At 73.9% G+C, this 57518-nt stretch carries 48 protein-coding genes (2 of these 48 running past the window's edge); 25 read left to right on the forward strand and 23 right to left on the reverse strand.

Annotated elements, in window-relative coordinates:
• Positions 1 to 873 carry the 3' portion of an SDR family oxidoreductase gene (locus PATMI_RS29240; RefSeq protein ID WP_245604148.1) on the forward strand. 66 nt of this gene lie to the left of the window's left edge, so the window shows 873 of its 939 coding nt (coding positions 67-939); the start codon falls outside the window, past its left edge; it ends in the stop codon at positions 871 to 873.
• Between the two features lie 103 nt (positions 874 to 976).
• The gene (locus PATMI_RS0111035) at positions 977 to 1324 is read left to right on the forward strand and encodes a hypothetical protein (protein WP_026910933.1); all 348 of its coding nucleotides are present in this window, start codon (positions 977 to 979) and stop codon (positions 1322 to 1324) included.
• 36 nt (positions 1325 to 1360) lie between these two features.
• Here the strand turns inward: PATMI_RS0111035 and PATMI_RS0111040 are convergent, their stop codons facing one another.
• From PATMI_RS0111040 to PATMI_RS29245, 3 genes are read right to left on the reverse strand one after another with little or no spacing between them, the layout of a single operon-like run.
• The gene (locus PATMI_RS0111040) at positions 1361 to 1606 is read right to left on the reverse strand and encodes a hypothetical protein (RefSeq protein ID WP_026910934.1); all 246 of its coding nucleotides are present in this window, start codon (positions 1604 to 1606) and stop codon (positions 1361 to 1363) included.
• Between the two features lie 16 nt (positions 1607 to 1622).
• On the reverse strand, positions 1623 to 3035 hold the full coding sequence (locus tag PATMI_RS0111045; protein ID WP_026910935.1) for an NAD(P)/FAD-dependent oxidoreductase: 1413 nt from the start codon (positions 3033 to 3035) through the stop codon (positions 1623 to 1625).
• A gap of 28 nt (positions 3036 to 3063) precedes the next feature.
• Positions 3064 to 4512, reverse strand: coding sequence for an aspartate aminotransferase family protein (locus PATMI_RS29245; RefSeq protein WP_051471376.1), 1449 nt, complete (start codon positions 4510 to 4512; stop codon positions 3064 to 3066).
• Between the two features lie 313 nt (positions 4513 to 4825).
• Here PATMI_RS29245 and PATMI_RS29250 point away from each other — a divergent pair, with 313 nt between their 5' ends.
• Together PATMI_RS29250 and PATMI_RS0111060 are read left to right on the forward strand one after the other, a co-directional pair.
• Positions 4826 to 6733: a hypothetical protein gene (locus tag PATMI_RS29250; RefSeq protein WP_051471378.1), complete on the forward strand. Its 1908-nt coding sequence runs from the start codon at positions 4826 to 4828 to the stop codon at positions 6731 to 6733.
• 68 nt (positions 6734 to 6801) lie between these two features.
• Positions 6802 to 7293, forward strand: a complete 492-nt coding sequence (locus PATMI_RS0111060; RefSeq protein WP_026910936.1) for a methylated-DNA--[protein]-cysteine S-methyltransferase — start codon at positions 6802 to 6804, stop codon at positions 7291 to 7293.
• Between the two features lie 85 nt (positions 7294 to 7378).
• Here PATMI_RS0111060 and PATMI_RS0111065 read toward each other — a convergent pair whose 3' ends face one another.
• The 8 genes from PATMI_RS0111065 to PATMI_RS0111100 all read right to left on the reverse strand — a co-directional run bounded on the left by PATMI_RS0111065 (position 7379) and on the right by PATMI_RS0111100 (position 18606).
• Entirely contained in the window at positions 7379 to 8866 is a 1488-nt protein-coding gene (locus tag PATMI_RS0111065) for an aminobutyraldehyde dehydrogenase (RefSeq protein WP_026910937.1), read from the reverse strand.
• 12 nt (positions 8867 to 8878) lie between these two features.
• The gene (locus tag PATMI_RS0111070) at positions 8879 to 10318 is read right to left on the reverse strand and encodes a gamma-aminobutyraldehyde dehydrogenase (protein ID WP_026910938.1); all 1440 of its coding nucleotides are present in this window, start codon (positions 10316 to 10318) and stop codon (positions 8879 to 8881) included.
• Between the two features lie 259 nt (positions 10319 to 10577).
• Complete coding sequence (gene ald, locus PATMI_RS0111075; protein ID WP_026910939.1) at positions 10578 to 11711, reverse strand: alanine dehydrogenase; 1134 nt, start codon at positions 11709 to 11711, stop codon at positions 10578 to 10580.
• A complete protein-coding gene (locus PATMI_RS29255; protein ID WP_036725706.1) occupies positions 11711 to 13159 on the reverse strand; it encodes an aspartate aminotransferase family protein in 1449 nt (482 codons plus the stop codon). The genes ald and PATMI_RS29255 overlap by 1 nt, the downstream gene beginning before the upstream one ends.
• 208 nt (positions 13160 to 13367) lie before the next feature.
• Positions 13368 to 14798: a PAS domain-containing protein gene (locus tag PATMI_RS0111085; RefSeq protein ID WP_026910940.1), complete on the reverse strand. Its 1431-nt coding sequence runs from the start codon at positions 14796 to 14798 to the stop codon at positions 13368 to 13370.
• Between the two features lie 85 nt (positions 14799 to 14883).
• Positions 14884 to 15213, reverse strand: coding sequence for a hypothetical protein (locus PATMI_RS0111090; RefSeq protein ID WP_026910941.1), 330 nt, complete (start codon positions 15211 to 15213; stop codon positions 14884 to 14886).
• Positions 15214 to 15345: 132 nt separating this feature from the next.
• Complete coding sequence (locus PATMI_RS0111095) at positions 15346 to 16947, reverse strand: PucR family transcriptional regulator (protein WP_026910942.1); 1602 nt, start codon at positions 16945 to 16947, stop codon at positions 15346 to 15348.
• Between the two features lie 240 nt (positions 16948 to 17187).
• Entirely contained in the window at positions 17188 to 18606 is a 1419-nt protein-coding gene (locus PATMI_RS0111100) for a S1 family peptidase (protein WP_026910943.1), read from the reverse strand.
• Positions 18607 to 18761: 155 nt separating this feature from the next.
• Between PATMI_RS0111100 and PATMI_RS0111105 the strand changes: the two genes are divergently transcribed.
• The 8 genes from PATMI_RS0111105 to PATMI_RS29265 all read left to right on the forward strand — a co-directional run bounded on the left by PATMI_RS0111105 (position 18762) and on the right by PATMI_RS29265 (position 28327).
• A complete protein-coding gene (locus tag PATMI_RS0111105) occupies positions 18762 to 20195 on the forward strand; it encodes an NAD(P)/FAD-dependent oxidoreductase (protein WP_026910944.1) in 1434 nt (477 codons plus the stop codon).
• 90 nt (positions 20196 to 20285) lie between these two features.
• On the forward strand, positions 20286 to 21992 hold the full coding sequence (locus tag PATMI_RS0111110; protein WP_026910945.1) for an amidohydrolase: 1707 nt from the start codon (positions 20286 to 20288) through the stop codon (positions 21990 to 21992).
• 234 nt (positions 21993 to 22226) lie between these two features.
• A complete protein-coding gene (locus tag PATMI_RS0111115) occupies positions 22227 to 23393 on the forward strand; it encodes an ABC transporter ATP-binding protein (RefSeq protein WP_084269867.1) in 1167 nt (388 codons plus the stop codon).
• Positions 23386 to 24615, forward strand: coding sequence for a polyamine ABC transporter substrate-binding protein (locus PATMI_RS0111120; protein ID WP_026910947.1), 1230 nt, complete (start codon positions 23386 to 23388; stop codon positions 24613 to 24615). Before PATMI_RS0111115 ends, PATMI_RS0111120 begins: the two co-directional genes overlap by 8 nt.
• Before the next feature lie 2 nt (positions 24616 to 24617).
• Entirely contained in the window at positions 24618 to 25481 is an 864-nt protein-coding gene (locus tag PATMI_RS0111125; RefSeq protein WP_245604150.1) for an ABC transporter permease, read from the forward strand.
• Between the two features lie 83 nt (positions 25482 to 25564).
• Complete coding sequence (locus PATMI_RS0111130) at positions 25565 to 26449, forward strand: ABC transporter permease (protein ID WP_026910948.1); 885 nt, start codon at positions 25565 to 25567, stop codon at positions 26447 to 26449.
• A gap of 160 nt (positions 26450 to 26609) precedes the next feature.
• Entirely contained in the window at positions 26610 to 27473 is an 864-nt protein-coding gene (locus PATMI_RS29260; protein WP_051471380.1) for a Type 1 glutamine amidotransferase-like domain-containing protein, read from the forward strand.
• Positions 27470 to 28327: a Type 1 glutamine amidotransferase-like domain-containing protein gene (locus PATMI_RS29265; protein ID WP_051471382.1), complete on the forward strand. Its 858-nt coding sequence runs from the start codon at positions 27470 to 27472 to the stop codon at positions 28325 to 28327. The genes PATMI_RS29260 and PATMI_RS29265 overlap by 4 nt, the downstream gene beginning before the upstream one ends.
• A 14-nt stretch (positions 28328 to 28341) precedes the next feature.
• Here PATMI_RS29265 and PATMI_RS36660 read toward each other — a convergent pair whose 3' ends face one another.
• Positions 28342 to 29175, reverse strand: a complete 834-nt coding sequence (locus tag PATMI_RS36660; RefSeq protein ID WP_026910949.1) for a hypothetical protein — start codon at positions 29173 to 29175, stop codon at positions 28342 to 28344.
• Between the two features lie 140 nt (positions 29176 to 29315).
• On the opposite strand from PATMI_RS36660, the gene PATMI_RS37395 reads away from it, so the two are divergent.
• A complete protein-coding gene (locus PATMI_RS37395) occupies positions 29316 to 29783 on the forward strand; it encodes a hypothetical protein (RefSeq protein ID WP_051471383.1) in 468 nt (155 codons plus the stop codon).
• Positions 29780 to 30223, forward strand: coding sequence for a c-type cytochrome (locus PATMI_RS37400; RefSeq protein WP_026910950.1), 444 nt, complete (start codon positions 29780 to 29782; stop codon positions 30221 to 30223). Before PATMI_RS37395 ends, PATMI_RS37400 begins: the two co-directional genes overlap by 4 nt.
• Positions 30224 to 30231: 8 nt before the next feature.
• On the opposite strand, the gene PATMI_RS0111160 is transcribed toward PATMI_RS37400, so the two are convergent.
• Positions 30232 to 30657 (reverse strand): secondary thiamine-phosphate synthase enzyme YjbQ, encoded by a 426-nt coding sequence (locus tag PATMI_RS0111160; protein WP_026910951.1) that lies wholly within the window; start codon positions 30655 to 30657, stop codon positions 30232 to 30234.
• A 146-nt stretch (positions 30658 to 30803) separates the two neighbouring features.
• Here PATMI_RS0111160 and PATMI_RS0111165 point away from each other — a divergent pair, with 146 nt between their 5' ends.
• Positions 30804 to 32717: an alpha/beta hydrolase gene (locus PATMI_RS0111165; RefSeq protein WP_026910952.1), complete on the forward strand. Its 1914-nt coding sequence runs from the start codon at positions 30804 to 30806 to the stop codon at positions 32715 to 32717.
• A gap of 76 nt (positions 32718 to 32793) precedes the next feature.
• On the opposite strand, the gene PATMI_RS0111170 is transcribed toward PATMI_RS0111165, so the two are convergent.
• The 5 genes from PATMI_RS0111170 to PATMI_RS0111190 all read right to left on the reverse strand — a co-directional run bounded on the left by PATMI_RS0111170 (position 32794) and on the right by PATMI_RS0111190 (position 40571).
• The gene (locus PATMI_RS0111170; protein ID WP_026910953.1) at positions 32794 to 37257 is read right to left on the reverse strand and encodes a multifunctional oxoglutarate decarboxylase/oxoglutarate dehydrogenase thiamine pyrophosphate-binding subunit/dihydrolipoyllysine-residue succinyltransferase subunit; all 4464 of its coding nucleotides are present in this window, start codon (positions 37255 to 37257) and stop codon (positions 32794 to 32796) included.
• A 241-nt stretch (positions 37258 to 37498) separates the two neighbouring features.
• On the reverse strand, positions 37499 to 37858 hold the full coding sequence (locus tag PATMI_RS0111175) for a hypothetical protein (protein ID WP_026910954.1): 360 nt from the start codon (positions 37856 to 37858) through the stop codon (positions 37499 to 37501).
• Positions 37855 to 38511: an NUDIX hydrolase gene (locus tag PATMI_RS0111180; protein WP_036725708.1), complete on the reverse strand. Its 657-nt coding sequence runs from the start codon at positions 38509 to 38511 to the stop codon at positions 37855 to 37857. The genes PATMI_RS0111175 and PATMI_RS0111180 overlap by 4 nt, the downstream gene beginning before the upstream one ends.
• 81 nt (positions 38512 to 38592) lie before the next feature.
• Positions 38593 to 40194 carry a Ppx/GppA phosphatase family protein gene (locus PATMI_RS0111185; RefSeq protein ID WP_051471386.1) on the reverse strand — a complete coding sequence of 534 codons (1602 nt, stop codon included), beginning with the start codon at positions 40192 to 40194 and terminating at the stop codon, positions 38593 to 38595.
• Positions 40194 to 40571 (reverse strand): VOC family protein, encoded by a 378-nt coding sequence (locus tag PATMI_RS0111190; RefSeq protein WP_026910957.1) that lies wholly within the window; start codon positions 40569 to 40571, stop codon positions 40194 to 40196. Before PATMI_RS0111190 ends, PATMI_RS0111185 begins: the two co-directional genes overlap by 1 nt.
• A 349-nt stretch (positions 40572 to 40920) precedes the next feature.
• Between PATMI_RS0111190 and PATMI_RS34410 the strand changes: the two genes are divergently transcribed.
• The 4 genes from PATMI_RS34410 to PATMI_RS0111210 all read left to right on the forward strand — a co-directional run bounded on the left by PATMI_RS34410 (position 40921) and on the right by PATMI_RS0111210 (position 46416).
• A complete protein-coding gene (locus tag PATMI_RS34410; RefSeq protein WP_169738356.1) occupies positions 40921 to 42834 on the forward strand; it encodes a M1 family metallopeptidase in 1914 nt (637 codons plus the stop codon).
• Between the two features lie 40 nt (positions 42835 to 42874).
• Positions 42875 to 43663, forward strand: a complete 789-nt coding sequence (locus PATMI_RS34415) for an MBL fold metallo-hydrolase (RefSeq protein ID WP_051471390.1) — start codon at positions 42875 to 42877, stop codon at positions 43661 to 43663.
• 156 nt (positions 43664 to 43819) lie between these two features.
• Positions 43820 to 44809: a hypothetical protein gene (locus PATMI_RS29290; RefSeq protein ID WP_051471392.1), complete on the forward strand. Its 990-nt coding sequence runs from the start codon at positions 43820 to 43822 to the stop codon at positions 44807 to 44809.
• A 152-nt stretch (positions 44810 to 44961) separates the two neighbouring features.
• Positions 44962 to 46416 (forward strand): ABC1 kinase family protein, encoded by a 1455-nt coding sequence (locus PATMI_RS0111210; protein WP_084269868.1) that lies wholly within the window; start codon positions 44962 to 44964, stop codon positions 46414 to 46416.
• Positions 46417 to 46455: 39 nt separating this feature from the next.
• On the opposite strand, the gene PATMI_RS29295 is transcribed toward PATMI_RS0111210, so the two are convergent.
• From PATMI_RS29295 to PATMI_RS0111225, 3 genes are all read right to left on the reverse strand, one after another.
• Complete coding sequence (locus PATMI_RS29295; RefSeq protein ID WP_051471394.1) at positions 46456 to 47664, reverse strand: MFS transporter; 1209 nt, start codon at positions 47662 to 47664, stop codon at positions 46456 to 46458.
• A gap of 130 nt (positions 47665 to 47794) precedes the next feature.
• Positions 47795 to 48421 (reverse strand): TetR/AcrR family transcriptional regulator, encoded by a 627-nt coding sequence (locus tag PATMI_RS34420; RefSeq protein WP_026910959.1) that lies wholly within the window; start codon positions 48419 to 48421, stop codon positions 47795 to 47797.
• Positions 48418 to 49248 (reverse strand): MOSC domain-containing protein, encoded by an 831-nt coding sequence (locus PATMI_RS0111225; protein WP_026910960.1) that lies wholly within the window; start codon positions 49246 to 49248, stop codon positions 48418 to 48420. Before PATMI_RS0111225 ends, PATMI_RS34420 begins: the two co-directional genes overlap by 4 nt.
• 265 nt (positions 49249 to 49513) lie before the next feature.
• Between PATMI_RS0111225 and PATMI_RS0111230 the strand changes: the two genes are divergently transcribed.
• From PATMI_RS0111230 to mnhG, 6 genes are read left to right on the forward strand one after another with little or no spacing between them, the layout of a single operon-like run.
• Positions 49514 to 52522, forward strand: coding sequence for a Na+/H+ antiporter subunit A (locus PATMI_RS0111230; protein WP_026910961.1), 3009 nt, complete (start codon positions 49514 to 49516; stop codon positions 52520 to 52522).
• On the forward strand, positions 52519 to 52995 hold the full coding sequence (locus PATMI_RS0111235) for a Na(+)/H(+) antiporter subunit C (RefSeq protein ID WP_026910962.1): 477 nt from the start codon (positions 52519 to 52521) through the stop codon (positions 52993 to 52995). Before PATMI_RS0111230 ends, PATMI_RS0111235 begins: the two co-directional genes overlap by 4 nt.
• A complete protein-coding gene (locus PATMI_RS29305) occupies positions 52992 to 54782 on the forward strand; it encodes a Na+/H+ antiporter subunit D (protein WP_245604151.1) in 1791 nt (596 codons plus the stop codon). Before PATMI_RS0111235 ends, PATMI_RS29305 begins: the two co-directional genes overlap by 4 nt.
• Positions 54779 to 55354: a Na+/H+ antiporter subunit E gene (locus tag PATMI_RS29310; RefSeq protein WP_245604152.1), complete on the forward strand. Its 576-nt coding sequence runs from the start codon at positions 54779 to 54781 to the stop codon at positions 55352 to 55354. Before PATMI_RS29305 ends, PATMI_RS29310 begins: the two co-directional genes overlap by 4 nt.
• The gene (locus PATMI_RS29315) at positions 55351 to 55686 is read left to right on the forward strand and encodes an MrpF/PhaF family protein (protein WP_084269869.1); all 336 of its coding nucleotides are present in this window, start codon (positions 55351 to 55353) and stop codon (positions 55684 to 55686) included. Before PATMI_RS29310 ends, PATMI_RS29315 begins: the two co-directional genes overlap by 4 nt.
• Complete coding sequence (gene mnhG / locus PATMI_RS0111255; protein ID WP_026910963.1) at positions 55683 to 56066, forward strand: monovalent cation/H(+) antiporter subunit G; 384 nt, start codon at positions 55683 to 55685, stop codon at positions 56064 to 56066. The genes PATMI_RS29315 and mnhG overlap by 4 nt, the downstream gene beginning before the upstream one ends.
• 20 nt (positions 56067 to 56086) lie before the next feature.
• Here mnhG and PATMI_RS0111260 read toward each other — a convergent pair whose 3' ends face one another.
• Together PATMI_RS0111260 and PATMI_RS0111265 are read right to left on the reverse strand one after the other, a co-directional pair.
• Positions 56087 to 56476 (reverse strand): hypothetical protein, encoded by a 390-nt coding sequence (locus tag PATMI_RS0111260; RefSeq protein ID WP_026910964.1) that lies wholly within the window; start codon positions 56474 to 56476, stop codon positions 56087 to 56089.
• 51 nt (positions 56477 to 56527) lie between these two features.
• Positions 56528 to 57518: the 3' portion of an aminopeptidase gene (locus PATMI_RS0111265; RefSeq protein ID WP_084269870.1), read on the reverse strand. Its footprint extends 146 nt past the window's final position; the window shows 991 of its 1137 coding nt (coding positions 147-1137); its start codon lies beyond the right edge, outside the window — the gene reads right to left on this strand; it ends in the stop codon at positions 56528 to 56530.

Below are 57518 nucleotides of genomic sequence, written 5' to 3' on the forward strand. Positions count from 1 at the left end.
GCCGTCCCCGCGCCGTCCGCCGTCGGCAGCGGGCTCTTCTCGGCCGGCGTCCTCGCCGGTCAGGTCGTCCTGGTCAGCGGCGGCGGCAGCGGCCTCGGGCGCGCGGCTGCGCAGGAGCTGGCGTCGCTCGGTGCCCACGTGATCGTGTGCGGGCGCCGTCCGGAGCCGATCGAGGAGACCGCGCAGCTGATCGGCAGTCGCTGCGAGGCCGCGGTCTGCGACATCCGCGAGGAGGACCAGGTCGACGCGCTCGTCGACGACCTCGTCGCCCGGCACGGCCGGATCGACCTGCTGCTGAACAACGCCGGCGGGCAGTTCCTGTCGCCCGCGGAGTCGATCTCGCCCAAGGGCTTCCGCACCGTCATGCGGCTGAACGTCGAGGGCACGTGGCTGATGACCCACGCCGTCGCGACGAAGGCGATGATCCCGGCCGGGGACGACGGGCAGCCGCGGGGCGGGAAGGTCCTGAACGTCACGCTGACCCCGCACGCCGGGTTCCCGGGCATGGCGCACTCCGCCGCCGCGCGGGCCGCGGTCGAGAACCTGACGAAGACGCTGGCGACCGAGTGGGCGCGCTTCGGCATCCGCCTGAACGCGATCGCCGCCGGCAAGTTCGGCACCGACACGTTCCTCACGAAGTACCCCGAGCGGATGGTCGCGACTGCCGCCGCGGACGCCCCGCTCGGGCGCATGGGACAGCCGGAGGAGTTCGCCCAGCTCGTGGCGTTCCTCGCCTCCCCCGCGGGCGACCACTTCACCGGCTCGGTCCTCACCCTCGACGGTGGGCGCGACAACTGGAAGGGGTCGTGGCCCGACGCGCACGAGGCCGACGAGGCCGGGATGCCGCTGCAGGAGGCCCGCCGGGCGCGCTGACGGAGCGGGGGAGACGACCGACCGCGGCTCCGGCCCCGAGCGATCGTGAGAGCACCGTGAGGACCGCGGACACCCGAAGCCGCGTACGGGGTAGGGACGAGGCATGCGCTCCCGCCCCGTCCTCGCCGTCGCCACCGCCTGCGCCGCTCTCGCCGGCGCCGGGCTCTCGGCCGCCCCGGCGTCCGCCGCACGGTCCTGTGCGCCGGTCGAGCATCTCCTCGCGGGGACGAGCGACGAGGGCGACCTGACGAGCATCAAGGCCACGAAGGTCTCGTGCCGGACCGCGCGGTCGGTGGCGCGGGGCGCGTGGCTGAAGGCGTCCGCGTCGACGCCGACCGGTCCGGTGCGGACCCTCACCTACGAGGGCTGGAAGGTCCGCGGCGACCTGCGCGGCGCGAAGGACCGCTACACCGCGACGAAGGGCGGCCGCCGGATCACCTGGCGCGCTTGAGCATCGCGCGCCGGGGTCGAGCCGCCCCGACCGGCGTCAGAGCTGGTCGGTCGACGGGATCCGCTCGACGTCCAGCGCGTGCCCCTGCCGTTCGGCGACGGCGAGGAGCTCCGTCTCGCCCGCCTCGATCCCGCACATGTAGGCGACGCCGAGGGCCTCGCCGACCTGCTGCTGCTGGGCGGCGTCGAGCCCGGCCTTCGCGACGAGCTCCTGGAAGATCGGCGGGATGTCGCGCCCGATCGCCGTTTTGTAGGTCTCGAAGCGCTCCTGGTACGTCGACATGGGAGGAGCCTACGGTTCAGTGCCCGGCGATCCGGTCCGCCAGCGCGGTCACCCGCGACGGGCGGCCGGTGCGGCGCTCGATCTCCTGTCCGAGGCCGAGCAGGCCGTAGACGCCCCGGATCCCGGCGAAGCGCAGCGGCTCGGGCTCCCAACGGGGCGGGCGGCCGCCGAGCGGCAGGACCCAGGGGAGGGCGGCGAGGTCCGAGGAGTGCCGGCCGACGAGGAGGTCGCGCAGGGTGCGGCCGGCGAGGTTCGACGCGGCGACGCCCTCCCCGACGTAGCCTCCCGCCGACGCCAGGCCCGTCGTGTCGTCCGCCGCCACGAACGGGGTCCAGTCGCGCGGGACGCCGAGGACCCCGTGCCACGCGTCGTCGATGCCGACGTCGTCGAGGACCGGGCCGAACAGGCGCAGCAGGCCGTCCCAGAGCGTCGCGACGGTGGACGCCGGGACGTCGCCCTCGCGGTCGGTCCTCGAGCCGAAGCGGTACGGCACGCCGCGGCCGCCGATCGCGATGCGGTCGTCGGGGGTGCGCTGCAGGTAGTGGTAGAGCGGCCCGGCGTCGAGGATCGTCTCCGCGTCGTCCCAGCCGATCGCGGCCCAGCGCTCGGCGTCGAGCGGCTCGGTCACGATCATCGAGCTCGTGATCGGGGCCAGGGTCCGCGCCTCGCCGGGCAGCTCGGGCGTGTAGCCCTCGACGCAGCGGACGACCCAGCGCGCGGAGACGTCGCCGTGCTGCGTGCGGGCGACCGCCGGGACGGTCCCGCGGATCGGCTCGATCGCCGTGACCTCGGTGCCCTCGACGATCGTCGCGCCGGCCCGCTCGACGGCCTCGGCCAGTCCGCGCGCGAGGGCGGCCGGCTGGACGCGGGCGCAGTCCGGGTCGAAGAGCGCGCCGGTCGCACCGGGGATCCGGACGCGGCCGGCGAGCTCGTCGGGGGAGAGGAGGGCGCGGTCGTCGTCCCACGGCCCCGCCGTCCGCGCCGCCTCGGCCTGCGCCCGCAGCCGGTCGAGCTCCACCCCGGAACGCGCGACGGTGAGCGTGCCGCCGACGTGGAAGCCGCAGTCGATCCCTTCTGTCTCGACGACGCGGCCGATCTCGGCGACGGTCGCGCGGATCGCGGCGTCCATCCGGCGGGCGCCGTCGTGGCCGCCGCGGGCGACCCACGTCGCGGCATCGCCGGCGAGTGCGCCCTGGACCCAGCCGCCGTTGCGGCCGGAGGCCCCGAACCCGCAGACCTCGCGCTCGACGACGAGGACCTCGATCTCGGGGTGGGTGCGCCGCAGCTCGTACGCGGTCCAGAGCCCCGTGTAGCCCCCGCCGACGATGCAGACGTCGACGCGGCGGTCACCGTCCAGGCGCGGCCGCGGCGCGGGCATCGTGCCGTCGGGGGACAGCGCGTGGAACCAGTGCGAGACGGGGGAGGTCATCGGAGCCTCGACGCTACCTCCGGGAGGCTCAGCCCTGCGCGCTCTGGTTCCCCGCGCGCAGGTCGTCGCCGCCGGACGCCGGCATGCCCTTCACCCGCGCGGTCGCCTCGGTCAGGACCTCGCCGAGGATGCCGGTCATCTCGTCGAAGATCGCCTGGTCGGCGACGAGCGGGGGCGAGACCTGGATGACCGGCTCGCCGCGGTCGTCCGCGCGGCAGATCAGGCCGGCGTCGAAGAGGCGGTCGGAGAGGAAGTGCTGCAGCAGATCCTTGCCCTCGGCGGCGGAGAAGCCCTGCTTGGAGTCCTTGTCCTTCACGAGCTCCAGCGCGTAGAAGAAGCCGGTGCCGCGGAGGTCGCCGACGATCGGCAGGTCGAGCAGCGGCTCCAGGGTCTTGCGGAACGCGTCCTGCTCGCGGTTCACGTGCCCGACGACGTCGAGGCGCTTCATGATCTCGATGTTCTTCAGCGCGATCGCGGCCTGGACCGGGTGCCCGCCGAACGTGATGCCGTGCTTGAACATCTGCTCGGCGCCGTAGAACGGCTCGGCGACCCTGTCGGAGACGAGCAGCGCACCGATCGACGCGTAGGCGGAGGAGAGGCCCTTCGCGGACGTGATGAGGTCCGGCCTGATGTCGTACTTCAGCGAGCCGAACCAGTCGCCCAGGCGGCCGAAGCCGGTGATGACCTCGTCGGCGCAGAACAGGATCCCGTACTCGTCGCAGAGCGCGCGGACGCCCTGGAAGTAGCCCGTCGGCGGGGTGAACGCGCCGCCGGAGTTCTGCACGGGCTCGAGGATGATCATCGCGATCGTGTCGGGACCCTCGCTGAGGATCCGGTGCTCCATGTCGTCGAGGAGCATCGCGGTGAACTGCTCCTCGGTCTCGCCCTCGGGACGGTGGAAGCGGTCGGTGTTGCGGACGTGGGAGACCTGCGGGACCAGCGGCTCGAACGGGTTGCGGATCGACTCGACGCCGGTGATCGAGAGCGCGCCCATGGTGGTGCCGTGGTAGGCGACGTCGCGGCCGATCGCCTTCCAGCGGCGCTCGCCGTTCAGCGCGTGGTACTGGCGGGCGATCTTCCATGCGGACTCGACGGACTCGGCGCCGCCGGACGTGAAGAAGACGCGCTCGAAGCCGTCGGGGGCCAGCGACGCGACCTCCTCGGCGAGCTCGATCGCCCGCGGGTGCGCGTAGTTCCAGTTCGTGTAGAACGGCAGCTCGCGCATCTGGGCGGCCGCGGCCTCGCCGATCTCCTCGCCGTGCGAATAGCCGATCTGGACCGCGAACAGGCCGGCCAGGCCGTCGAGGTAGCGCTTGCCGTCGACGTCGGTGAGGTGGCAGCCGTCGCCGCCGACGATGACCGGCAGCGGACGCTCCCGGAAGTCCCCCATCTGCGTGAAGTGCAGCCAGAGGTGGTCCTGCGCGGACCGGCGGAGCTCCGCGGCCGAGGCGTGGCTGGATGTCGACGGCGTGCTCATGCAACTGATGTTCGCATCAGTTGAGTCGGATTTCCAGTCGCGCGGACGTCGAGGGTCCGGTCGGCGGGGGTGACGGAGCGTCGCATCGCGGTTCGCGGCGCCTGCCGACCCGGGTCGCGCGTCCGGGCGGGGTGCTCCCCGACGGACGACCAGCGACAGGTCTCACCTCTCACTCGAGGCTACTCGCCAGTATGTGATGCAGGTCACATGATCGGGATTCCCTACCGGTGGTACAACTCTCCCTACGGTCCCGTACCTACGACTCCGTAGGTAGCCGCGGCCACCCCCGTTCCCGACCGGATCGACGAGCACCATGAGTCCACTCCTCGCACAGGCCGCCCCAGCCGGCGGCGCCGGCGCGCCCCTCGACCAGATCGCGATCGTGGCAGCCGCGACGTCGGGCGTCACGCTGCTGATGCTCTGGCTGATCGCCAGCTACCGCCGCGGCGGTGCGAAGCCGCTGCGCGCGCTGTCGCACCTCGCCGAGCGGTACGTCGGCATCCCCGGCTGGGCGGCCGTCCCCGGTCTCGCGACCATCGCGTTCGCGCTGATCATCATCCTCGGCGCCACCTGGGACATCGGCCTGCACATCGACGTCGGCCGCGACGAGGGCCCGCTCGGCACGACCGCGCACTACCCGCTGCTCGTCGGCCTGTTCGGCGTCTTCCAGATGGGCCTGCTCGCCGTCGGCATGGCGCCGAAGAACCCGAAGCGCTCGAGCCCGGTCGCGATCCGCATCAAGGGTCTGTGGCCGCTCCCGGCCGGCGGCGTCCTGCTGCTCGCCGGCGGTGCGTTCGGCTTCGCCGCGTTCCCGCTCGACGACCTCTGGCACCGCACGTTCGGGCAGGACGTGACGCTCTGGGGCCCGACCCACCTGATGATCGTCGCGGGCACGGCCGTCGGCGGCACGGCCGGCGTGCTCCTGCTCGTCGAGGGCGCCCGCAGCGTCGGCCGCGAGCCGGCCAACGGGAAGAACGCGCTCTGGCGTCCGCTCCCCGCGCTCCTCGCCGCGATCTTCCTCTACCTCTGGGCCGCCGCCCTGCACGAGTTCAACTGGGGCGTCCCGCAGTACCGGATGGTCTGGCACCCGCTGCTCCTCGCGCTCGGCGCCGGGCAGGCGCTCGTGCTCGCCCGGGTCTGGGGTGGTCGCGGCGCCGCGCTGCTCGCCCTCGTGATCTGGGCCCCGGTGCAGGTCTTCATGTCGCTGATGATCGGTGGCCCGCTCGAGGTCACCGCGCCGGGGATGCCGCTGTTCGTGGCCGAGGTCGCGATCGTCGAGCTGCTCGCGATCCGCGGGATGTGGCGGAGCCCGGTGCGCTTCGGCGCCGTCGCCGGCGTCCTCATCGGCACCGTCGGCTTCGCGGCCGAGTACGCCTGGACCCACGCGATCATGCCGATCCCGTGGACGCCCGCGCTGCTGCCGGAGGGCGTCCCCGTGGCGATCCTCGCCGGCGTCGGCGGCGGCGTCCTCGGCGCGCTGATGGCCCAGGCGCTGCAGGGCTCGCTCTCCTCGTCGAAGACCGGCCCGGTGCTGAAGCGCCCGCTGGTGATCGCGTCGGCCGCGGGCGTCCTCGTGATCGCCCTGGGCGTCAACGCCTTCACGGCGACGACCCCGAAGGGCGCGACCGCGACGATGGCGCTCACGAACCTGCGCCAGGGCGACGCTCCGGGCACCGGCGGCCGGCAGACGGTCGGGGACCTCCGCGTGCGGTTCGCCGGCGTCAGCACGAAGGATCCGATGTACATCTCGGCGCTCGGCTGGCAGGGCAAGGGCCGCTACCTGAACGACCTGCGGCGGCAGCCCGACGGCTCGTTCGTCTCCACGAGCCCGGTGCCGCTCACCGGCAAGTGGAAGTCGTTCGTCCGCTTGCAGGAGGGCCGCACGATGCTCGCGGCGCCGATCCGCATGGCGCCCGACGCGGCGATCAAGTTCAAGGGCTTCGCCGCCGAGGCGAACGTGACCCGGCCGATGGTCGCCGACCGCTCGCTGATGCAGATCGAGCGCAAGCCGGGCGTCCCGAGCTGGCTCTGGACCGGCGCGACCCTCACGGTCCTGCTGGCGATCCTCGGCATGGCGATCCTCCTGGCCGCCGTCATCGTCCGCGTCGGCGCGATGACCCCGGGCAAGCGCCGCGACCCGAGCGACCGCGCGGCCCCGGCCGGCGACGAGGCGACGGCGGCGTCGCCCCGGGCCCGGGTGGCCGCGGGCGCGGCGGACTGAGTCGCCGGTGGGGCGGGCGGGACGCCCGCCCCACCGGACCGGTCCGGCCCGCGCGCGATACTCGGTGCGTGTCCCCGCAGCGCTGGACGACGACCGATTCGCCGGTCGGGACGATCACGATCACCGGCTCGCCCGACGGCGTGTCCGGGCTCTACATGGAGGACCACCGGCACCGGCCGGCGCTCGACGAGGACGCGGTCCGCGACGACGCGGCGTTCACGCAGGTGCTCGCCGAGCTGCGGGAGTACTTCGCGGGGGAGCGGACGACGTTCGACGTGCCCATCGCCTTCGACCGCGGCACCCCGTTCCAGCGCCGCGTGTGGGCCGCGCTCGTCGAGATCCCCTACGGCGAGACCACGACCTACGGGGCGCTCGCCGTGCGCCTCGGCAACCCCGGCGGATCACGGGCCGTCGGCCTGGCGAACGGGAAGAACCCGGTCTCGATCGTCGTCCCCTGCCACCGGGTCGTCGGGTCGACCGGTGCGCTCACGGGCTACGGCGGAGGCACGGACCGCAAGCGCTTCCTGCTGGACCTGGAGCGCGGCGACACGCTCTTCTGAAAACCTGCCGGCGGGGTCGCCGCCCCACCACGTCGTGCCGCGACCCCGGCCTGCCCCGGCACGCTCCGGGGCCACGCCCGCGCCGTCAGTCCAGCGACACCATCACGTGCTTGATCCGCGTGTACTCCTCGAGCGAGTAGACGGAGAGGTCCTTGCCGTAGCCCGACTCGCCGAAGCCGCCGTGGGGCATCTCGGAGAGGTAGGGCATGTGGTCGTTGACCCAGACGCAGCCGAAGTTCAGCTCGCGGGAGAAGCGCATCGCGGCGCCGACGTCGCGGGTCCAGACCGAGGACGCCAGGCCGTAGACGGTGTCGTTGGCCCACTCCAGCGCCTGGTCGGCGTCCGCGGCGCGCTGGATCGAGATCACGGGGCCGAAGACCTCCTGCTGGACGATCTCGCTGTCCTGAGCGGGTCCGGCGATCAGCGTGGGGGCGACGAAGTACCCGCGCTCGCCGATCGCGGTGCCGCCGGTCAGGACCTCCGCGCCGGCGTCGGAGGCCCGGTCGACGAAGCCGAGGACCTTCTCGCGCTGGCCGGCCGAGATCACGGGACCGAGCTCGACGTCGCCGGGGTCGATCGCCTCGCCCGCGGCCCCCGCCCCGCCGACCCGCACGCCGCCGGGCTCGCCGACGACGAGGCCCTCCAGCGCGGCGACGAGCGCTTCGACCAGCCGGTCGTGGACCCCCGGCGTCGCGATCACGCGGCAGCCGGCGGTGCAGTCCTGGCCGGCGTTGTAGAGCCCGCCGATCTTCAGCCCCTCGACCACCTTGTCGACGTCGGCGTCGTCCAGGACCACGACCGGCGCCTTGCCGCCGAGCTCGAGGTGCGAGATCGCGAGGCGCTCGGCCGCGGCGCCGGCGATCCGCTTGCCGGTGGCGACGGACCCGGTCAGCGAGACGAGCCGCACCCGGCGGTCGTCGACGATGCCGGCGCCGACCGGGGTGCCGTGGCCGGTGATGACGTTCAGGACGCCCGGGGGCAGGAGGTCGTTGGCGATCTCGCCGAGGCGGACGGTCGTCAGCGGCGTCAGCTCCGACGGCTTCAGCACGATCGTGTTGCCGCCCGCCAGGGCCGGGCCGATCTTCCACATCGCCATCGCCAGCGGGTAGTTCCACGGCGTGATCTGCCCGACGACGCCGAGCGGCTCGCGGCGGATCATCGAGGTGTGGTCGGGCGAGTACTCGCCGGTCGCCTGGCCGCTCAGGGTGCGGGCCGCGCCGGCGAAGAACCGCAGGTGGTCCGAGCAGCTCTGGACCTCCTCCAGCGCCGCGCCACGCGGCTTCCCGGCGTCGCGGGACTCCAGGTCGGCGAGCTCCTGCTCGTGGGCGTCCAGGGCGTCGGCGAGGGCGAGGATCGCGGTGGCGCGGTCCTTCGGCGTCGTCCGGCCCCAGGCGCGCGCGGCGCCCGCGGCGGCGTCCACCGCACGGGTCACGTCGGCGGGCCCGCCGAGCGGCGACCGGGCGATGACCTCCTCCGTCGCCGGGTCGAGGACGTCCTCGAACTCCCCGGTGAGGGCATCGACGACCTCGCCGCCGACGACGTTCGAGAGGGTCCTGACCTCGGTGGTGCTCATGCTCCGCCGGCCTCAGTCCGTCGAGGCCATCACGTGCTTGACGTACTGGTAGTCCTCGAGGGAATACTTCGACAGGTCCTTGCCGTGGCCCGAGTCCTTGACGCCGCCGTGAGGCATCTCGTTGGCCAGCAGGCCGTGGGTGTTGATCCAGACGCAGCCGAACCTCAGGGCGGCCGACGCGCGGAGGGCGCGGCCGATGTCGCGGGTCCAGACGGACGACGAGAGGCCGTAGGCGGTGCCGTTGGCCCAGGCGATCGCCTCGGCCTCGTCGGAGAAGCGCTGCACCGTGACGGCGGGGCCGAAGATCTCGCGCTGGACGACCTCGTCGTCCTGCCGGACACCCGCGATGACCGTCGGCTCGACGAAGAAGCCCGCGCGGTCCGCCCGCTTCCCGCCGGTGACGACCTCCGCGTGCGACGGCAGCCGGTCGAAGAAGCCGGTGACGCGCTCGAGTTGGTTGGGGTTGTTCACCGGGCCGAGGGTCGTGGCCTCGTCGGTCATGTCGCCGATCACGAGCTCCTGCGCCGCGCCGGAGAGACCCGACACCAGGTCGTCGTAGATCCCCGGGGCGGCGATCACGCGGGTCGAGGCCGTGCAGTCCTGACCGGCGTTGTAGTAGCCGAACCCGGCGATGCCCTCGATCGCAGCCTCCAGGTCGACGTCGTCGTAGACGATGACGGGCGCCTTGCCGCCGAGCTCGAGGTGCGTGCGCTTGAGGTGCTTGCCGGCGTGCTCCGCGATCCAGCGACCCGTCTCGACCGAGCCGGTGATCGACACGAGGGCGATGTCCGGGTGCTCGACGATCGCCTTGCCGGCGTCGTTGCCGCCGACGACGACGTTCAGCACCCCCGGGGGCAGGATGTCGGCGACGAGCTCGGCCAGGCGGACGGTCGACGCCGGCGTCGACGGGGCCGGCTTCAGCACCGTCGTGCAGCCCGCGGCGAGCGCCGGGCCGAGCTTCCACGACGCCATCATCAGCGGGTAGTTCCACGGGGCGATCTGGCCGACGACGCCGATCGGCTCGCGGCGGATCCACGAGACGGTGTCCTCGACGTAGGTCGCGGACGCGGCGCCCTCGAGGTTGCGGGCGGCGCCCGCGAAGTACCGGAAGCAGTCGGCGATCGGCGGGATCTCGTCCTCGAGCACGGCGCCCAGCGGCTTGCCGGCGTCGCGGGACTCGAGCGACGCGAGCTCCTCGGCGTGCGCCTCGACGACGTCCGCGATCTTCAGCAGCGCGAGCGAGCGCTCCTGCGGCGTGGCCGTCGACCAGGCCGGGAACGCCCGGGTCGCGGCGGCCACCGCGCGGTCGACGTCCTCCTTGCCGGCGTCGGCGGCGACGCCGATCTCCTCGCCCGTCGCCGGGTCGACGATCGGCATGGTGCGGCCGTCGGCGGCGTCGACGAGCTCGCCGTCGATGAAGGACCTGACGTTCAGCTGCTCGGTGGCGCTCATGGATGCTCCTCGGTGGTGCGGGGGCGGGTGATCGGGCGGCGTCGGTGACGGGGACGACCCGTCACGGGCTCCGGCGGGGACGTCTGGATCCGACCCTAGTCGGTGCGCCGCGCCGCTCGGCGGGCGTGCGCGTGGGCGACCGGACCTCGGTGCGGACCATCCGCGGCCGTCCGCACGCGCGACGCCCGGCCGTCCGCATCGGGGTCCGGCGGAAGATCACGCGGCGATGCCGTCGCGGGCGGGCACGGGGGCGGGGGCCTCAGGCCGCCATGCGCCCGTGGTCGACGACGGTGCGGCTGGCGTCGAGCGCCTCGCGGACGGCCGGGACGAGGATCTCCCCGCCCGCGACGTTGACGCCGGCGCGCAGGCCGGGGTCGGCGCTCAGCGCGCCCTGGACGCCCTCGTCGGCGAGCGCCCGGACGTACGGGAGCGTCGCGTTGGTGAGGGCGCGGGTGGAGGTGTTCGGCACGCCGCCGGGCATGTTCGCGACGCAGTAGTGGAGGACGTCGTCGACGACGTAGGTCGGGTCGCCGTGGGTCGTCGGCGTCGAGGTCTCGGCGCAGCCGCCCTGGTCGATCGCGACGTCGACGATGACCGCCCGCTTGCGCATGTCGGAGAGCATGTCGCGGGTGATGAGCTTCGGCGCGGCGGCGCCGGCGACGAGGACGGCGCCGATCACGACGTCGGCGTGCGAGACCTCCTCGCGGAGCGTCAGCGGGTCGCTCATGAGCACGCGGGCGCGGCCGTCGAAGAGCAGCTCGAGCTCGGTCAGCCGGGCGATCGAGCGCTCGAGGATCGTGACCTCCGCGCCCATCCCGACCGCGACCCGCGCGGCGTTCGTGCCCACGACGCCGCCGCCGATGACGACGATGCGCGCCGGCGCGACGCCGGGGACGCCGCCGATCAGCACGCCGCGGCCGCCGAACGGGTCCTGCAGGAAGTACGCGCCGGCCTGCGCGGCGAGGCGGCCCGCGACCTCGGACATCGGGGCCAGCAGCGGCAGGCCGGGGCGGGCGGGATCGTGTCCTCCGGTCACGGTCTCGTACGCGATCGCGGTCGTGCCCGAGGCGACCAGCGCGTCGGTCAGCGCCGGCGCGGCGGCGAGGTGCAGGTAGGTGAAGAGCGTCGCGTCGGGGTTCAGGCGCCCGTACTCGGGGGCGATCGGCTCCTTGACCTTCAGGAGCAGCTCGGACTCCGCCCAGACCTGGTCGACGTCGACGACGATGCTCGCGCCCGCGCCGACGTACATCTGGTCGGAGAACCCGGAGCCGATGCCGGCCCCGGCCTGGACGAGCACCTCGTGCCCGGCCTCCGCCAGCTCGTGCGCGCCGGCGGGCGTCAGGGCGACGCGCTTCTCGGCGGGCTTGATCTCGGTGACGACGCCGACGCGCATCAGGACTCCAGGTGGGTGGTGGGGGAGCGGTGCATGTGCTCGCCCGCGGCGGTCAGGACGACGCGCAGCGCGGCGACGATCTCGTCGAGCAGCGCGGCGTCGGCGATCAGCGGCGGCGCGATCTGGACGACGCTGTCGCCCCGGTCGTCGGCCCGCGCGACGATGCCGGCCTCGCGCAGCGCGGCGGGCAGGAAGCCGCGCAGCAGGTCGTCGCGCTCGGCCTGGTCGAAGCGGGTGTCCGCGTCGTCCTTGACGAGCTCGACGGCCCAGAAGAAGCCGCGGCCGCGGACGTCGCCGACGATCGGCAGGTCCAGCAGCGAGCGCATCCCGGCGGCGAGGTGCGGCTCCAGGGCGCGGACGTTCTCGAGCACGCCGTCGCGCTCGAAGATCTCGATGTTCTTCAGGGCGACCGCCGCCATGACGGGATGGCCGCCGAAGGTGACGCCGTGGCGCAGGACGGTGCCGGGGTCGAACAGCCCCTCGGCGACCTTCGACCCGACGAGGACCGCGCCGCCGGGGACGTACGCGGACGTGATGCCCTTCGCGACGGTGAGCATGTCGGGGACGACGTCCTCGTGCTCGATGCCGAACCAGTTGCCCATCCGGCCGAAGCCACAGATGACGGCGTCGGCCACGAGCAGGATCCCGTGCTCGTCGCAGATCTCGCGCAGGCCCTTCCAGTAGCCCGCCGGCGGCACGAGGCAGCCGCCGGCGTTCTGGACGGGCTCCGCGATCACGACGGCGACCTCGTCCGCGCCGGCGGCGGCGATCGCGTGCCGGACCTCGTCGAGCAGGCGGGCGCAGAAGGCGGCCTCGTCCTGCCCGTCGGGCGCACGGAACGCGTTGGTGTTCGAGACGTGGGAGACGTCGATCGGCGGCGTGCCGAAGCCGTCCTTGTACCCCGGGACCCCGGTGAACGAGAGGGCCCCCAGGGTGACCCCGTGGTACGCGTTCCTCCGAGCGATCGCCTTCGTCCGCTGCGGCTGGCCGATCGCGCGGAAGTACTCGCGGGCCATCTTCCACATCGACTCGACGGCCTCCGAGCCGCCGTTGACGAAGAACACGTGGTCGAGGTCGCCGGGGGCGCGCTCGGCGAGCGCCTCGGCCAGGCGGATCGACGCCGGGTGCGCCGTGCTCCAGTTCGTGTTGAACGGGAGCGCCGCCAGCTGCTGCCCGATCGCGGCGGTGAACTCCTCGCCGTAGCTGTAGCCGATCTGCGAGCAGTAGAGGCTCGACAGCGCGTCGATGTGCCGCTTTCCGGTCGTGTCGAAGACGTACGGGCCCTCGCCGCGCTCGAGCACCAGCAGGTCGTCGGTGCCGCCGTCCCGCTCCGCGCTCGTCCCGTACGCGCCCGCCTGCTTCGTGAAGTGCAGGAGCAGGTGCTCGCGGGCCGCGCGCTGCAGCTCGGCGTGGCTCGTCGCCTGGGGTGTGGTGCTCGGGGTCGCCATGCGGCGAGGCTCCTCTCGGCGGGTGCGCGGATCGACTGTCCCCAGCCTGACCCCGGGCGTCCCCCGGGTCATGGAGCAGCACGTCGAGACTCGCCCGGAGCGGCACGACGCTCTGTCGCGCGGGCCCGGGCCCTTCCGGGTGCACCGGCCCCGTCGCGCTGCGGGGCGATCGCCGTCGGGCCGCTCGGGGCGGCCCCGGCTCCTCGCGCTACCGGCGGGCGGGTGGTCCGCCGGCGGGCGCGCCGGTCGACCGGCCGAGCACCTCGGTGTCCAGGATCTGCGCCGTCAGGCCGCGGAGCGTGCCGTCCGGGCCGGGCACCGCGGACATCCGGACGTGCACCGGGACGGCGGTCCCGTCGGCGTGCACGAGCCGCTTCTGCAGGGCGTACCGCGTGCGCTCGCCGTCGAGGAGCGCCCGGAGCAGCGGCGCCTCGACGGCGCGATCGGCGCGGTGGGTGACCTCCCGCAGGTCCCGTCCGACGAGGGAGCTCTCCTCGCGGCCGAGGAGCTCGCGCAGCGCGCCGTTCACGCGGAGCCACCGGCCGTCGGCCGACAGCAGCGCCTGGCAGATCGGGGAGTGGTCGAAGGTCAGCGCGAAGACCTCCTCGAGCTCGGAGAGCAGGAGCTGGTCGCGCCTCCGGGCGGTGACGTCACGGGTGACGACCATCCCGCCGACGACGACCGTGCCGTCGAGCACGGGGCTGCAGGTGTACTCGTAGAGCGTCTCACCGTCCAGGCCCTCGAACTCGAGGACGGTGGTGCCGCCCGCGATCGCCGCGCGGAAGGCCCCGGCGAAGCGCTCCCAGTCGCGGCCCGTGAGGGCCTCGGCGGCGTGACGGCCGACCATCTGCTCGGCGGTGTAGCCGTGGCGCTCGTGCGCGGTGCCCGTCGCCGCACGGAACCGGAGGTCGGCGTCGAAGACGAGGACCGACACGTCGGTCATCGACTGGAGCGCCCCGATCATCACGTCGACGCCGGGCGCGTCGCCCGACGGCGTGCGGGCCGGCGGGACGGGGGCCGGGCGCGCGGGGCGCCGGATCTCGGCGATCGGTCCCGGCATCGACCGCGGCCGGGCGATGTCGGAGAGGCGCGGGGGCATGCCGGGCGCCCGGTGCGCGGGAGGGGGCGGTGCGTCGCCGGGCGGTGCCGGCGCCGGGCCCCCGGTGGTGCCGCGTGCGTCCGGCACCGGCAGGCCCGCGGGGTCGGGGACGTCCGGCATCGGTCGCTCGTCGACGGTCTCGGCGTCGCCGTCGACCGTCTCGTCCGCGGCCCCGGGCTCGGTGAGCGCGACGGCACGGGGTGCCGCGGCCGAGAGCTCCACCCGGAAGACGCCCTGCTCGAGCGTGCACGACACGAGATCGCGGTGGAGGATCCGCCGGAGCTCCGACGCCAGCGCGATCGGGCGGGCGACGTGGACCACCAGCTCGAGCTCCGTGCCGTCGAACGCGGTCTCCGTCGCGCCCGCGACGCCCCGGATGCGACGGATCGCGGCGCCGAGCGCGTCGGCGTGCCGCGGGCCCTGCACCGGGTGGAGGCGGACGACGACGTCGCCGCGCGAGAGGCTGGCCGACCCGAGGTCGGGCAGCCCGGCGAGGCGCGGCGGGGCGGTGCGGCCGCGGTCGTCGGACGCGCCGCTCACGACGTCGTCCCAGCGTCGATGCCCGTTGCCCCCACCACTGCTCCACCGATGCTACGGCAGAGCCTGCGGGATGTCGCGGACGGGCTCAGGAGGCCTCCCCGAACGGTGGGACCGGCCCCTCCCGCCACTCGTGGTCGAGGCTCTCGTAGAGCGACCCGACCGCGATCGCGATCGCCAGGTCGACCATCGCCGGGACCCGCTGGTCGGTGACGAAGCGGTCGGGGATCTTCTGGTCCTTCGCGTGCCCGAAGACGACGACCCCGTCGCTGCGGATCGTCAGGACCCAGCCGGAGCCGTGATGGACCTGCACCGCGCCCGACCCGTCCGTGACCTCGCGCAGCAGCGGGCCGATCGCCTCCAGCGGCGGATCGTCGGTCCGTTCACCGTCCCGGTGCACGAGGGTGAAGGCGGGCATCGGGGCCATCCTGCCACGGGCGGCGCCCGGGGCGGGGGCGATTTCGTGCGACCCAGCGACCGGGGTGCGGACGGGCGGGGACCGCGTCCGTGCGCGGTCGCCGGGACGCGCCCGGCGGGTGGCGTGCCGCCGCTATCGCCCCGTCGCGTCGGTCCGGTCCACGTGCGGCAGCGCGCGCAGCGCCAGGTGCAGCGTCAGCGTCTGCTCGGGATCGGCGAGGTCGACGTCGAGGAGCTCCTCGATCCGCGCCAGGCGGTTGTAGAGCGCCTGGCGGTTGAGGTGCAGCGCGCGGGCGGCCTCGGCCTTGCGCCACCCGCCCGCGCAGAGGGCCTCGAGGGTCGGCAGCAGCTGATGCTTGCGACGCCGGTCGTGCTCGAGCACCGGGCCGAGCCGGCGTTCGACGAACGCCCGCAGCTCGCGGTCGTCCCGCCAGTGCCAGAGCAGCCGCTGCAGCTCGAGCGCCCGGACGTCGTGCCACGGAGCGGGCGGCAGGGCGACGGAGCTCGCGGCGGTCTCGGCCGCCAGGCGCAGTGCCGGGCCCGCGTCGCGCCACGGCGTGGCGTCGCCGACGGCCACGCGGGTCTCCCCGGCCCCCAGGCGGCGATCGACCGCGGTGCGCAGCGCGCGGGCCGCGACGTCGGCGACGCCGGCCCGGCCGGCGGGGTCGCGCAGGCCGATCAGCGCGAGCAGCTCGCCGGGGCGTTCCCGCTGGCCCGCGAGGACCGCCAGACCGTGGGATTCCAGCTCGGCCGTCAGGTCGCGCAGGACGAGGCTCCACGACGCGCCGCCGGACGGTGCGGCGGTCTCGGCGGCGAGCGGCAGCAGCTGACCGCTGGAGGTCTTGAAGCCGATCGACCCGGCCTGTCGCTCGGCGTGCGCGGCGGTCGTCCGCCCCTCGGCGAGGTCGACGAGGAAGTTGCCGCGCTCGCGGGCGATCAGCTCCTCCTCCTGCCGGGCGCGGAGGAGGGCGAGCGCGACGATGCCCGCCGCGCGCTGGAGCGCCACCCCGGCGATCTCGTCGAGCGGACCGGTGACGGGGAGCACGAGCAACCGGCCGGCGGCGCCGTGGCCGCTGAGCGGGACCGGCTCGGCCAGGCCGGCGCGCCACGGGGCACGACCCGACGGGCGGCTCGAGGCCTTCCACGCGTCGAGCGCGTCGATCCCCTCGACCGTCGCGCCGGCGTGGAACAGGAGCCGTCCGTCGCCGTCCTCGAGGAAGACCGGGTTGCCGATGATCTCCGCCGTCGCCCGGAGGACCTCGGGGATGCCCTGCCCTTCGAGCAGGAGCTGCGTCAGGCGCTGCTGGACGTCGTCGCCGCGCCGCAGGAGCGCGTACTGCGCGTTGACGATCTCGGTGTGGATCGCCTCGGTCACCGTGATGAACGGGACCTCGCGGGTCAGGGCGACGAGCACGAGGTCGTGCTGACGGGCGGCCTGGACGAGCGGCCCGGGGAGCTCCTGGAACGTCGGCCCGAGCTCGATGACGAGCGCGGCGAGCCCGAGCTCGGCGAGGCCCGCGACGAACCGCCGCTGGTCGACCGCCTTGCGCCCGATGCCCATGCCGGTCGTGAGCAGCAGTTCGCCACCCCGCAGCTGCGAGGCCATGTACGAGACCTCGCCGGCGTGGACCCAGCGCACCCGGCGGTCGAGGTGGTCGGCCCCCGCGACGACGTCCGGCAGCCCGCGGCGGAGCACCGGGAGCGCCAGCGCGTCGGCGACGGTGATCCGCGGCATCGGCGCGGCGAGCGGCGTGAACGCCTCCGAGGGGACGGTGCCCTGGGCCGCGGGGGGCCGGGAGGAGACGGGGGGATCCACGAGCGGCACCACCCGATCATGGCCCTTCCGTGGGCGTCCGGCAACGTCGGATCGTCCAACCGTTGATCCCGGAGGCTGGACAGCCTGTCGGGTCGGGCCAGGTCCGATGGTGGAGACCGGGGCCCACCGCACGGCTCGCGGCGGCGGCCCTCCCGGCGCTCAGCCGCTGGTGCTCTTCGCCGGCTTCGCGACCTCGAGCGTCTGCTCGCGGACGACCTTCCCGTCGAGCAGGATCGTCGCGCGGAACCGCTTACCGATCGCGAACCGCTTCAGGCCCTGGCCCTTCAGGAGGAACGGCACCTTCGTGCTGATCGGCCGCTTCACCGCGTACTTCATGCCGCCGCCGGAGTAGTCGGCGACGCCGCCGACGCCGAGCGCGGTGATCCTGACGGAGACGGCGTGCGTCCCGGGCGGCGGGTTGACCGCGACCTCGAGGGTGAGCTCGTCGCTCGTGCGGCGCTCGGCCGAGGTGACGGTCGCGACCTGCGCCGGTGTCGGGGGCTTCGGGGTCGTCGAGACGCCGGGGACCATCCCGCCGTCGAAGGCGACGGGGCCCTTCACGACGAGGTCGTTCGCGAGGACGGTCGTGTAGCCCTTCGCGATCAGCTCGACGTCGAACGGCCCGCCGCTGTCCAGCGGGAGGGTGAACCGGCCGCCGGGGGCGGGGGTCGAGCTCGCGAGCGTGCCGTCCTGGTAGCGCGCCTTCACGACCGCGCCGGGGATCGCGGCGGCGATCCGCGCGTCGTCCGGTCGTGCGCCGGCGGCGACGGCCGCCGCGACCTTCGTGCTGTCGAACACGCGACCCGTCAGGCGCTCGCTGAGCGCCTCCGCGACGAACTCCTGGTGGGCGGAGACGTCGTTGAAGCGCGTGCGGCCCTTGCAGCCCGCGGACCCGCCGGACGTGATCCCGATGAGCTTGTTCGTGGACGGCTGGAGCACCGGGCCACCGGAGTCGCCGCGGCAGGTCGCGGCGTTCAGCTTCAGCGCTCCGTACTCCGAGCAGAAGACGTCGGCATCGGTGCCCTTCGGGCAGGTGGTGATGCCGATCTTCGCCTCGTGCAGCACGCCGTTGCCGGCGGTCGGGTCCGGGGTCCCGTCGGCGTTCTCGGACGTGCGGCCGAAGCCGCGGATCCGCTGCGTCGTCCCGGCCTTCGGGCGCGCGAACGCGACCCCGACGGTGGGCTGCGTCGAGCCACGGCCGAGCTCGAGGTACGCGATGTCGCTCGGCTTCGTGGTCTTCGATCCCTTCTCGAAGTCGCGGCTGTCCTGCATGCGGGTCGCGATGAAGTCGCCCGCCGCGGGCGGCGGGCTGACCGAGCGGTCGAGCACCCCAGCGAGCACCCGCACCCGCTTCGGGTCCCCGTCGATGCAGTGCGCCGCGGTGAGGACGACGTTCGCCCGGACGAGCGTCCCGGTGCAGAACGAGACCTTCGTGCCCGTCTCGATCTGGAGGGCGACGGTGGAGCCCGCGGCCGTCGCAGCGGTGCCGTCGACGATCGCGCCAGCGGTGGCCGCCGTTCCCAGCGGGGCGAGGACGGCGAGGGGGAGGGCGAGGGCCCACGGGCCTGGTCGGCGCATGCCGGGACCCTAGACGCAAGGGTGTGCGGCGTCGACGCCGCGGGACCAGGTCGGGACGGGCCCGCCCGGACACGCCGTCGCGCGCTCCCACGCCCCTGCGACGCCCTGTCGCAGGCTGCGCCGGCCCGCGGCGGCCGCCGACTACGGTGGACCGCGTGATCCCGTGGCCGAGCACCCCGCCGACCGACGCCGACCGCGCGGCCTACGCGGACGCGACGGTCCGCCCGTTCTGGCTGGACGAGGAGGTCGGCGGGGTGGAGCGGCCGGTCGCCGCGCCGGCGCTCGTCGGGGACGCGACCGCCGACCTCTGCATCGTCGGCGGCGGCTTCACGGGGCTGTGGGCGGCGCTGCACGCCAAGCGCGACGACCCGGCGCGCGACGTCGTCCTGCTGGAGGGCGAGACCTGCGGCTTCGGGGGCAGCGGCCGCAACGGCGGGTTCTGCGTCGCGTCCCTGACCCACGGGCTCCACAACGGTGCGGCGCGGTTCGCGGACGAGCTCGCGACGCTCGAGCGCCTCGGACTCCAGAACCACGCCGACCTCTGCGCGGACCTCGACACGTACGGCATCGAGTGCGAGCTCGAGCACACCGGCGAGCTCGACGTCGTCCTCGACCCGACCCGCGCGGACTGGCCGGCGGAGGATGCGGCGCTCCTGCGCGAGCACGGCCACGACGTCGAGGTGCTCGACCGCGACGCCGCCCGGGAACACCTGCGCTCGGAGGTCGTCCACGGCGCGCTCTGGGACCGCACCGGTGCGTCGCTCGTCCATCCCGGGAAGCTCGCGCTGGGCCTGCGGCGCGCCGTCCTCGACGCCGGCGTCCGGCTCCACGAGCACACGACCGTGGCCGACCTGGTCGAGCGCCCCGACGGCATCGACGTCGTCTGCCCGCAGGGCCGCGTCCGCGCCGCGAAGGTCGTCCTCGGCACCAACGCGTTCCGGCCCCTGGTGCGCGAGATCCGACGCTACGTCGTCCCGGTCTACGACTACGTCCTGATGACGGAGCCGCTGACGCCGGAGCAGCGCGCGTCGGTCGGCTGGGCCGGCCGCCAGGGGATGGGCGACGACCAGAACCGCTTCCACTACTTCCGGTTGACACATGACGAGCGGATCCTGTGGGGCGGCTACGACGCGGTCTACCGCTTCGGCGGCCCGGTCGGCCCGGAGTGGGACGACCACGACCGCACGTTCGCGCGGCTCTCGCAGCAGTTCTTCGTCGCGTTCCCGCAGCTCCGCGGCGTGCGGTTCTCGCACCGCTGGGGCGGCGCGATCGACACGTGCTCGCGCTTCTCGGTCTTCTTCGGGACGACCCACGGCGGCCGTCTCGCCTACGCCGCCGGCTACACGGGGCTCGGCGTCGCGGCCACCCGCTTCGGCGCCCGCGTCGCGCTCGACCTCGTCGACGGCCGCGAGACCGAGGCCACCCGCCTGCGCTACGTCCGCGAGAAGCCGACGCCGTTCCCGCCCGAGCCGCTGCGCTCGATCGGCATCGCCATCACCCAGAACCGGATGGCCGCCGAGGACCGCACGGGGAGGCGCGGCGTCTGGCTGCGGACGCTCGACCGCCTGGGGCTCGGCTTCGACAGCTGACCCGGCCCGAGCGACACCCGTCTCCGTCGCAGGCGCCACGTCCGCCGGGACGCACGATCCGCCTCCGACGACCTCCGACACCACGACCGCATGCCCGACCTCGACCTCGTCCTCCTGAACGCACGCGTCCGCACCCTCGACCCGGAGCGGCCGTCCGCGACGGCGATCGGGATCGCCGGTGGCCGGATCGCCGTCGTCGGCGACGCCGCGGACGTCCGCCCGCACGCCGGCCCGGGAACCGAGACGATCGACCTCGCCGGTGCCGCGGTCGTCCCCGGTCTGATCGACGCGCACACGCACCCGTTCAAGGGCGCGATCGACGCGCGCGGCGCGGACCTCACCGGCGCCCGCGACCTCGACGAGGTCCGCCGCCGACTCGCCGCGGAGCGCGCACGGACCGCCGACGGCGACTGGGTCCTCGGCTTCGGGCTCGGCTACGACGTCTTCGCCGCGACCGGCGCGCACGGACACCTGATCGAGGACGCCGTGGGCGGGGCCCCGGCCTTCCTGCTCCTCATGGACCTCCACACCGCGCTCGTCTCGCCCCGCGCGCTTAAGCTCGCCGGCGTCACCGGGCCGCGGGCGTTCGACGAGCAATCGGAGGTCGTCTGCGCGGACGGGGTCCCGACCGGCGAGCTGCGCGAGTGGGCGGCGATGGACCTCGTCCGCGACCAGATCCCGGAGCTCACCGGCGAGCAGCGCCATGCGCTCTACGTCGCCCAGCTCCGGCGGTTCGCGGCGCTCGGGATCACCGGCACCCACGCGATGGACGGCTCGCTCGCCACCCACGACACGCTCCGGCGGCTCGAGGCGGACGGCGACCTCCCGATCCGCGTCGTCGCGCCGTTCTGGATCACGCCCGACACCCCGCGCGACGAGTGGTCCGTCCTCGCGGAGCACCGGGACGCCCACGGCCGGCGCTGGCGCGGCGGCGTGGCGAAGTTCTTCGTCGACGGCGTCATCGACTCCGGCACCGGCTGGCTCGTCGACCCCGACACCGAGGGCGACGGCACCCTGCCGTTCTGGCCCGACCCGGCGCGCTACCGCGAGGCGGTCGCCTTCTTCGCGTCCCGCGGCTTCCAGTGCGCGACGCACGCCTGCGGTGACCGCGCGGTCCGCGAGGCGCTCGACGCCTACCGGGCGACGGGCGAGGCCGGCGTGCCGCTCCACGAGGCCGGCGTGCCGCTCCACCCCGCGCTCACGGCCGGCGCGCCGTCCGGCGTCGCGTCGCGGTCCGGGGCCGGCGCCGACCCGGCCGCCCGGCGCATCCCCCACCGCGTCGAGCACATCGAGACGATCCAGCCGGAGGACCTGCCGCGGTTCGCCGCCGAAGGCGTCACCGCGTCGATGCAGACGCAGCACATGATGGACCTCGCCCCCGACCGGTCCGACAACTGGTCCCGCCGGCTCGGGCCGGACCGCTGCGACCGCGCGTTCCGCACCCGCGAGCTCTGGGGGACCGGCGCGCTCGTCGCGCTCGGCTCCGACTGGCCGGTCGTCGGGCTCGATCCGCGCGAGGGCATGGCGAGCGCGCGCCTGCGCCGCAACCCCTCGGACCCCGCGCAGGCGCCGTACGACGACCAGGCGCTCGACGGCCTGCAGGCGCTCGTCGGCTACACGCGGAACGCGGCGGCCGCGGTGGGCGAGGACGACCGCCGCGGCACGATCCGCGCCGGCTTCGACGCCGACCTGACGGTCTTCGCGGTCGACCCGGTGACGACGGCGGCGGAGGACCTGCTCGCACTGCCGGTCCTCCTGACGGTGGTCGACGGCGAGATCGTGCACCGCGCGGTCTGAGCCCCCGACGGACCGCCGGGACATCTACGCCGCCCACGCGACGATCTGTCGCCCCGCCCCCGGAAGGCTCCGACGCCCTGCACGTCGCACCGATGGAGCGTCCCGCGAGAGCCTGCCGACAACGTCCAGACGGGCGGCCCGAGGTTCATCCGCGTGGCCAGCGATGGCACACCGACCCTCGGACATGCTCTTCCGGACCCGCTCCATCGACCGGCCCCGCGCCGAGGAGGTCCCATGACGACGGTCCCCGAGAGCACCGAGACGCCGGCGGCGGTGCGCCCCGAGGTGGAGGAGCGCGACATCTGCCTCGAGCACGTCCACAAGCGCTACGGCGACCAGGTCGTGATCGGGGACCTCTCGCTCGTGATCGAGCAGGGCCGGTTCTACGCGCTGCTCGGACCGTCCGGCTGCGGCAAGACGACGACCCTCCGGATGATCGGCGGCTTCGAGCTCCCGACGAGCGGCACCGTCTCGCTCGCGGGCCACGACGTGACGCAGCTGCCGCCGCACAAGCGGGAGGTCAACACCGTCTTCCAGTCCTACGCGCTGTTCCCGCACCTCACGGTCGAGAAGAACGTCGCCTTCGGCCTCGAGCGCAAGAAGGTCGACAAGCACGAGACGAAGCGCCGCGTCGCCGAGATGCTCGAGACCGTCCAGCTCTCGCACCTCGCCAAGCGCAAGCCGGGGCAGCTCTCCGGCGGCCAGGCCCAGCGCGTCGCGCTCGCCCGCGCGCTCGTCAACAAGCCCCGCGCGCTGCTGCTCGACGAGCCGCTCGGCGCGCTGGACCTCCGCCTGCGCCGCCAGCTGCAGGACCAGCTCAAGCAGATCCAGCAGGACATCGGCATCACGTTCGTGCACGTCACGCACGACCAGGAGGAGGCCATGTCGATGGCCGACACGATCGCCGTCATGAACGGCGGGGCGATCGAGCAGGCCGGGTCCGCGGAGGACCTCTACGAGCGCCCCGAGACGTCGTTCGTCGCGAACTTCCTCGGCACCTCGAACCTCATCGACGTCACCCCGGAGTCCACACCGGTCGACCAGGAGTTCAGCCGCGGCACGACCGTCGACCGCGAGCCCGTCCGCTACCTGACCCACCGGGCGGACGGCTACTCCGGCCCGATCCGCGTCGGCGTCCGGCCCGAGAAGGTGCGGCTGTACGCCACCGACCAGTCGCCCCCCGACGGCGACAACGTCCTGCACGGCAAGGTCGTCCAGTCGACGTTCCTGGGCGTCACGCTCCAGTACCTCGTGCGCACGCCCGGCGGCCTCGAGCTCAACGTGATCGAGCCGAACCTCGTCGGCAACTCCGCCGGCACGTTCGGCGCCGGTCAGGACGTCCGCGTCGCCTGGGACGCCCGCCAGACCTTCGTGGTGGAGGGCGAGGCCACCGGTGCGTGAGGACGACGCCCGCGCGCAGAGCGCCCTGGAGCAGGCCCTGGACCGGCAGGTCCTCACCGGGCGCACGTCGCGCCGGCGCTTCGTCGGCCGCAGCGCCGGAGCGGCGCTCATGGCCACCGGCCTGGCGTCCGTGCTGTCCGCCTGCGGGATCGACGGCACCGCCCAGGAGAACGTCGCCGAGCTGCAGAAGGAGGCCGCGAGCGTCCGCCACCCGAAGGTGCCGATCGGGAACTGGACGTTCTCCAACTGGCCGCTCTACATGGACAAGTCGGTCCTGAAGAGCTTCGACCGGAAGTACGGCGGCAAGGTCAAGTACGTCGAGGACATCAACGACAACAACGACTTCTTCGGCAAGGTCCGCCAGCAGCTCACGCAGGACCAGCCGATCGGCCGCGACATCGTCGTCCTCACCGACCCGATGGCCGCCCGCTGGGTCCGCTCCGGCTTCGTCACCCCGTACGACTTCCGCAACGTCCCGAACCGGAAGAACCTCGTCGAGAACCTGAAGACGATCTCGTACGACCCCAAGCGCCAGTTCACGCTGCCGTTCCAGACGGGCGCGATCGGCATCGGCTACGACATCCGCGCCACCGGCCGCGAGCTGAAGAGCATCAAGGAGTTCTTCAACCCGCAGTTCAAGGGCAAGTGCACGATGCTCGCGGAGCCCTACGACTCCGCGTCGACCGTCCTGATCATGCAGGGCAAGGACCCGGCGAAGGCGTCGATCGACGACATGCTCGGCGCCGTCGCGTTCATCGAGAAGGCCGCCGGCAAGGGCCAGTTCCGGCGCTTCACCGGCAACGACTACACCACCGACCTCACGAAGGGGAACGTCGAGCTCGTGCTCGCCTACTCCGGCGACATGGTCCAGCTGCAGGCCGACAACCCGAACCTGCGCTTCGCCTACCCCGAGGAGGGCGCGGTGACCTTCACCGACAACCTCATGCTGCCGGCCAACGTCGCGCACCCGTACGCCGCGGAGACGATGTTCAACTACCTCTACGAGCCGGACATGGCCGCGAAGCTCTGCGCCTACATCAACTACATCAGCCCGGTCGACGGCATCCGGCCGATCCTCGAGAAGACCGACCCGGACATCGCGAAGAACGAGCTGATCTTCCCGACGGACGAGATCCGGAAGCGCCTGCGGCTCTACCCGTCGCTCTCGACCCGCGAGGAGCAGCAGATGTACGAGGCCATGGCGAAGGTCACGGGGGCCTGATCGTGTCGCTCGCACGCCGCCGCAAGCTCCTGCCCTGGTGGTTCGCGCTGCCGGGCCTGCTCTGGCTGATCGTCTTCTTCGCGGTCCCGATCCTCAACCAGGTCAGCGTCTCGCTGATGAGCGGCGACCCCGAGGTCGGCTTCTCGATGACGTGGAGCTTCTCCACCTACTGGGACGCGATCAGGGACTACCACTCGCAGTTCACGCGCTCGATCGGCTACGCGGGCGCCGCGACGATCATCGACCTGATCATCGCCTTCCCGCTGGCGTACTTCATCGCCTACAAGGCCGGGCGCTTCAAGGGGCTCTGGCTGCTGCTCGTGATCCTGCCGTTCTTCGTCTCGCAGGTGATGCGCACCGCCTCCTGGCAGCTGATCCTCAACGACCAGGGCTGGCTCGTCGCCCGCATGCAGGACGTCGGCATCGTCTCCGGCGACGGCCGGTTCCTCGCGACCGGCAAGGCCGTGATCTTCGGCATCTCCTACAACTTCCTGCCGTTCATGGTCCTGCCGCTCTACGCGACGCTCGACCGCATCGACCGCCGCCTGATCGAGGCCGCGTCGGACCTCTACTGCAGCCGCTGGGTCGCGTTCCGCAAGGTCACGCTGCCCCTCGCGGTGCCGGGCATCTTCGCCGGCTCGCTGCTCGTCTTCATCCCCGCGTGCGGCGACTACATCAACTCGTCGATCCTCGGCTCGTCGAACACGACGATGATCGGCAACGTCATCCAGTCGAAGTTCCTGAACGTCCTCGACTACCCGACCGCGGCCGCCCTGTCGTTCATCCTGATGGGCGTGATCCTGCTCGGGATCGCCATATACGGCCGGGTGCTCGGCACGAAGAACCTGACCGAGCTGGCGGGGTGATGCGCGTGCCCTCTTCGTCCCGAGCACCCATGGATCCCGTGCCCACCCACCCCGAGAACCTGACGGAACTGGCGGGCTGATCCATGGCGACCGCCCTCCCCACCGAGCCGGCCGACGTCGTCGCGCCCGCACCCGCCGCCGGTCCGCGGAGGGACCGCGAGCAGGGGCGCACCCGGAAGTGGCTCCTCGGCGTCTGGTCGACGCTGGCGATCCTCTTCCTGGTCGCGCCGATCCTGTTCATGATCGTCTTCTCGTTCAACGACAACCAGGGACGGTTCAACTTCGAGTGGAAGGGCTTCACGCTCAAGCACTGGGCCCACCCGTTCGCCGACCCGGACCTCGCAAAGGCGCTCGAGAACTCGCTGCTGATCGCCGTCCTCGCCACGGCCGTCGCGACGATGATGGGCACGCTCCTCGCCGTCGCGCTCGTCCGGCACCGCTTCCGGGGCCGCGGCGCCGCCGACTTCTTCGTCTTCCTGCCGATGGCCTCGCCGGAGGTCGTGATGGGCGCCTCGCTGCTGGCGATGTTCCTCGTGCTCGGCATCGGCACGGGCTTCGGCACGATCCTCGTCGCCCACATCATGTTCTCGATCTCGTACGTCGTCGTGACCGTCAAGTCGCGGCTGGAGGGCATGGACCCCCACGTCGAGGAGGCGTCGCGCGACCTCGGCGCCGGCGAGGTCTCGACGTTCTTCCGGGTGACCCTGCCGATGATCGCCCCGGGCGTCGCCGCGGCGGCCGTCCTCGCGTTCGCGCTCTCGATCGACGACTACATCGTCACGAGCTTCAACGCCGGACAGACGCAGACGTTCCCGCTGTTCATCTTCGGCGCCACCCGCCAAGGCGTCCCGCCGCAGGTCAACGTCCTCTCGACGATGCTGCTGCTCCTCGTCCTCGGGCTGATGGTCGTCAACGTCCTGGTGCAGCGGGCGCTGGCGCGCCGGGACTTCAAGCGCCGCGAGGCGTGACGTTCGGCCGAGCGCCCTCGCGGCGCGTGGCCCGTCGGACAGGACGAACCCCCTGCGTCCGTCCAGGGTGGACACCACCGTCCACGCGGGCGAACGACGTGCGCCGTACCTCGTACATCGGGAGCCCTTCGCCGGGACGGCCCGGCGCGATGCTCGGTGCGTGACCGACCGACCCTCGCGCATCGTGGCCCTCGGAGGAGGCGGGTTCTCCATGGAGCCCAAGAACCCCCTCATGGACGACTACGTGCTCGAGTTGTCGGGTGCGGAGCGGCCGCGCATCTGCTTCCTGCCGACCGCCTCGGGGGACGCCGACCACTACGTCGTCCGCTTCTACCGGCGCTTCGGCGGCGGGCGCAGCGAGCCGTCGCACGTCTCGCTGTTCCGCCGCGACACCAGCGCCGGCTCGGTCGAGGGGAACCTCGAGGACCACCTCCTCTCACAGGACGTGATCTACGTCGGGGGCGGCTCGCTGAAGAGCCTGCTCGGCGCCTGGCGCGCCCACGGCCTCGACCGCACGCTGCGGCGCGCGTGGAAGAAGGGCGTCGTCCTCTGCGGCCTGTCCGCCGGGTCGCTCTGCTGGTTCCAGGACTCGGTGACGGCCTTCCACGGCCCGAGCGAGCGCGTCAAGGGCCTGGGGCTCCTGCCGTACAGCAACTGCGTGCACTACGACGGCGAGCCGGAGCGCCGCGCGGCGTACCGCGAGATGGTCGGCGGCGGGCTGCGCCACGGGTACGGCGTGGAGGACGGCGCCGCCCTGAGCTTCGTCGGCACCGAGCTCCACGAGGTCGTGACGTCCCGGCCGAAGGCGACGGCCTACGAGGTCGGCGTCGACGCGGGTGGCGGCGTGCACGAGCGCCGGATGGCCGCGCGATACCTCGGCGCGACGGGGGTGGGGGCGCGGGAGAGCGTCGACGAACCCGCCCAACTGCGGGCGGCCCCGGACCCGTTCTCGGTCGCCGCCGAGGACGCCGCCGCCGACGAGCTGGCCCCGCGGGCCGCGCTCGACGGGCGCGTGGCCGCGTGACCGCCGCACCCGTCTTCTGCATGGGCGGCGGGGGCTTCACGATGGAGCCCGGCCGCCCGGACCTCGACGCCTACATCCTCTCCCTCGCGCCGGTGACGCGGCCGCGCATCCTCTTCCTCCCCACGGCGAGCGGCGATCCGCAGGACCAGATCCTGCGGTTCAGCCGGGTCTTCGGGTCGTGGCCCTGCCGGCCGCGGATCCTCTCGCTGTTCCACCTCGACGAGCTCGAGGAGCCGCTCGAGCACCTGATCCTGAGCCAGGACATCGTCTACGTCGGCGGCGGCTCGATGCGCAACCTGCTCGCGCTCTGGCGCGCGCACGGCGTGGGCGAGCTGCTGCTCGAGGCCAACCGGCGCGGCACCGTCCTGGCCGGCCTGTCCGCCGGTGCGATGTGCTGGATGCAGGGCGGCGTGTCGAAGTCGTCCGGCAAGCCGGAGCCGATCGACGGGCTCGGACTGATCCCCGGGTCGCTCAGCGTCCACGCGCGGCAGCAGCCCGAGCGCGGCGTCGTCTACCGCGAGGCCGTGGCGTCGGGGCGGCTGCCGGACGGCTGGACGGCCGACGACTACGCCGGGCTGCTGTTCGTCGACGGCGCGCTCGAGGAGGCCGTGGCGTGCCGGGCCGACGCGAACGTCGTGCAGGTGCAGCGGCGGCGCGACGGGCGGCTGGTGGAGACGCCCGTGCCGGTCCGCCGGCTGGAGCCCGTGACGACCGAGCACGTCGAGGACGCGCTCGCGCGGCACACGGGGGAGAGCCCCGCGCCGATGGACGTCCGGGACGAGCTGCGCCTCGTGCGCCGGATCCGCGGCCGCGCGCTCGCGGGCCGCTCGACCCGGGCGCGGCGCGCGGGCTGACCCGGCCCGGAGGGTCAGGCGCGCGCGGCGCGCACGAGCTCGACGGCCGCGCTGATGCGGCGCGCGAGGACCTCGGGCTCGAGGGCGACGACCGGCGCGGGCGCGGGGGCCTGCGGCGCGGTCTCCTCGACGACGGGCGCGTCGGCCTTCGCCGGCGACTCGGCGGTCGCGGCGTCGGCGGCCGGCGCGGCGTCCTTCTTGCCCTTGCCGCGCGACCGGGAGCGCGAGCGCCTCGGCTTGGGCTCCTCCGCGACGGACGGAGCCTCGCCGGGGGTCGCGGCCTCGACGGGCGTCTCCTCGACGACGGCGGTCTCCTCGGCGACGGGCGCCTCGGTCTTCGCCTTCGCTCCGCCGCGGGCCCGCGTGCGCTTCTTCGGCGCCTCGACGGTCTCGGCCTCGTCGGTGCCCGGGGTCGCGACGGGCAGCTCGGCGGGGGACGGCTTCGTCGCGCGCGGCCTGCGGGCGGCGGGCTTCTTCGCCGCGGGCTTCTTGGCGGCGGGCTTCCGCTTGGCGGGGGCCTTCTCGGCGGGCGCCTCGGTCGCGACCTCGGCGGCCTCGGCCGGCGCGGCGTCCTCGCCGCCGGTGCGGGCACGGCGACGCTTCGCCGGCGCCTGCTTCGCGGGGGCGCCGCCGTCGACCCAGCCGTCGGCGAGCTCGACCCGCGCCCGGGCGCCGGTGCCGCTGACGACGACGGGCACGTCCGTCCCGACGATCGACTCGCGCACGCTGATCGGCACGGTCACGCGCTTGGTGACCTCGCGGCCGTCGGCGAGCTGCAGGCGCACCTGGCCTGCGGTCGCGCGGAGGACCTTCGCGGTCGTCTCGGAGGAAGCAGCGTCGGGAGCCATGGGCCGTCGGATGCTACGCCCTGACGCCCGCGCGCGCGGGGCCGTGCCGACGGTGGGCGCGACGCCGCCGCCACGTGGCGCGCCGGCGTCTCCGACGGAGGTCCGTGGTGCGCGACGCCCCGGGGGTCTACGGTTGCCACGTGTCCCGGTTCACCGCCCTCCTGCTCGGTCCGCGCGACGTGCGCCCGCTGCCGCTCGCGGTGCTCGGCCTCGCGGCGATCGCGGTCGGCGTCGGCGCGTGGGAGCACGCGCACCTCTACCACGACGGCTACTCGTCGATCCGGTGGATCGGGCCGCTGTTCCTCGTCAACGCGATCACCTCGCTGATCGTGATCCTGGCCCTGATCGCGCGCCGCCCGGTCGTCTTCGCGCTCGGCTCGCTGGCGATCAGCGTCGGGTCGATCGTGGCGATCGTGCTGACCCGCAACGGCGACGGGCTGTTCGGCTTCCGCGAGTCCGGCTACGACGCGGCCGCCGGCCTGACCCTCGGGGCGGAGATCGCCGCGGTGCTGCTCACGGTCGCGGGCGTCCTGCTGGCCCGCGACCAGCTCGCCCTCGACCCGCCGCCCCCGCCACCCGTCGAGCCCGACGTGGAGGTCCTCGTATGAGCCCGACCTGGATCCGCTGGATGCTCGCGGCGATCGTCGTGGTGGTCCTCGGCGGCACGATCATCGGGATCGGTGAGGGCGGCGGCGACGGCGGCGGGGGCGGCGCGCGGGCGACGACGACCGCGCCCCCCGGGAGCGGGAAGGCGCTCGCGACGCTCGGGCCGGTCGCCGACCAGGGGCGGAAGGTCTTCGGCGACAACGGGTGCGGCGGCTGCCACCGGCTCGCGGACGCGAAGAGCGGCGGCACGATCGGCCCCGACCTGGACCAGGCGCTCTCGGCGTCGGACCTCGCCGAGATCCGCGAGGACATCGTCGACCCCGGTGCACAGGGCACCCCGGGGTTCCCGTCGGGCCGCATGCCCGACGGCTACGACCGCCTGTCGACGTCCGACCTCGACGCGCTCGTCCGGTACCTGCAGGCCGCGACGTCCGGGAAGTAGCGCGGCGCTCAGCGGCCCTCGCCCTGCAGCGTCAGCACGAGCTCGCGGGACCCGCCGCGGTCGCGGAACTCGCCGAGGGTGATGCCCTGCCAGGTGCCGAGGGCCAGCCGGCCGCCGGACACGGGGATCGTCAGGTCGGGGCCGATCAGGGACGTCTTCACGTGCGCGGGCATGTCGTCGTCGCCCTCGAGCGTGTGCGTCCACGCGTACTGCTCGGGGATCGTCCCGTCGAACCAGGTCCGCAGGTCGCGCCGGACGTCGGGGCTCGCGTTCTCGTTCAGCGTCAGGCCGGCCGAGGTGTGACGGCAGAAGACGTGGAGCAGCCCGACCTCGACCCCGGAGAGCTCGGGGAGCGCGCCCAGCACCTCGTCGGTCACGAGGTGGAACCCGCGCGGGCGGGGAGCGAGGCTGATCGTGCGCTGGACCCAGGCCATCGGCCGATCGTCGCACGCCGCCGGCGGCGGTTCCTCCCGGTCGTCCCGCGCCCGCCCGGACGGGAACGCCCCGCCCGTGGATCCGGCGGGCGGATCGGCGGTCCTCCCCGCTCCACGGACGGCGGCCGGTGCGAGAGGATCCCCGCATGCGTACGTGTGTCGTCCCGGGGGCCGCGCGGCCCCACCCATCGTCGACCGGCCGTTCACCGCGCGCCCTGGCCGGGAGCCTCCTCCTCGCCCTGGCCGTCGTCCTGGGCCACGCCGGTGCGGCGGGCGCCGCGTCGTCCGCCGACCTCCCCGCCCCGGCGCTCGCACCGGCGGGCTGCCCGTCGGACGCGAAGGGCCGGTTCGTCTGCGGCGTGCTGCCGGTGCCGCTCGACCACTCCGGCGGCATCGCCGGAGGGCTCGGGCTCAAGGTGATGGTCCAGAACCCGACGACCGAGGCCCAGAAGCACCAGCTGCTCGTCGTGCTCTCCGGCGGCCCCGGGCAGTCGGGTGCCGACGACGGGGCCACCGCGCTCGAGCAGGTGCGCTCGCCCGCGAGCTCCCGCGTCGTGACGATCGACCAGCGCGGCACGGGGGCCGGCGCGCTCGTCTGCCCGGCGCTCGCGCGGGTCTCGGCCCAGGCCCTCCGGAACGGCACCTGTGCCGGACAGCTCGGTGACCGCCGCCGGTTCTTCACCACCCGCGACACGGTCGCCGACCTCGAGCTCCTGCGCCGCACCCTCGGAGCCGACCGGATGGTGCTGATGGGCACCTCGTACGGCACGTTCGTCGCCCAGCAGTACGCGCGGATCCACCCGGCTACGACCGCGGGGCTGATCCTCGACTCGCCGGTGCCGGCCGCCGGCGTCGAGGCGTTCGGGACGACCGGCTACGCCGCGATCCCGCAGATGCTGCGCAACCAGTGCGGCGGCGGTCGGTGCCGGGGCGTGACACGGGACCCGGTCGCGGACCTCCGGACGGTCGCGAAGCGACTCGCCCACAGGACGCTCACCGCGAGGATCTTCTCGACGACCGGCAAGCGGTTCACGTACCGGCTGCGCGGCCACGACGCGCTGCTCGGGCTCCTGTCGGAGAGCGACCTTAACCCGTACCTCCGTGGCGCGCTCCCGGCGGCGCTTCGGGCGGCGGCGACGGGGGACGCCGCACCGCTCGCCCGACTCGCGGGCACCGAGGCCGGCTCGCGTCCGGATCCGCCCGCGATGTTCAGCCGCGGCCTGAACGCGGCCACGATCTGCCTCGACTCGCCCCTGCCCTACGGGTTCGCGATGACCGCGGCCGACCGCGAAGCCAGGATCGCAGCGGCGCTCGGGGCCGTGCCCGCGGGGTCGTACGCCCCGTTCTCGCGGCAGGACGTCCTCGGCGGCAGCGTCGCCGACTTCTGCGCCGGCTGGCCGGCGGACGGAGTGGCGCCGCCGTCGACCGCACCGATCCCGGCGACGGTCCCGACGGTGGTCCTGAGCGGCGAGGACGACCTGCGCACGCCACTCGCAGACGCCCGCGCGCTGACGGCCCAGATCCCGGGCGCCACCCTGCACCGCTTCCCCGGCGTCGGGCACTCGGTCCTCGGGTTCGACGACAGCGGCTGCGCGCGGCGGATCGTCCAGCAGCTCCTCGCGGGCACCGTCGCCCCGACCGGCTCGTGCGGCGCGTCCGACAACCGGTACCGGACGGAGGCGCTCCCGCCCCGGCGCCTGTCCGCACTGCCCCGGATCCGGGGCGTGTCGGCGGGCGCCGGGCGCGTCGTCAATGCGGTCTTCTCGACGATGCAGGACGCCGGGTTCCACGACGGGCTCCACCGACAGGCGGACGCCGGGACGCGTGGGGGCGGCCTGCGGGGCGGGTCCTACCGGTCGACCTCGAAGGGCTACGTCCTGCGTCGCTACGCGCTGGTCCCGGGCGTCCGCGTCACCGGCCGGTTCTCGTACCGTCCGCGCGGATTCTCCGCGACGGTCCGCGTGAACGGTCCGGGGCGGCTGGACGGCCGCCTGCGGATCACGCCGACCCGGGTGCGCGGCACCATCGGCGGCGTACGCCTGCGGCTCGTGAACCGCTGACCCCCCGGAACGCCGAACGCCCGGCGGGTGCCGGGCGTTCGGTCCTGCGTGCGGCGCCGTCGTCCGGCGTGCGCGACTACCTGTTGCCGGGGCTGCGCTTCGGGAACTGCGACACCGGGGCGGACGCGTCGAGCGCCGTCTTGGCGATGCGGTTCTGCTCGATCGTGTGCGCGGCCGGGTAGCCCTCGGACGGGGAGGCGCGCTCGGGGCGACCGACGTAGCCGATGGCCAGGTGGTCGGGGAGGATCTGCTGCAGCCGCGGGGCCATGAAGGCGCGGGCGCCCATGTTGCGCGGCTCCTCCTGGACCCAGACGACCTCGCGCAGGTTCGGGTACGCGCCGATCAGGTCGCGCAGGCCCTGCTCCGGGAAGGGGTAGAGCTGCTCGATGCGGCCGATCGCGACCTGGGCGTTGTCCTGGCGCATCTCGTGCTGGCGGAGGTCGTAGAAGACCTTGCCGGTGCAGAGGATGAGCCGGGTCACCGCGCCGGGGTCGACCCCGGGCTCGCCGAGGACCGGGAAGAACCGGGTCTCGGAGAGGTGCTCGATGCGGTTGCGGGCCTGGGGGAGACGCAGGAGCGACTTCGGCGTCATCACGACGAGCGGCCGCGGCTTCTCGATCAGCGCCTGGCGACGGAGCAGGTGGAAGTACTGCGCCGGGGTCGTGACGTTCGCGACGCGGATGTTGCCCTCGGCGGCGAGCTGGAGGAAGCGCTCGACGCGGCCGGAGGAGTGCTCCGGGCCGGCGCCCTCGTAGCCGTGCGGCAGCAGCATCGTCAGACGCGACGTCTGGCCCCACTTGGCCAGGCCGGAGACGATGAACTGGTCGATGATGACCTGGGTGCCGTTGACGAAGTCGCCGAACTGGGCCTCCCACAGCACCAGCGCCTCGGGCGCCTCCTGCGAGTAGCCGTACTCGAAGCCAAGGCACGCGACCTCGGACAGCGGCGAGTTGTGGAGCTCCATCGGGGCCTGGGCGCCCGGGAGGTTCCGGATCGGCGCGTAGCCCTTGCCGTCGCGCGAGTCGTGCAGGACGAGGTGGCGCTGCGAGAACGTGCCGCGCTCGGAGTCCTGACCGGTCAGGCGGACGGGGACGCCCTCCTTGATCAGCGACGCGTAGGCCAGGGCCTCGGCGTGCGCCCACTCGATGCCGCCCTCGGGGCCGAGCGCGTCACGACGCTTGTCGAGCTGCTTCTTGAGCTTCGCGTTCCACTGGAAGTCCTCCGGGACCGTGAGCAGCTGCTCGTTGATCTCGGTCAGCTCGGCCTTGGAGACCTTGGTGTCGGGCTCCTCGGAGCGCGAGCGGTCCATGAGGTAGGTGCCCGTGGCGGACGTGTCGATCGTCCCGCCGGCCTCCTGCCACTCCTTGACCTTCTTCTTGACGCTCTGGTGCAGCTCGGTGAGGTTGTCGTTCACCGCCTGCCGCTGGCTGTCGACGGCGTCCTTGCTGAGGACCTCCTCCGACACCAGGCGCTCGGCGTAGAGCTCCGACACGCGGGCGTGCTTCTTGATCGTCTCGGCCATGACGGGCTGCGTGTACGCGGGCTCGTCGGACTCGTTGTGCCCGTAGCGGCGGTAGCCGATCAGGTCGATCAGGACGTCGTGGCCGAACTCCTGGCGGAACGCGAACGCGAGGCGCGTGGCGTTGATGCAGGCCTCGACGTCGTCGGCGTTGACGTGGATGATCGGCACGTCGAAGCCCTTGGCGAGGTCCGAGGACCACTTCGTCGAGCGCGAGTCCGTCGGGTCGGTGGTGAAACCGACCTGGTTGTTGCAGATCAGGTGGACCGCGCCGCCGACGCGGTAGCCCTCGAGCGCCTGCAGGTTCAGCGACTCGGCGACGACGCCCTGGCCCGGGAAGGCCGCGTCGCCGTGGAGGATGATCGGCAGCGCGACGTCCTCGTCGCGCGGGCCCGACGCCTGGCCGCGGTCGGTCTGCACGGCGCGGGCGGCGCCGAGGACGACCGGGTTGACGAACTCGAGGTGCGACGGGTTGCTCTCGAGGACCACGCCGATCGACTTGCCGTCGGGCAGCTCGTAGCGGCCGGACGCGCCGTGGTGGTACTTGACGTCGCCGGTGCCGCCCTGGAGGTCCTGGGTGACGGTCTTCGCCGCGGCGATGACGGAGCCGCCCTCGAACTCGGTGAAGAGGGCGTCGTACGGCCGGCCGAGGTTGTGGGCCAGCACGTTCAGGCGGCCGCGGTGGGCCATGCCGATGATGACCTCCTGTGCGCCGGCGCGGGCGCCCGCGAGGTGGATCAGCTCGTCGATGACGGGGACCGTGATGTCGAGGCCCTCGATCGAGAAGCGCTTCTGGCCCAGGTAGGCCTTCTGCATGAAGCGCTCGAACGTGTCGACCTGGATCAGGCGGCCGAGCAGGCCCTTCTTGCTCTCCGGCGAGAGCGGTTTGCGGTACTCGCCGGACTCGATCTTCTCCCGCAGCCAGACGCGCTGCTCGTTGTCGGAGATGTGCTCGACCTCGTACGCGGTCGAGCCGCAGTAGACGTCGCGCAGCTGCGGCAGGACGTCGGCGAGGGTCTCGCCGCCGACGAACGTGCGGAGGATCGACGCCGGGATCTGCTTCGTGTGCTCCTCGTTCAGGCCGAGGCGCTCGAGGTCGACGCCGATCTGGCGGGCGATCTCCTCCGGCGTGCGGTCCGAGGCGGCCTCGAGCGGGTCGAGCTTCGCCAGCAGGTGGCCGTGCGAGCGGATCGCGCGGATCAGCGACGTGGCGGCCTGGACGGCCTGCAGCAGCTCGATCGACGGCGCGCCGCCCTGCGCGACGGCCGTGGCGGCGGCACCGGCACCGGCGACGCCGGCCTGCAGCTTGGGCTCCGGCTTCCCGATCGCCGGGCCGAGCGCGGCGCCGAGGTCGGCGAACGCCTGCTCGTAGAACTCGTGGTCGCCCTGGAGGTACTCCTCGACGACCTTCAGGAACTGGCCGGACTGGGCGCCCTGGATGATCCGGTGGTCGTACGTCGAGGTCATCGACATGACCTTCTCGGCGCCGATCAGCTCGCCGACCTCGCCGAGGCCGACGGGGTAGGCGATCGAGCCGGTCGCGACGATCGTGCCGTTGCCGGTCATCAGGCGCGGGACGGACGCGACGGTGCCGATGCCGCCCGGGTTCGTCAGCTGGATGTTCGCGCCCTGCAGGTCGTCGCCCGTGAGCTTGTTGTCGCGCGCCTTGGCGATCAGCTCGTTGAAGGCGTCGAGGAAGCCGCGGAAGCCGAGGCGGCCGGCATCCTTGATCACCGGGACCATCAGCGTGCGCTTGCCGCGGCGCTCGACGTCGACGGCGATGCCGAGGTTGACCTGCCCGTGGTCGACGAGGATCGGGTTCCCGTCCTCGTCCTTCTCGTACGTCAGGCCCATCGCGGGCATCTGCTCGGTCGCGGCGCGGGCGATCGCGTAGCCGATGAGGTGCGTGAAGGAGACCTTCTCGCCGGCGGCCTTCAGCTGCTTGCGGCGGCCGTCGAGCGTCGTGATCGTGATCGTGCGGAACGACGTGGCGGTCGGGACGGTCAGCGACTCCTCCATCCCGCGGGCCAGCGCCGAGGCGCCGCCGCGGATCGGGGTGCGCGTGACCTCCGCGGCCGAGCGGCCGCCGTTGGCCTTGGCGGTGAGGACGTCGTCCTTCGTGATCCGGCCCTGGGGGCCCGTGCCGCGGACGCCGGTGAGGTCGACGCCCTCGACGCCGGCGACGCGTGAGGCGACCGGGCTGACCTTCAGGTCGTCCGGGACCGTGCCGGAGCCGTTGCCGTTGCCACCCGTGGTCGGCGAGACGGACCCCGTGCCCTCGGTCGCCGTGGCGGCGTCGGGGACGGACGTCGGCGCGTTGCCGCCGCCACCGGTGGAGGCCCCGGCGCGGATGTGGCCGATGACCTCCTGCGGGTGGATCGTGTCGCCGTCGGCGAAGAGCTTCTTCTCGAGCACGCCGCCGACCGGCGCGGGGAGCTCCATGTCGACCTTGTCGGTCGAGACGACGAGGACGTCGGCGCCCTCCTCGACGGTGTCGCCCTCCTCGACGAGCCACTCGAGCAGCGTGGCCTCGGTGACCGAGTCGCCGGCGGACGGGGTGACGATGTCGACGAGCTCGCCGGCGGACGCGCCCTCGGCGTCGCCGCCGGCCTCCTTGGCGGCGCCGTCGCTGGAGGCGCCGGCCTCGGAGGCGTTCGAGGACGTGGCGTCGGCGCCGCTGTCCGGGGACCCGGCGTCGCCGGAGCCGTTCGACGAGCTCGCGGCCGCGTCGCCCGAGCCGCCGGACCCGGAGTCGCCCGAGCCGCCGGACCCGTTCGGGTCGATCTCGCCGACGACCGTGCCGGACTGCACCGTCTCGCCGTCCTTGGAGTGGATGACGACGAGGACGCCCGAGGCCGGAGCGGGGATCTCAGCGTCGACCTTGTCGGTCGAGATGACCACGAGGTCCTCGCCCTCGGTGACCTGGTCCCCGGGCTCCTTCAGCCACTCGAGCACCGTGCCCTCCGCGACGGACTCGCCCATCTGCGGGAGGATGACCTGGACCGTGGTGCCTGTTGCCATGAGACATCGAACCTAGCACTCTGGTTCTCGGCCGGAGTTGGCGCAGGGACACACCCGAACCCGCTTGCGCACAGGTGTTCGGGCCGCTTCCGTCGTACGGGGGAGGTGCGCCCACCGGGAGGGTCAGGGCGCGTGGTACGACCGTGGGGGACCACACCGTCGGCGGCCACGGCGCATCGGCCGTCGTGATCGGGCGATCCGGTCGTGGGCCGGCGGGAGCGGTCGCCGGCCGGCGCGGACGTCAGGCGCGGGACGCCCGTTCGCGGCGCCGCTGCTCCACCACGAACCCGGCCGATCCGACGAACGGGCCGACCGCGCCGATCACCGCGACGCACCCGGCGAGCCACACGGGGATCACACGGGCGCGGAGGGCGGCGAGCGTCAGCACGCACATGATGATCCAGCCCCACCCGTGCCCCCACCCGAGCGCGGTCTTCACCCAGGTGTCGTTCCCGCCGATCCAGCAGGCGAGCAGCCCGACGTAGATCGCGGAGTGGAGGAACGAGCACCACTTCATGACGGTGAACGACGGCGCGAGCGCCGCCAGGCCCGGGCGCGTGCCGTCGGCACCGGTGCGCTCGGGGATCCGGCCGAGGCTCACCCGAGGTCCTGCACGGCCCGGGCGAGCTGGCGCAGCGCCGGCTCGGCGTGGTCGGGCCACGCGTCGACGTCCGCCGGCCACCACTCGTGGGCGTCGTGCTCGGGGTCGCGGTCGAGCGTCGCGTCGCCGGCGACCCAGGCGATCCCGACGAACATCACGAGGTCGCTGGGCAGGAGGACGAGGGACAGGCCCTGCAGGCGCTCGGGCCGCAGCTTCCACTCCTCCTCGAGCTCGCGTTCCAGGGTGTGCATCGGCGACTCGCCCGGGTCGACCGCCCCGCCGGCACCGAGGCTCCAGCGCCCGGCCCAGGTGGCGACCCACGCCGCGCGGCGCCCGGCGAGCCAGCGGCCCGCGGCGTCGCGGACCACGCACTGCCCGGTCATCGAGCGGGACGCGCCGCCGGGCAGGAGCCGGAGCGCCCACCGGACGGGCTCGAGCTCCAGGTGCAGGCGGCCGCGCTCGTCGACGCGGTGGCCCGCCAGGCGCGTCGAGATCCCGTCGTGACTGGGGGAGTCGCGGTCCTTCAGGCGCTGGATCGCCTCGTCGGCGGCCCGGATGTCCTCGGCGGGCGCCTCGTACTCGTCCTGCAGCCACGTGTACGTCACCTCGTCGGCCGACCAGGGGCCGGACGCGAGGATGGTGGGGCCCGTCATCCCGGCGATTCTACGTGGCGCTCCCGCACCGGGCCACGGGTCGTCGACACCCGGCCGGTCGCGGACGTCGCCCGCAGGGCGTCAGGCCGCGCCCTCGGTGACCTCGAGGTCGACCCCGAACGCGCGCTTCACCAGCGCCGCCTGGCCCTCGGCCGCCCAGCGCGCGACCGGCGCGCCGTCGACGCCGCAGGCCATGTGCAGCAGCAGGCGGTCGCCGTCGCGCCGCAGGGTGACGGACCGGACGGCACCGTCGTGCCCGCGCTCCAGACCCTCCGCCATCCGCAGCAGCGCCACCAGGCGGACGAGCCGCTCGTCGTCGCCGTCGCCGAGCAGCGGACGGAACGGCCCCATCGTCGGGTTGCCCTTGCGGTGGTACCGGATCGCCTGGCCGACGACCGCGGTCTCCGCCGGCGAGAAGCCGGGGAGGCCGTTCGTGACGAGCAGGTACCGCCCGTGCTTGTGGTGGTCGTCGTAGCCGACCGCCATGCCGATGTCGTGCAGCGCCGCGGCGGCGGAGACGAGCCCGCGCTCCTGCGGCCCGCCGTCGTGGACCCCGATCGCCGCCAGGCCGTCGAAGAGCTCCAGCGCCAGCTTCTCCACGTGCGCGGAGTGGCGGGGGTCCTCGTCGTACCGGGCGGCGAGGTTGCGGACCGCGGCGTCGCGCACGTCGGGGTAGGCGGCCAGGCCGGTGGCCGCGGCCTGCCCGGCGAGCAGCCGGTCGAGGAAGACGCCCTCGCGCAGCCCGAACTCGGTCGCCTCGATCGCGTCGACGCCCGCCGTGTCGAGCACGGTGTCGATCGTGACGGCCGCGCCGAGGATGACGTCGGCGCGGGACGGCTTGATCCCGGGGAGGGACCCGCGCTCCTTCGGCGGCAGCTCCGCGAGGGCCTCGATCAGCTGCCCCAGGGCCTCGCGGTCGACCCGCACGCCCTGGACGCCGAGGTCCGTGGCGCCGTGGTGGTGCCGGGTCGCGGTCGCCAGGTTGCGGACCGCGCCGCCGACGCCGACGAGGCGGTCGCCGAGGTCCGCGACCCACGGCGCGCGGGCCAGCTCGTCCTGCACGTGCTTGCGGAGCGCCTTCAGCTGGCCCGGCTTCGTGGGTCCGTGGCCGGGGAGGAACTGCTCGGTCGTCCGGACCGCCCCGAGGCGCCAGGACCCGCTGTCGGTGGCGTGCCGCCCCCGGGTGCGCGCGAGCTGCATCGACCCGCCGCCGATGTCCAGGACGCCGCCGTCCGACAGCGTCGTCGAGTTGATCGCCGCGACGTGGCCGTAGGCGGCCTCCTCGCTCTGGCTCAGCACGCGGGGGCGCAGCAGCGTCTGGGTGCGGGTGTCGCCGAGGATGTCGTCCTGGTTCGGGGCGTCGCGGATCGCGCTGGTCGCGACGGCGTCGATGCGGTCGGACGTCAGCTCGTGCGACCGGCAGAAGTGGTCGAACAGCTGGATCGCGACGAACGCCCGCCGCAGGCCGCGTGGTTGGAGCTCGCCGTTCGGGCCGAGGTCCGCGCCGATGCGCACCGGCTCGTAGAGCTCCGCGGTCTGTCGCCACGCGCCGCCCGGCACCCGGGCGGCCGACGGATCGACCGCGTAGACGACCATCCGGAACGTGTTGGAGCCGAGGTCGACGACCGCTCGGCGGGACGACAGGAAGCGGTCGCCCCCCATCCCGAGGCCGGGGGTGGGCATCAGTCGCCCGCGTCGATCAGCTCGATGCGGTACCCGTCCGGGTCGCGCACGAAGCAGATCCGCGAGCCGCCCTCGCGCACGCGGTACGGCGGCTTCTCCGGGGTGATGCCCTGGCCCTCGAGGGCCTCCAGGGTGGCGTCCAGGTCGCTCGACGTGATCGCGATGTGCCCGTAGCCGGTGCCGATCTCGTACGACGAGACGCCGTGGTTGTACGTGAGCTCGAGGCGGGCACCGTCGCCCGGGAGGCCCAGGAAGACGTTGGTCGCGTCGCTGCCGATCGGCATCCGCCGGAGCTCCTCGAAGCCCAGCGCCGCGTAGAACGCGACGGACCGATCCAGGTCGCCGACGCGGTAGCAGGTGTGGATCAGTGCGGGCATCGACCGCGAGGCTAGCGATCGGGGGAGACGGGGCACGGGCCCACGGCGACGCGCGGCGTCCGGTGGCCGCCGTCCTCCGCCCGATGGGTGCGGCGGGGCCGCGTCGCCTTGTCCGGCCGGACGGGGTCGGCCGCCCGGGGGTTCGCGAGAATCCACGGTCCAGGCCGCCCGGTGACCTCATCGCCGGTGCGGTACCTCCTCCTCCCCAGGAGTCCCGATGTCCCCGAAGACGCCCCCGCGTCGCCCAGCCCGCGCACTCCCGGTGGCCGCCGTGGCGGTGCTCGCCGTGGTCCCGGCCGGTGCGTCGGCCGCCGCGCGGCCGAAGCCGGCGAGGCTGACCGTCACGAGCGTGAGCTCGCCGCCATCAGGCCTGAAGGCGGGCGACCGCTTCACCGTGACCGGCAAGGTCCGGAACACCGGCGGCACGAGCAGCCCGGCGACCGTCGCGCTCGAGCTCCGCGCCGGATCGAGCCCGAAGGTCGTCTCCCCGCTCGGCGGTGACACGATCGCCAAGGTCCGTCCCGGCACCACCCGGACGTTCCGGGCCCGCGTCACCGTCGGGCGGACCGTCCGGTTGAAGAGCCGCGACGCGACCTCCTACCTGCTCGCGGCGTGCGTGCGCCCGAGGCGCGGGTCCTCCGCCGTCTCGTGCCGCAAGGCCTCCGGGCGGTCCTCCGTCGCCGCGCCGCCCGCCGAGGTCGTCCCGGCACCTGCGCCGCCCGCGACCCCGGCGCCGACGCCCGCGACGCCGTCGCCGACCACCCCGACCACCCCGGCGCCCGATCCCACGGTCTTCACGTCCGGGGCCCGGACCCTCGGCGACACGCTGTTCCCGACGATCGGCAACGGCGGCTACGACGCGCAGCACTACGACCTCGACCTCCGGTACACCGTCGCGTCGAAGTTCCTCCGCGGCACCGTGACGATGACGGCCGTCGCCACGCAGGACCTCTCCGACTTCTCCCTCGACCTGACGGAGACCAACGACGTCGCGTCCGTGACCGTCGACGGCGCGCCGGCGTCGTTCGCGCTGGACCCCGTCGACGACAAGCTCGTCGTCACCCCGCCCGCCGGGCTGCACGAGGGGTCGACCTTCCGGGTGGCGGTGGCCTACGGCGGGATCCAGACCCCCTTCATCGACCCCGACGGCTCCTCCGAGGGCTGGATCCCGGACGCGGACCTCGGCGCGACGGCGGTCGGTGAGCCCGTCGGCGCGATGGGCTGGTTCCCGAACAACAACGTGCCGTTCGACAAGGCGACCTACACGACGCGGATGACGGTGCCGTCGGACTTCAGCGTCCTCGGCACCGGGGTGCTGAAGTCGAAGGAGGCCACCGGCACGGCCGACGCGCCGACGTCCACCTTCGTCTGGGACGACACCGACCCGACCGCGAGCTACCTGTACTCGGTGTCGATCGGGCGCTTCACGCTGAACTCGCCGGACCCGGCGGCACCGGTCCTGACGTCGCCCGCGGCGGGCGGCCTCAACACGCCGGTCCCGTTCTACACGGCGATCGACGGCTCGTTCATCCCGGCCTCGAAGGCCGCCATCCAGGCGAAGCTCGACCGCACGCCGAGCATCCTCGACTACTACGCGGACTACTACGGCGTGCAGTACCCGTTCTCCGCCGCGGGCGGCGTGGTGCCGCTCGTCGACGTCGGCTACTCGCTGGAGACGCAGGGCAAGCCGACCTACGCGACCACGACCGACACGACCTCGACCGGCGTCGGGATCTCCACGGTCGCCCACGAGAACGGCCACATGTACTTCGGCGACGGCGTGACGCTCACGCAGTGGAAGGACATCTGGCTGAACGAGGGCATGACGGAGTTCACGTCCTGGCTCTGGCAGGCGAACGTCGAGAACGGCACGACGCTGGCGGCCCGGTACGCGTCGAACTACACGAACTCGCGGTCCACGACCTACTGGCGCATCGCCCCGGCGAACCCGCCCACGGCCGCGGACATCTTCAACACGAACGCGATGTACAACCGCGGCGCGACGACGATGCTCTCCATCCACGACATCCTGGGCGAGCAGCGTTTCAAGGACATGATGCACCGCTGGCTGACGGAGAACATGTACGGGAACGTCACCACGGAGCGGTTCATCGCGCTCGTGAAGGAGACCGACCCGACCCGGGCCGCGCGCTGGACGGAGTTCTTCCGCCAGTGGCTCTACACGAGCTACACGGGGACGCCCGCCAACGGGAACAAGCCGTCGATCAACGTCGGCAACTTCGACACGTTCGTCCTGCCGTAGCGGAAGCGGGGCGGGGAGGGGATCTGCGAGCATCGGCCCCATGGCCGACCTCGTCGTGGAACGCATCGAGATCCCCTCCTTCGTGGGCAACTCCTACGTCGTCGGGTTCGCCGGAGGGCCGTGCGCGTTCATCGACGCCGGCGCCGACGCGGCGAAGATGAGCGAGGCCGCCGCGCGGCACGGGATGACGCCCGCGGCGGTGCTCCTGACGCACCACCACTACGACCACGTGTCGGAGCTCGAGGAGATCCTCGACCGCATCGGCAAGGTCGACGTGATGATCCACGAGTTCGAGCAGCCGCTCGCCGAGGAGTTCGCCACCGGCTACACGGCGAACATCGAGCACCGCGAGCTGATCCGGATCGGCGACGACCTCGAGCTCCGCGCGATCGCGACGCCCGGCCACACGAAGGGCATGCTGAGCTTCCTCGGCCACGGCCACGTGTTCACGGGCGACACGCTCTTCCGCGAGTCGGTCGCCGGCGTCCGAGCCCCCGGCCACACGACGTTCGAGGACCTGCGCTCCTCGATCATGGACACGCTGCTCGACCTGCCCGACGAGACGGTCGTCGTCTCCGGTCACGCCGCCCCGTCGACGATCGGCCACGAGCGCGAGCACAACCCCTTCGTCCGCGTCTGGGACGGCACGGACCCCGAGGGCGACGAGCCGGTGATCGTGTCGCTGCCCGACGACGACGGCGAGTCCGCCGACCACGAGGTCCGCCTGGTCCTCGAGGCCGCCGACTACGACGGCGGCACGAAGTGCTGGATCCGGTGGCCGGACGGTTCGGACGATCTCGTGCCGGGCAGCAAGGTCCGCCGTCCCTAGACGGTGAGGCCCGAGACGAGATCGGCACTGCAACGTTCGGGTGCTGACGATCTCGTCCCGGGCAGCAAGGTCCGCCGTCCCTGAGGCCTCGGGGCCCGTATGAGGGTTCCCTGAGAGGCCACATCCCGCGGCGGTGCGGTCGCGTACGATCGCCCGATGCATTCCCGGTACGCCACGCGATGGCCCCGCGTGGCGGCCGTCGCCGCCACCGCCCTGGTGGTCGCCGCGCTCCCCGCCCTGACCCCTCGATCAGCCGGGGCCGCGGACCGCGGCAACGTCTACGCCGGGTGCCGGATCCTGCCCGCCGACAGCCCGTGGAACACGCGGGTCGACAAGCGGCCCGTCGACCCGATGTCCTCGGCGTACATCGCGTCGGCCGGGTCGTGGCGCAACCTCTCCTGGTCCTACGGCACGTCCGCCGGCTCGGCCTACGCGCTCCCGGTGAACGTCGCCGGCCCGACGCAACCCGCGGTCGACGTGCCGCAGACCATGTTCCACACCGACCCGGGGCCCTACCCGATCCCGTCGGACGTCCGGGTCCAGCCGGGGAGCGATCGGCACGTGGTGATCGTGCAGCGCGGCACCTGCCGGCTGTTCGAGCTCTACCACGCCCGCCGGGAGGACGGCCGGTGGCAGGCGGACAGCGGCGCGATCTGGGACCTCACCCGGAACGAGCAGCGCCCCGGCGGCCGGACGTCCGCCAACGCCGCCGGCCTGCCGGTCTTCCCCGGTGTCCTGAACCAGAACGACGCGCGGCGCAGGACGATCACCCATGCGCTGGGCGTCACGCTCCCGGAGATCCAGGACACCTGGGTGCCGCCGGCGTCGCACTCCGACGGCAAGCGGACCGAGTCGCGCTTCATGCCGATGGGCACCCGGCTGCGGCTGCGGTCGAGCTTCCGGCTGTCGCGCCTGCCGCGCCAGGCCCGGATCATCGGCACCGCGCTCAAGCGCTACGGCCTGATCGTCACCGACACCAGCGGCACCCCCGACAACCGCCAGTACGACGGCGTGAACATCGACGGCGAGGCGTCCCGGTACTTCGACGAGGCGTCCCGGCTGGCGCTGTACGGCCTGCACCTGCGGGACTTCGTGGTCGTCCGCCACGCCGGGCCGCAGCGCCGGCTGGCGGACCTCGAGCCCTGACGGGGACGGGCCCGCCGGCCGGGCAGCGCCGCCGCTGCGGGCGGCTCGACGAGTGCCTGCGCGCCACCTCGGGCCCCCCTGCACCCGGGCCGGGGTCCGCCGTCCGGCCCGGAGCGCCTGACGGGCGGCCGACCCCGGGTACGATCGACCGCATGGCGGAGCGACGCGGGTGGCGCAAGGGGACGGACGCCTCTCCCGAGGGGGACGAGGAGACCGCGGCGATCCCGACGGGCCGCTACCGCCGGGCCGCCTCGCTGGGCCGCCTCGCCGCCCGGGCCGCCGTCCGCGACGGCGCCACGCGCGTCACGAACTACGGCCGCACCGACGAGGAGCGCGGGCGCCGGATGTCGGAGCAGCAGTTCCGCACCGCCGAGCAGATCGTCGACGTGCTCGGGACGATGAAGGGCGCGGCCATGAAGATCGGCCAGGTCCTGAGTTTCATGGACGTCGGCCTCGTGCCGCCGGAGCACCGCGAGGAGTTCCAGAAGAAGCTCTCGAAGCTGCGGGACATGGCGCCCAGCGTGGCCTTCAAGGACATGCGCAAGGTCATCGAGGCCGACATGGGCATGAAGCTGAAGGAGGTCTTCGCGGAGTTCGACGAGGAGGCGATCGGCGCCGCGTCGATCGGCCAGGTCTACAAGGCCCGGCTGCACGAGCGCCCGAAGGGCTGGAGCACCGACGTCGCCGCCGTGAAGGTCCAGTACCCGGGCATCGACGCGGCCGTCCGGTCGGACCTCCAGAACCTCGGCCTGATCCTCCGCTTGGCGAAGGCCGTCGCGCCGGGCCTCGACGTCCAGTCCGTCGGGGACGAGATCCGCGAGCGCACGATCGAGGAGCTCGACTACGAGCTCGAGGCCCAGAACCAGCGGACGATGGCGCGCGCGCACCGCGGCCACCCGTTCGTCTTCGTCCCCGAGGTCGCCACCGAGCTCTGCGGCAAGCGCGTCACGGTCACCGAGTTCGTCGAGGGCGAGGGCTTCGACGCCTGGCAGGAGAAGGGCCAGGACGAGCGCAACCGCCTCGCCGAGATCGTCTTCCGCTTCTACTACGGCGGCGTCTGGCGGGACGGGCAGTTCTCCGCCGACCCGCATCCGGGCAACTCGATCCTGATGGCCGACGGGCGCGTCGCGTTCCTCGACTTCGGGCTCTTCCACCGCATCTCGCGCGACATGGTGCAGGCGCAGGCGGAGACGATCCGGCTGTGCCTCGCCCGCGACGGGGACGCCCTGCTCCGGCACATGCAGGAGATCCGGTGGATCCCGCCGTCCGCCGGCTTCACCCCGGAGGACGCGCTGGAGATCGCCGAGAAGCTCGTCTGGTTCGCGATGGACGACGAGGACGCCCGACTGGCGCCCGAGCACGTCGCCGAGATGGTCTTCGAGGTCTCCGATCCCCGCTCGCCGCACTGGTCGAAGGTCCGCCGTGCCACCGTGCCGGCCGAGTACGTGTGGTCGCTGCGCCTCGGCGGGATGGCGATCGCGGTCTGCTCCCAGCTGGACGCCAGCCTGAACTACCACCGCATCGTCCGCGAGTGGCTGATGGGCGATCAGCCGCTCGGCGAGCTGGGCGCCGCGGAGTCCGCCTGGCTGGAGGAGCGCGGGCGCTGACCGGCGGTCCGGGCACACCGTGCCTCGAGGCCGGTGCGTTCAGGCGGCCGGCCGGAGCACCGAGCGGAACGCCGCGACCCCGAGCCCGGCGAGCCCGATCGCCAGTGCGCCCGCGGCGAACGCGGCGTGCGGGCTCGCCGCGCCGACCAGGAGTCCCGCCAGCGCCGCGCCCGAGGCGGCACCGGCGTAGAGCCCGCTGCCCAGCCAGGTGAACGCCTCGGTCGCGGTGCCGTCGGCGGCGAGCTGCCCGCAGAGCGAGTAGACGACGGTGAACAGCGGGGCGATCGCTCCGCCGGCCAGGACGAGCCCGAGGCCCAGCAGGACGAGGTTCGGTGCGACGGCGAGCAGGCCGTGCCCCGCGGTGCAGAGCAGCACGAGCAGGAGCAGCGTCCGCTCCGGCGAGCCCGGGCCCGGTCCGCGGTGCGCCGTGATCAGGCCGGCGACGAGGCTGCCCAGGCAGTAGGCCGCCAGGAGCAGGCCGACGGCGCCGGGGTCCCCGGCCTCCTCCGCGGCCGCGGTGATCGCGAGCTCCACGGCCCCGAACATGACGCCGAGACCGACCGTGATCGCCAGGAGCGCCCGGATCGACCCGAGCCGCATGGGCCCGGCACCGGCCGTCCGGCGGGTGCCCGTCGCCGCGACGGCGCGGGGCTCCGGCGCCGCCGCGAACAGCAGCGTGGCGGCCAGCAGGACGACCGCCGCGACGCCGAGACCGAGCGCCGGGTCGTGCGCCGCGATCAGGCTGATGAACACGAGCGGCCCGACCATGAACGTGATCTCCTGCACCGACGCCTCGACCGCGAGCGCCGCATGGCGGACCGCGGGGTCGGGGACGATCCGGCCGAGCAGGGCCCGCAGGCACGCGGCGATCGGCGGCTGGGTGGCGCCGGCGACGAGCGCGAACGGCAGGAGCGCCCACGCGGGGGTCGTGCCCGGGAGGAGCGCGGCGAGCACCATCGCGGCACCCGCCACGATGCCGGTCACCGCGAGCACGCCGGACTGCCCGACCCGGTCGATGACGCGCCCCAGGAGGGGCCCGCCGGCCGCCATGCCGAGACCGGCGACGCCGGACACCGCGCCGGCGAGCGCGTAGCTGCCGCCGAGGTCGCGGGTCCGGAGCAGGAACAACAGCGCCAGCACCGCCTCTGGCGCGCGGGCGACGAGCGACAGGCCGAGCAGCCGCGCGACCCCCGGGCTGCGGAGGGCGGCGACCGCGGGACTGCGCGGGGTGGCGGGCACCGAGGACACGCCTCGAGCCTAACTGATGGAGATATCAGTAGGACGCGAGGTCGCGGGTCTTCCGGGCGCCGGGTTCGAGTCCGTGCCGCCGTGGGCCGGAGCTCGCCGCGTCGCGGCTCCGGGGCGGGACTGGTGCGCGCTAGCGGAGCGCCCCGTCCAGCGCGTCGGTCAGCACGCCGCGGGCGCCCTCGTCGTCGACGAGTCCGCAGTTCAGCGCCGGGCCGAGCCCGTCGGACACCGTGATCAGGAGCAGCGCGACGCGGTCGGGGTCCACGTGGGCCGGCACGTCCTCGCCTGCGCGACCGTCGCGGAGGAGTCCGGCGAGCGTGGCGATCCACGCGGCCTGCCGGGCGCTGACGGCCTCGCGGACGACGGGGGAGAACCGGGCGCGCGAGCTCACCTGGCTCCAGAGCTCCCAGCCGTCGCCGCCGGCGAGCAGGCCGTCCTCCCGCTGCTCGTCCCCCGGGATCGTGGCGCGGCGGAGGAAGCGGACGATCGCGGTGCGGCCGGGCTCGGCCTCCCGGGCGTCGGCCTCGACGGCGGCGAGCTCGCGCTCGTCGACCCGGACGAAGGCCTCGGCGATCAGCGCGTCGCGGTCGTCGACGTGGGAGCTGACCAGCGGCTGCGAGACCCCGGCCTCGTCGGCGACGTCCTGCAGCCGGAACGCGTGGACCCCGTGGGCGACGATCGCGCGGGCCGCGGCCTCGAGGATCGTCTCCCGGCGCTCGGCGTGGGTCAGGCGGGTGCGTGGGGGCCCGGAGCTCACCCCGTGATCATCCCAGGGCCCGGGTCCAGCACCCGCAGCTCGTCGCCGAGCGCCACACGACCGGGTTCGAGGACCGCGAGGTAGATCCCGGCGTCCGCGCCGTTGCGGGCGCCGATCCGCTTGAGGACGGTGGTGTCGCGCGGGAGCTCGCCCTCGCCCTGCGCGCGGGTCGTCATCACGCAGCGTCCGGTCGTCTCGACGGCGCGCAGGAGGGCCCCGCCGACGCGGAACGTCGTCCCGATCCAGCGGTCCTCCGCGAAGCCGCTGACGCCGTCGGGGGTGCGGACGACGAGGTTCGGCCGCAGCCGCCGGGGATCGAGGGCCTCGCGCTCGCCGGGCGCGCCGGTGTCGTCGCTCGCGAGGGCCTCGAGCGTGGCGGTCGTGAGGAGGTGCAGCGGCGCCGCGTCGTGGTGGCGGCCCCACCGGCGCCCGCCGTCCCCGTGGTCGAAGCGCAGGGTCCGCCCGAGGTGCGCGGACAGCGCGGCGTCGGCCTCGGGCGTCCCCGCCGTGAACGCCCGGCCGTCCGGGAGGGCCACGGCGACCGCGGGGCCGTCGGTCGAGGACGCGCCCGGGCCGCCCGCCGCGCTGCCCGTGCCGGCCGCCGCGCCGACCGTCGTCGCCCGCAGGTCGAGCATCCCGTCGTACAGCCGCCAGCGGGCTTTGTTCGTCTTCGCCGAGACCCAGTGGTCCTCCGCGTCGAGGAGCGCCCAGGACCGGTCGCCCGCGAGGCCGCCGGGCTCGAGCGTCGCCTCCTCCAACCGCTCGCCGAGCATCGACTTGACCGGGAACCGGAACAGCGTCGCGACGGTGCCGAGGACGGCGGACATCGATCGAGGGTACTCCGGCGTCGACGGCGGCCCCGCGCCGCCGGCCGGTCCGGGAATGCACGCCAGGACCACGCATTCCCCGACGGGCACCCGCTCGGACGCCCCGCTCCGCGGAGCCCCCTCCGACCCGTGAACAGGTGGTTGCCGAGCCAACGACCGACTCCGTACACGCCACGATCTGCGACCATGTCCCCTTGCGGTGGTGCTCAGAAGGTCGGCTGCGTAGACGCCGAACGCGCCCCTGCCCGAACGCCGGAGCGCGCCCGTGATCGGGGTCCTCGTGGCCCACGCGCTCGCTGCGCTGATCGCACCATGGCTCGTCGGCCGGATAGGGCTGAAGGCCTTCCCCGTGCTGGCGCTCGTGCCCGCCGGCGCTGTCGTCTGGGCGGCCGCGAACACGTCCGACGTGACGGCCGGCCGGGCCTCGGAGAGCGTCCACCAGTGGGTCCCGAGCCTCGGCATGGAGCTCGCGTTCCGGCTGGACCCGCTGTCGCTCCTGATGACGTTCGTCGCCGCCGGCGTCGGCTCGCTGGTGCTGGCGTACTGCGGGCGCTACTTCGCGGCGGACGAGCAGGGGCTCGGGCGCTTCGCCGCCGTGCTGGTGGCGTTCGCCGGGGCGATGATCGGGCTCGTCCTCAGCGACGACCTGCTGCTCCTCTACGTCTTCTGGGAGCTCACGACGGTCCTGTCGTTCCTGCTCGTCGGGCACAACGCGGACCGCCAGGGCGCACGCCGCGCGGCGATGGACGCCCTGATCGTCACGACCTTCGGCGGGCTGGCGATGCTCGTCGGCGCCGTGATCGTCGGCGAGGCCGCGGGCACGTACCGGATCTCCGAGATCGTGGCGAACCCGCCCGGGGGCACGACGGTGTCGATCGGCGTGGCGCTGCTGCTCGTCGGCGCGCTCTCGAAGTCCGCGCTCGTCCCGTTCCATTTCTGGCTGCCCGGCGCGATGGCCGCGCCGACGCCCGTCTCGGCGTACCTCCACGCGGCGGCGATGGTGAAGGCCGGCGTCTTCCTCGTCGCCCGCCTGGCGCCCGCGTTCGCCGACCTCGACGTCTGGCGCTGGTCGATCCTCGTCCTCGGCCTCACGACGCTGCTCCTCGGCGCGCTCAGGGCGCTCCGGCAACACGACCTCAAGCTGCTGCTCGCGTACGGCACCGTCAGCCAGCTGGGGCTCCTCACGGTCCTCGTCGGGCAGGGGTCGCGCGACGTCCTGCTGGCCGGGCTCGGGCTGCTGCTCGCCCACGCGCTCTACAAGTCCGCGCTGTTCCTGACCGTCGGGATCATCGACCACGACACCGGGACCCGCGACCTCCGCGTCCTCAGCGGGCTCGGCCGCACCCGCCGGCGCCTGGCCGTGATCGCGGGCCTGGCCGCGGCGTCGATGGCCGGGATCCCGCTGTTCGCGGGCTTCGCGGCGAAGGAGACCGCGTTCGACGCGCTGCTCCACGGCGACACCGTCGACGTCCTCACCCTCGTCGTCGTGCTCGTCGGCGTCGCCCTGACCGCCGCGTACGCCTGGCGGTTCTGGTGGGGGGCGTTCGCGACGAAGGACGACGTCCCCGACCGCCGGTGCACGGCGCCCCGGACGTCGTTCGAGCTCGCCCCGGCGCTCCTCGCCGGCGGCGGCCTCGTCCTCGGCGTCGGCTTCTCCGCGGTCGACGCGCTGCTCTCGCGGCACGCCGACCTCATCCCGTCCGACGAGAAGCCGCTGCACCTCGCAGGCTGGCACGGCGTCGGGCCGGCCCTCGGGCTGTCGGTGCTCGCGCTCGCGCTGGGCGCGGTCGTGGTGCTCGTGCAGCGCCGCCTGGCGGGGCGTCCGGTGCCGGCCGAGGCCCCGCGGCGCCTGGTCGACGCCCGCGTCGCCTACGTCCTGCTCGTCCGCGGCACCGAGCGCCTGTCGGTCGCGGCGGCCCGCGCGACCCAGTCCGGCTCGCTCCCCGTGTACCTGATGACGATCCTCGCGGTCTTCGGCGCCGCGATGACCACGGCCCTGATCACCGGGCTGCCGTGGAACGTCGAGCTCCGCACCTGGGACGAGCCCGCGCAGGGCGCCGTCGGCCTGCTCGTCGTCGCGGGCACGATCCTCACGCTGCGCGCCCGGCGCCGCCTGAAGGCCGTCGTCCTCAGCGGCGTCGTCGGCTACGGCGTCGCCACGCTGTTCGCGCTGCAGGGCGCCCCGGACCTCGCACTGACGCAGTTCCTCGTCGAGACCGTGACCCTCGTCGTGGTCGTCCTCGTCCTGCGACGCCTGCCGTCGCACTTCACCGGCACCGTCTCCTCGAAGCGGCGCCGCCGGGTCCACATCCTGATCGGCGTCGCCGCCGGTGCGCTGATGACGATGCTCACGCTCGTCGCCGCCGGCGCCCGCGAGGCCGCGCCCGTGTCGGAGCTGTTCGCCTCCGCGTCGAAGCTCGCGGGCGGGAACAACATCGTCAACGTGACGCTCGTCGACCTCCGCGCGTGGGACACGATGGGCGAGATCGCGGTCCTCGTCGTCGCCGCGACCGGGGTGACGAGCCTGCTGTTCCTCCGGCGCCGGTCGCGCGCGATGCCGCGCCTGAGCGACCCGGCGGCCGACAGCCCGGTCTGGGCGACCGACCCGGCGACGTCCGGGAGCGGGCCGGGTGCGGACGGCCGGACGGGATCCGCCGGGCGCGCCACGCAGGGCGGGAGCGCCCCGGTGCCGGGGCTCCTCACCGTCGTCCAGCACGCCGCCGGCGGGTCGGGGACCGCGAAGAGCGCGGAGCGCTGGCTCGTCGCCGAGAACACGCTCGCGCCCGAGCGCCGGTCGATCCTGCTCGAGGTCGTCGTCCGCCTGATCTTCCACACCGTCCTCGTCCTCAGCGTCTACCTGCTGTGGGCCGGGCACGACCTGCCGGGCGGCGGCTTCGCCGGTGGCATCGTCGCGGGCCTGGCGTTCACGATCCGGTACCTCGCCGGCGGCCGCTACGAGCTCGGCGAGGCCGCGCCGGTCGGGGCCGGGCTCGTGATCGGCCTCGGGCTCGTGATCGCCGTCGGCACCGGTCTGGCCGGCGCGATCCTCGGGGACGCGGTGCTGCAGGGCGGCGCCTGGAAGCCCGACATCCCGCTGCTGGGCACGCTGAAGCTCTACAGCTCGACGCTGTTCGACATCGGCGTCTACCTCGTCGTGGTCGGCGTCGTCCTCGACGTCCTGCGGAGCTTCGGCTCCGAGATCGACCGCCAGATCGACGAGGAGCGCCACGGACGCACCCCGACCGTCGAGCGTGCACCCGGGAGCACCCGATGAGCGTCAGCGCCGTCCTCGCGATCCTCGTCGGCGTCCTCGTCGCCGGCGGCGTGATCCTCCTGCTCGAGCGCAGCCTGACCCGCGTGCTGCTCGGCGCCGTCCTGCTCGGCAACGGCATCAACGTGATGATCCTGGCGATGGGCGGCGTCGCGAAGAACGCGCCGATCATCGGGCAGTCCGCGAAGGGCGACCAGAACGACCCGCTGCCGCAGGTGATGATCCTCACCTCGATCGTCATCACCTTCGCGATGACGGCCTTCCTGCTCGCGCTCGCGTACCGGTCCTGGCAGCTGCAGGGCCACGACGAGGTGCAGGACGACGTCGAGGACCGCCTCGTCGCGACCCGCCGCGAGGCCGAGGAGCTCGAGGACACCGGCGCCGACGCCGACCTCGAGGCCGCCGAGGACGCCCGCGCCGCGGTCGAGGAGACCCCGTCGCCCGACGACGACGCCGCACTGACGAGGGACGCATGAGCACCGCCGCGCTCGTCCCGCTCCCCGTCGTCCTGCCGCTGATCGCGGCCGGGGTCAAGTTCGCCATCGGACCGCGGCTGCCGAAGCTCCACCGCGCGATCTCCGTCGGCACGCTCTCCGCCGTCCTCCTCGTCGCGGTCCTGCTGCTCGTCGCCGCCGACCGCCACGGCCCGCAGGTCGCGGCCATCGGCGACTGGCGCCCGCCCGTCGGCATCGTGCTCGTGGCCGACCGGCTGTCGGCGCTGATGCTCCTGATCTCCGCCGCGGTGACGCTGTGCGTTCTGATCTACAGCTACGGCCAGGGCTCCGCCGACGACGAGGAGGGCCTGCCGCTCGCGGTCTTCCACCCCACGTACCTCGTCCTGTCGGCCGGGATCAGCAACGCGTTCCTGGCGGGCGACCTCTTCAACCTCTACGTCGGCTTCGAGATCCTGCTGGTCTCGAGCTACGTCCTGATCACGCTCGGCGGGACCGCTTCGAGGATCCGCTCGGGCACGACGTACGTGATCGTCTCGCTGCTCTCGTCGCTGCTGTTCCTCGCCGCGATCGGCCTCGTCTACGGCGCGACGGGCACGCTGAACATGGCCGACCTCGCGCTGAAGCTCCGCGAGCTCGACCCGAACATCCGCCTCGTCCTGGAGCTCTCGCTGCTCCTCGCGTTCGGGATCAAGGCCGCGGTCTTCCCGATGTCCGCGTGGCTGCCGGACTCCTACCCGACGGCGCCCGCCCCGGTGACGGCCGTGTTCGCCGGCCTGCTGACGAAGGTCGGCGTCTACGCGGTGATCCGCACCGAGACGCTGCTCTTCCCCGACGACGACCGCGTGGCGGCGGTCCTGATGGTCGTCGCGTTCCTGACGATGGTCGTGGGCATCCTCGGCGCCGTCGCCCAGACGGACGTCAAGCGCATGCTCTCGTTCACGCTGGTCAGCCACATCGGCTACATGATCTTCGGCGTGGCGCTCGGCTCCAGGCTCGGCCTGTCGGGCGCGATCTTCTACGCGATCCACCACATCACGATCCAGACGACCCTGTTCCTGACCGCCGGGATGATCGAGCGGGTCGCGGGCAGCACGTCGTCGGAGAAGATCGGCGGGCTCGCGAAGACCGCGCCCCTGCTCGCGATCCTCTTCTTCCTGCCCGCGATGAACCTCGCCGGGATCCCGCCGTTCTCGGGCTTCATCGGCAAGCTCGCGCTGATCCAGGGCGGCGCGCAGGACGGCTCGTGGCTGGCGTGGGTCCTCGTCGCGGGCAGCGTCGTGACGAGCCTCCTGACGCTCTACGCCGTCGGCAAGGCGTGGAGCCGCGTGTTCTGGCGCTCGCCCCGCGTCGCGATGCCGTCCGCGGCGGCAGACGACGCGGCGGGCGGATCCGGGTCGCCGAACGACGTCCGCGGCGCGACCCTCGGCGGCCGCGACATCGCGCGCGGCGGCGCCATGCCGCGCCTGATGACGGCAGCGACGGCGGCGCTCGTCGTGCTCGGGCTCGCGTTCACGGCCGTCGCGGGCCCCCTGACCGACCTCACCGACCGCGCCGCCGGCGAGCTCCGGACGCGGTCGACCTACGTCGAGGCCGTCGCGCCGGGGACGGTCGTCCGGACGGCCGACGGGTCCACCGAGGGCCCGCCCGTCCGGCTGCCGGCGGACTTCGACCGGACGTCCTCGGACGCGGGCGACCCCTTCTCGGGGCGGATCCCCGGTGCGACGGCCCTCCCGCCCCGCCCGTCGTCGGGCGGTCGCGTCGAGCAGCAGGGCGTCGGCGCGTCGGAGATCGAGCGGGGCGCCCCGTGAGCCCGGTCCGCAACATCGGCCGCCGCCTGGCGCGTCGCCGGGCCTCCGGCTCCGGGATCCTGCAGCCGCTGGCCGTCGGCTGGCTCGTCGTCCTCTGGATCCTCCTGTGGGGCCGTGTCACGCCCGGCCTGCTCGTCACCGGCCTGCTCGTCGCGGTGATCGCGATCGCGCTGTTCCCGCTGCCGCGCCTGGACGTCGAGGGCCGCGTCCGCCCGCTCCCGGCGCTGCTCTTCGGCGTCCGCTTCGCGTGGGACGTCGTCCGGGCGAGCGTCGAGGTCGCGACGCTGGCGTTCCGCCGCGACCAGGAGGCCCCGACCGCCGTCATCGGCGTGCCGCTCGTGACGCGCTCGGACCTCATGCTGACGCTCGTCTCCGAGGTCCTCTCGCTCGTGCCGGGCAGCCTCGTCGTCGAGATCGACCGCCACGACGCCATCGTCTACCTGCACCTGATCGGGGTCCGCGACCGCGAGCAGGTCGAGCGCGAGCGCCGCCGCGCCCGGGAGACCGAGGCCCGGATGATCCGCGCGTTCGGCTCCCCGACCGACCGCCGTGCCCTGGAGGCCCGCCCGTGACCGTCGTCCTCTGGATCGCCGCATCGATGCTCGGCGTCGCCGCGCTGCTGGCCCTCGTCCGGGTCGTCCGCGGCCCGTCGTCGCTGGACCGCGTCGTCGCGATGGACGTGCTCCTGTCGTGCCTGATCGGCGCGATCGGGATCGAGGCCGCCTACGGCCGCGACGGCACGACGCTGCCGGTCCTCGCGGTCCTGGCGCTCCTGGGCTTCGTCGGCTCCGTCGCGGTCGCGCGGTTCGGGGCCGACGCCGGCGACGACGACCCGGACCGCCGCGAGGAGGCCCGCGTCGAGGCGCGCCTGGAAGCGGCCCGCGAGGGACGGGAGACGCCGTGAACGACGTGCTCGACGTCGTCTCCGCGGTCTGCCTGCTGCTCGGCGCCGCGCTGTCGCTCGCCGCCGGGATCGGGGTGCTGCGGTTCCCGGACGTGCTCTCGCGCATGCACGCGGCGTCCAAGCCGCAGGTCCTCGGCCTGCTGCTGGTCCTGATCGGGGTCGGCCTGCGCCTGCGCACCGGCTTCGACATCACGACCCTCGTCCTCGTCGCAGTCTTCCAGCTCGCGACCGCCCCGGTGGCGGCGCACATGGTCGGCCGCTCGGCCTACCGGACGCGCCGCGTCCGCCGGGACCTGCTGCTCGTCGACGAGCTCGGGGAGCGCCTGGACGAGGCGGCGCGGCGGGACGGCGCGGGGGACGCGCCGCCGCCGGCGGCCTGACCCGCCCCGGACCCGCAGGCTCAGGCCAGCAGCCGCTCGACCGCGGCGGCCGTGCCGACCGGGTCCTCGAGCATCGGCAGGTGCCCGGTCGCGACCGTCTCGGTCCGGTCGGCCCCGAGCGTCGCGGCGTGGCGGTCCTGCAGCGCGAGCGGGAAGTCCGGGTCCTGCGCGGTCCGCACGTACCCGCGGACGGCCGGGAACGTCCGCGGCCCGACGCCCAGCGACCGGTCGCCGGTCCGCGGCCGCAGCGCCACGAAGGTCGGGCGCTCCGCCGGCAGGGCGTCGCGGAAGCGGTCCCACGCCCAGGCCGGCAGGCCGGCGCCGCCGAGGAGCAGGAGCGGGACCGTGGGAGGAAGCGGCGGGCCGGTCGCGGAGTCGCGGGCCGGTGTCGCGCTGGCGGCGGAGGACATGCACCGATGCTCGCCCCGATCGCGGACCATCAGCGTCCGCGACCGCCCCGCCTACAGCTTCGCGAAGCGCCCGTTCTCCTGGAGGACCTCGCCGTCGGCGTAGAGCCTGCCGCCCTGCCGCAGGTCGCAGATGAGGTCCCAGTGCAGCGCGGACTCGTTCGTGCCGCCCGTCTCGGGGTACGAGCGGCCGATCGCGGTGTGGACCGTGCCGCCGATCTTCTCGTCGAAGAGGATCACGCCGATCGCGCGGTCGATGCCGAAGTTCGTGCCGATGCCGACCTCGCCGAGGAACCGGGCGCCGTCGTCCGTCGCGAGTGCGCGCTCGAGGTAGTCGCCGCCGACCTCGGCGGCGTGCTCGACGACCTCGCCGTCCCGGAACGTCAGGCGGACCCCGGAGACGTCCACGCCGGCGGGGGAGGAGGGCACCGTGTAGTGGATCGTCCCGGTGGCGCTCGACTCGATCGGCCCGGTGAAGACCTCGCCCGACGGCATGTTGCGCCGTCCGTCGCTGTTGACCCAGACGCGACCGGCGACGTTCAGCGTCAGGTCGGTGCCCTCGGCCTCGATGCGGAGCTCCTCGACGCCGTCGAGCCGGTCGATCAGCCGGGCCTGGAAGTCGCGCAGCCCGTTCCACGCGCGGATCGGGTCGCTGCGCTCCAGGAACGTCGCGCGGGACACGAACGCCGCGAGCTGCGCCAGGGTCATCCCGGCCTGGTCGGCCAGCGCGGCCGTCGGCCACAGGGTGGTCGCCCAGCGGCTCTGGAGGGTCAGCTCGCGGGCCTCCTGCCGTCCGCGGGCGGCGCGGGCGAGGCGCTCGGGGTCGACGTCCGCCAGCGCCGAGGTGTCCTCGGGCGCCTGGATCGAGAGCGACCGCTGTGCCTGCCGGGCCTCCTCGAGCTGGAGCGGGGCGATCCCGTCGAGGTGGCGGTCCCGGGCGTGCGCGTAGAACCCGGCGGTCTGGTCGGGCAGCTCCACCCGGAGCAGCGGCCACGCGTCCCGCTGCAGGATCGCGCGCTGGAGCTCGACGAGCAGCGGCGTGGCG

Origin of the sequence: Patulibacter minatonensis DSM 18081 (assembly GCF_000519325.1) — a bacterium.
GTDB lineage: Bacteria > Actinomycetota > Thermoleophilia > Solirubrobacterales > Solirubrobacteraceae > Patulibacter > Patulibacter minatonensis.

Coding starts and splice junctions, on each gene's coding strand:
- PATMI_RS0111090 (WP_026910941.1), bottom strand. CDS start 15,213: ATGCCCGCCTTCACCCTCGTGCACCGGGACGGTGAACGGACCGACGAT.
- PATMI_RS29305 (WP_245604151.1), top strand. CDS start 52,992: ATGAGCACCGCCGCGCTCGTCCCGCTCCCCGTCGTCCTGCCGCTGATC.
- PATMI_RS0111130 (WP_026910948.1), top strand. CDS start 25,565: ATGGCGACCGCCCTCCCCACCGAGCCGGCCGACGTCGTCGCGCCCGCA.
- PATMI_RS0111110 (WP_026910945.1), top strand. CDS start 20,286: ATGCCCGACCTCGACCTCGTCCTCCTGAACGCACGCGTCCGCACCCTC.
- PATMI_RS29290 (WP_051471392.1), top strand. CDS start 43,820: ATGCATTCCCGGTACGCCACGCGATGGCCCCGCGTGGCGGCCGTCGCC.
- PATMI_RS0111170 (WP_026910953.1), bottom strand. CDS start 37,257: ATGGCAACAGGCACCACGGTCCAGGTCATCCTCCCGCAGATGGGCGAG.
- PATMI_RS0111190 (WP_026910957.1), bottom strand. CDS start 40,571: ATGCCCGCACTGATCCACACCTGCTACCGCGTCGGCGACCTGGATCGG.
- PATMI_RS0111040 (WP_026910934.1), bottom strand. CDS start 1,606: ATGTCGACGTACCAGGAGCGCTTCGAGACCTACAAAACGGCGATCGGG.
- PATMI_RS37400 (WP_026910950.1), top strand. CDS start 29,780: ATGAGCCCGACCTGGATCCGCTGGATGCTCGCGGCGATCGTCGTGGTG.
- PATMI_RS29250 (WP_051471378.1), top strand. CDS start 4,826: ATGAGTCCACTCCTCGCACAGGCCGCCCCAGCCGGCGGCGCCGGCGCG.
- PATMI_RS0111070 (WP_026910938.1), bottom strand. CDS start 10,318: ATGAGCGCCACCGAGCAGCTGAACGTCAGGTCCTTCATCGACGGCGAG.
- ald (WP_026910939.1), bottom strand. CDS start 11,711: ATGCGCGTCGGCGTCGTCACCGAGATCAAGCCCGCCGAGAAGCGCGTC.
- PATMI_RS29245 (WP_051471376.1), bottom strand. CDS start 4,512: ATGAGCACGCCGTCGACATCCAGCCACGCCTCGGCCGCGGAGCTCCGC.
- PATMI_RS0111115 (WP_084269867.1), top strand. CDS start 22,227: ATGACGACGGTCCCCGAGAGCACCGAGACGCCGGCGGCGGTGCGCCCC.
- PATMI_RS0111100 (WP_026910943.1), bottom strand. CDS start 18,606: ATGCGCCGACCAGGCCCGTGGGCCCTCGCCCTCCCCCTCGCCGTCCTC.
- PATMI_RS0111160 (WP_026910951.1), bottom strand. CDS start 30,657: ATGGCCTGGGTCCAGCGCACGATCAGCCTCGCTCCCCGCCCGCGCGGG.
- PATMI_RS0111165 (WP_026910952.1), top strand. CDS start 30,804: ATGCGTACGTGTGTCGTCCCGGGGGCCGCGCGGCCCCACCCATCGTCG.
- PATMI_RS0111235 (WP_026910962.1), top strand. CDS start 52,519: ATGAGCGTCAGCGCCGTCCTCGCGATCCTCGTCGGCGTCCTCGTCGCC.
- PATMI_RS0111210 (WP_084269868.1), top strand. CDS start 44,962: ATGGCGGAGCGACGCGGGTGGCGCAAGGGGACGGACGCCTCTCCCGAG.
- PATMI_RS0111180 (WP_036725708.1), bottom strand. CDS start 38,511: ATGACGGGCCCCACCATCCTCGCGTCCGGCCCCTGGTCGGCCGACGAG.
- PATMI_RS0111095 (WP_026910942.1), bottom strand. CDS start 16,947: ATGCCGCGGATCACCGTCGCCGACGCGCTGGCGCTCCCGGTGCTCCGC.
- PATMI_RS0111065 (WP_026910937.1), bottom strand. CDS start 8,866: ATGAGCACCACCGAGGTCAGGACCCTCTCGAACGTCGTCGGCGGCGAG.
- PATMI_RS34415 (WP_051471390.1), top strand. CDS start 42,875: ATGGCCGACCTCGTCGTGGAACGCATCGAGATCCCCTCCTTCGTGGGC.
- PATMI_RS29255 (WP_036725706.1), bottom strand. CDS start 13,159: ATGGCGACCCCGAGCACCACACCCCAGGCGACGAGCCACGCCGAGCTG.
- PATMI_RS0111035 (WP_026910933.1), top strand. CDS start 977: ATGCGCTCCCGCCCCGTCCTCGCCGTCGCCACCGCCTGCGCCGCTCTC.
- PATMI_RS0111045 (WP_026910935.1), bottom strand. CDS start 3,035: ATGACCTCCCCCGTCTCGCACTGGTTCCACGCGCTGTCCCCCGACGGC.
- PATMI_RS36660 (WP_026910949.1), bottom strand. CDS start 29,175: ATGGCTCCCGACGCTGCTTCCTCCGAGACGACCGCGAAGGTCCTCCGC.
- PATMI_RS0111260 (WP_026910964.1), bottom strand. CDS start 56,476: ATGTCCTCCGCCGCCAGCGCGACACCGGCCCGCGACTCCGCGACCGGC.
- PATMI_RS0111225 (WP_026910960.1), bottom strand. CDS start 49,248: ATGTCCGCCGTCCTCGGCACCGTCGCGACGCTGTTCCGGTTCCCGGTC.
- PATMI_RS0111185 (WP_051471386.1), bottom strand. CDS start 40,194: ATGCCCACCCCCGGCCTCGGGATGGGGGGCGACCGCTTCCTGTCGTCC.